The 57,671-nt window shown below is 37.1% G+C and carries 48 protein-coding genes, 1 tRNA gene and 1 pseudogene (1 of these 50 running past the window's edge); 17 read left to right on the plus strand and 33 right to left on the minus strand.

The annotated features are described in order from the left end of the window. Positions 1-389: 389 nt before the first annotated feature. The 7 genes and pseudogenes from B3I52_RS06210 to B3I52_RS15915 all read left to right on the plus strand — a co-directional run bounded on the left by B3I52_RS06210 (position 390) and on the right by B3I52_RS15915 (position 8,390). A complete protein-coding gene (locus B3I52_RS06210; protein ID WP_293299587.1) occupies positions 390-1,694 on the plus strand; it encodes an aspartate aminotransferase family protein in 1,305 nt (434 codons plus the stop codon). 12 nt (positions 1,695-1,706) lie between these two features. After that, a complete protein-coding gene (locus B3I52_RS06215; protein ID WP_293299589.1) occupies positions 1,707-4,526 on the plus strand; it encodes an FAD-binding and (Fe-S)-binding domain-containing protein in 2,820 nt (939 codons plus the stop codon). Positions 4,527-4,541: 15 nt separating this feature from the next. Beyond that, a complete protein-coding gene (locus B3I52_RS06220; RefSeq protein WP_293299591.1) occupies positions 4,542-5,396 on the plus strand; it encodes a fumarylacetoacetate hydrolase family protein in 855 nt (284 codons plus the stop codon). A gap of 9 nt (positions 5,397-5,405) precedes the next feature. Next, complete coding sequence (locus B3I52_RS06225; protein WP_293299593.1) at positions 5,406-5,852, plus strand: RidA family protein; 447 nt, start codon at positions 5,406-5,408, stop codon at positions 5,850-5,852. Positions 5,853-5,886: 34 nt separating this feature from the next. Continuing rightward, positions 5,887-7,887 (plus strand): T9SS type A sorting domain-containing protein, encoded by a 2,001-nt coding sequence (locus B3I52_RS06230; RefSeq protein WP_293299595.1) that lies wholly within the window; start codon positions 5,887-5,889, stop codon positions 7,885-7,887. A gap of 191 nt (positions 7,888-8,078) precedes the next feature. Further along, a pseudogene (locus B3I52_RS15910) lies at positions 8,079-8,189 on the plus strand (transposase); the annotation flags it as partial. Between the two features lie 84 nt (positions 8,190-8,273). Further along, complete coding sequence (locus tag B3I52_RS15915) at positions 8,274-8,390, plus strand: hypothetical protein (protein ID WP_366941077.1); 117 nt, start codon at positions 8,274-8,276, stop codon at positions 8,388-8,390. 142 nt (positions 8,391-8,532) lie between these two features. Here B3I52_RS15915 and B3I52_RS06235 read toward each other — a convergent pair whose 3' ends face one another. From B3I52_RS06235 to B3I52_RS06300, 14 genes are all read right to left on the minus strand, one after another. Beyond that, entirely contained in the window at positions 8,533-9,423 is an 891-nt protein-coding gene (locus tag B3I52_RS06235) for a 3-hydroxyacyl-CoA dehydrogenase family protein (RefSeq protein WP_293299597.1), read from the minus strand. 39 nt (positions 9,424-9,462) lie between these two features. Further along, positions 9,463-11,154: a hypothetical protein gene (locus tag B3I52_RS06240; RefSeq protein ID WP_293299599.1), complete on the minus strand. Its 1,692-nt coding sequence runs from the start codon at positions 11,152-11,154 to the stop codon at positions 9,463-9,465. A 70-nt stretch (positions 11,155-11,224) separates the two neighbouring features. Continuing rightward, positions 11,225-12,988 carry a hypothetical protein gene (locus B3I52_RS06245; RefSeq protein WP_293299601.1) on the minus strand — a complete coding sequence of 588 codons (1,764 nt, stop codon included), beginning with the start codon at positions 12,986-12,988 and terminating at the stop codon, positions 11,225-11,227. Positions 12,989-12,995: 7 nt separating this feature from the next. After that, a complete protein-coding gene (locus tag B3I52_RS06250; protein WP_293299603.1) occupies positions 12,996-14,702 on the minus strand; it encodes a hypothetical protein in 1,707 nt (568 codons plus the stop codon). Positions 14,703-14,712: 10 nt separating this feature from the next. After that, the gene (locus B3I52_RS06255; RefSeq protein ID WP_293299604.1) at positions 14,713-15,666 is read right to left on the minus strand and encodes a DUF5017 domain-containing protein; all 954 of its coding nucleotides are present in this window, start codon (positions 15,664-15,666) and stop codon (positions 14,713-14,715) included. 19 nt (positions 15,667-15,685) lie between these two features. Next, positions 15,686-17,347 (minus strand): RagB/SusD family nutrient uptake outer membrane protein, encoded by a 1,662-nt coding sequence (locus B3I52_RS06260; RefSeq protein WP_293299606.1) that lies wholly within the window; start codon positions 17,345-17,347, stop codon positions 15,686-15,688. Between the two features lie 25 nt (positions 17,348-17,372). Further along, complete coding sequence (locus tag B3I52_RS06265; protein ID WP_293299608.1) at positions 17,373-20,516, minus strand: SusC/RagA family TonB-linked outer membrane protein; 3,144 nt, start codon at positions 20,514-20,516, stop codon at positions 17,373-17,375. A gap of 197 nt (positions 20,517-20,713) precedes the next feature. Next, on the minus strand, positions 20,714-21,745 hold the full coding sequence (locus tag B3I52_RS06270; protein WP_293299609.1) for a hypothetical protein: 1,032 nt from the start codon (positions 21,743-21,745) through the stop codon (positions 20,714-20,716). A 16-nt stretch (positions 21,746-21,761) separates the two neighbouring features. Continuing rightward, entirely contained in the window at positions 21,762-22,586 is an 825-nt protein-coding gene (locus B3I52_RS06275) for an SMP-30/gluconolactonase/LRE family protein (RefSeq protein WP_293299610.1), read from the minus strand. Continuing rightward, on the minus strand, positions 22,586-24,037 hold the full coding sequence (locus tag B3I52_RS06280; RefSeq protein WP_293299612.1) for a M81 family metallopeptidase: 1,452 nt from the start codon (positions 24,035-24,037) through the stop codon (positions 22,586-22,588). Before B3I52_RS06280 ends, B3I52_RS06275 begins: the two co-directional genes overlap by 1 nt. 3 nt (positions 24,038-24,040) lie before the next feature. Beyond that, positions 24,041-24,424 carry a RidA family protein gene (locus tag B3I52_RS06285; protein ID WP_293299613.1) on the minus strand — a complete coding sequence of 128 codons (384 nt, stop codon included), beginning with the start codon at positions 24,422-24,424 and terminating at the stop codon, positions 24,041-24,043. A gap of 11 nt (positions 24,425-24,435) precedes the next feature. After that, on the minus strand, positions 24,436-25,530 hold the full coding sequence (locus tag B3I52_RS06290; protein ID WP_293299615.1) for a pyridoxal-phosphate dependent enzyme: 1,095 nt from the start codon (positions 25,528-25,530) through the stop codon (positions 24,436-24,438). Between the two features lie 3 nt (positions 25,531-25,533). After that, complete coding sequence (locus tag B3I52_RS06295) at positions 25,534-26,352, minus strand: SDR family NAD(P)-dependent oxidoreductase (protein ID WP_293299616.1); 819 nt, start codon at positions 26,350-26,352, stop codon at positions 25,534-25,536. Further along, on the minus strand, positions 26,352-27,269 hold the full coding sequence (locus tag B3I52_RS06300) for a succinylglutamate desuccinylase/aspartoacylase family protein (RefSeq protein ID WP_293299618.1): 918 nt from the start codon (positions 27,267-27,269) through the stop codon (positions 26,352-26,354). The genes B3I52_RS06295 and B3I52_RS06300 overlap by 1 nt, the downstream gene beginning before the upstream one ends. Positions 27,270-27,384: 115 nt before the next feature. Between B3I52_RS06300 and B3I52_RS06305 the strand changes: the two genes are divergently transcribed. Both B3I52_RS06305 and B3I52_RS06310 read left to right on the plus strand, forming a co-directional pair. Next, a complete protein-coding gene (locus tag B3I52_RS06305; RefSeq protein ID WP_293299620.1) occupies positions 27,385-28,431 on the plus strand; it encodes a DUF4432 family protein in 1,047 nt (348 codons plus the stop codon). Positions 28,432-28,452: 21 nt separating this feature from the next. After that, on the plus strand, positions 28,453-29,184 hold the full coding sequence (locus B3I52_RS06310) for a FadR/GntR family transcriptional regulator (protein WP_293299622.1): 732 nt from the start codon (positions 28,453-28,455) through the stop codon (positions 29,182-29,184). Between the two features lie 72 nt (positions 29,185-29,256). Here the strand turns inward: B3I52_RS06310 and B3I52_RS06315 are convergent, their stop codons facing one another. From B3I52_RS06315 to B3I52_RS06335, 5 genes are all read right to left on the minus strand, one after another. Further along, positions 29,257-29,595 (minus strand): hypothetical protein, encoded by a 339-nt coding sequence (locus tag B3I52_RS06315; protein WP_293299624.1) that lies wholly within the window; start codon positions 29,593-29,595, stop codon positions 29,257-29,259. Between the two features lie 40 nt (positions 29,596-29,635). Then, the gene (locus B3I52_RS06320) at positions 29,636-30,877 is read right to left on the minus strand and encodes an MFS transporter (protein WP_293299626.1); all 1,242 of its coding nucleotides are present in this window, start codon (positions 30,875-30,877) and stop codon (positions 29,636-29,638) included. Between the two features lies 1 nt (position 30,878). Next, a complete protein-coding gene (locus B3I52_RS06325; RefSeq protein ID WP_293299628.1) occupies positions 30,879-31,754 on the minus strand; it encodes a dihydrodipicolinate synthase family protein in 876 nt (291 codons plus the stop codon). 19 nt (positions 31,755-31,773) lie between these two features. Next, complete coding sequence (locus tag B3I52_RS06330) at positions 31,774-33,450, minus strand: sialidase family protein (RefSeq protein ID WP_293299630.1); 1,677 nt, start codon at positions 33,448-33,450, stop codon at positions 31,774-31,776. Between the two features lie 598 nt (positions 33,451-34,048). Next, a tRNA-Leu gene (locus B3I52_RS06335) sits at positions 34,049-34,132 on the minus strand. Between the two features lie 264 nt (positions 34,133-34,396). Here B3I52_RS06335 and B3I52_RS06340 point away from each other — a divergent pair. Continuing rightward, the gene (locus tag B3I52_RS06340; RefSeq protein ID WP_293299631.1) at positions 34,397-34,741 is read left to right on the plus strand and encodes a DUF6266 family protein; all 345 of its coding nucleotides are present in this window, start codon (positions 34,397-34,399) and stop codon (positions 34,739-34,741) included. 349 nt (positions 34,742-35,090) lie between these two features. On the opposite strand, the gene B3I52_RS06345 is transcribed toward B3I52_RS06340, so the two are convergent. The 3 genes from B3I52_RS06345 to B3I52_RS06355 form a co-directional block, all read right to left on the minus strand. Continuing rightward, on the minus strand, positions 35,091-35,852 hold the full coding sequence (locus B3I52_RS06345; protein ID WP_293299632.1) for an MBL fold metallo-hydrolase: 762 nt from the start codon (positions 35,850-35,852) through the stop codon (positions 35,091-35,093). 88 nt (positions 35,853-35,940) lie between these two features. After that, entirely contained in the window at positions 35,941-36,591 is a 651-nt protein-coding gene (locus B3I52_RS06350; RefSeq protein WP_293299633.1) for a LolA family protein, read from the minus strand. Positions 36,592-36,609: 18 nt separating this feature from the next. Then, the gene (locus tag B3I52_RS06355) at positions 36,610-39,201 is read right to left on the minus strand and encodes an FtsK/SpoIIIE family DNA translocase (protein WP_293299634.1); all 2,592 of its coding nucleotides are present in this window, start codon (positions 39,199-39,201) and stop codon (positions 36,610-36,612) included. Positions 39,202-39,625: 424 nt separating this feature from the next. Here B3I52_RS06355 and B3I52_RS06360 point away from each other — a divergent pair, with 424 nt between their 5' ends. Further along, complete coding sequence (locus B3I52_RS06360; RefSeq protein WP_293299635.1) at positions 39,626-40,282, plus strand: ankyrin repeat domain-containing protein; 657 nt, start codon at positions 39,626-39,628, stop codon at positions 40,280-40,282. Positions 40,283-40,362: 80 nt separating this feature from the next. Here the strand turns inward: B3I52_RS06360 and B3I52_RS06365 are convergent, their stop codons facing one another. Then, positions 40,363-40,581, minus strand: coding sequence for a PspC domain-containing protein (locus B3I52_RS06365; protein ID WP_293299636.1), 219 nt, complete (start codon positions 40,579-40,581; stop codon positions 40,363-40,365). Between the two features lie 364 nt (positions 40,582-40,945). Here B3I52_RS06365 and B3I52_RS06370 point away from each other — a divergent pair, with 364 nt between their 5' ends. After that, entirely contained in the window at positions 40,946-41,491 is a 546-nt protein-coding gene (locus B3I52_RS06370; protein WP_293299638.1) for a transposase, read from the plus strand. 202 nt (positions 41,492-41,693) lie between these two features. Here the strand turns inward: B3I52_RS06370 and B3I52_RS06375 are convergent, their stop codons facing one another. From B3I52_RS06375 to pyrF, 3 genes are all read right to left on the minus strand, one after another. Continuing rightward, the gene (locus tag B3I52_RS06375) at positions 41,694-42,974 is read right to left on the minus strand and encodes a DUF2851 family protein (protein WP_293299640.1); all 1,281 of its coding nucleotides are present in this window, start codon (positions 42,972-42,974) and stop codon (positions 41,694-41,696) included. Positions 42,975-43,055: 81 nt separating this feature from the next. After that, positions 43,056-43,952, minus strand: coding sequence for a DMT family transporter (locus B3I52_RS06380; RefSeq protein ID WP_293299641.1), 897 nt, complete (start codon positions 43,950-43,952; stop codon positions 43,056-43,058). Further along, a complete protein-coding gene (gene pyrF / locus B3I52_RS06385; RefSeq protein WP_293299643.1) occupies positions 43,949-44,779 on the minus strand; it encodes an orotidine-5'-phosphate decarboxylase in 831 nt (276 codons plus the stop codon). Before pyrF ends, B3I52_RS06380 begins: the two co-directional genes overlap by 4 nt. 325 nt (positions 44,780-45,104) lie before the next feature. Here pyrF and rho point away from each other — a divergent pair, with 325 nt between their 5' ends. Further along, a complete protein-coding gene (rho, locus tag B3I52_RS06390) occupies positions 45,105-46,808 on the plus strand; it encodes a transcription termination factor Rho (RefSeq protein WP_293299645.1) in 1,704 nt (567 codons plus the stop codon). Positions 46,809-46,895: 87 nt separating this feature from the next. Beyond that, positions 46,896-47,567, plus strand: a complete 672-nt coding sequence (gene pssA, locus B3I52_RS06395) for a CDP-diacylglycerol--serine O-phosphatidyltransferase (RefSeq protein ID WP_293299646.1) — start codon at positions 46,896-46,898, stop codon at positions 47,565-47,567. Between the two features lie 59 nt (positions 47,568-47,626). On the opposite strand, the gene B3I52_RS06400 is transcribed toward pssA, so the two are convergent. Further along, positions 47,627-48,004 (minus strand): Hpt domain-containing protein, encoded by a 378-nt coding sequence (locus tag B3I52_RS06400; RefSeq protein ID WP_293299648.1) that lies wholly within the window; start codon positions 48,002-48,004, stop codon positions 47,627-47,629. Positions 48,005-48,016: 12 nt separating this feature from the next. After that, on the minus strand, positions 48,017-48,508 hold the full coding sequence (gene folK / locus B3I52_RS06405; RefSeq protein ID WP_293299650.1) for a 2-amino-4-hydroxy-6-hydroxymethyldihydropteridine diphosphokinase: 492 nt from the start codon (positions 48,506-48,508) through the stop codon (positions 48,017-48,019). Between the two features lie 109 nt (positions 48,509-48,617). On the opposite strand from folK, the gene sppA reads away from it, so the two are divergent. The 3 genes from sppA (at position 48,618) to B3I52_RS06420 (ending at position 52,733) form a co-directional block, all read left to right on the plus strand. Continuing rightward, on the plus strand, positions 48,618-50,384 hold the full coding sequence (gene sppA, locus B3I52_RS06410; protein ID WP_293299651.1) for a signal peptide peptidase SppA: 1,767 nt from the start codon (positions 48,618-48,620) through the stop codon (positions 50,382-50,384). A gap of 117 nt (positions 50,385-50,501) precedes the next feature. Next, entirely contained in the window at positions 50,502-52,175 is a 1,674-nt protein-coding gene (locus B3I52_RS06415) for a DNA polymerase/3'-5' exonuclease PolX (RefSeq protein WP_293299652.1), read from the plus strand. A gap of 60 nt (positions 52,176-52,235) precedes the next feature. Further along, complete coding sequence (locus B3I52_RS06420) at positions 52,236-52,733, plus strand: SixA phosphatase family protein (protein WP_293299654.1); 498 nt, start codon at positions 52,236-52,238, stop codon at positions 52,731-52,733. 85 nt (positions 52,734-52,818) lie between these two features. Here the strand turns inward: B3I52_RS06420 and B3I52_RS06425 are convergent, their stop codons facing one another. From B3I52_RS06425 to tig, 5 genes are all read right to left on the minus strand, one after another. Next, on the minus strand, positions 52,819-53,691 hold the full coding sequence (locus B3I52_RS06425; RefSeq protein WP_293299655.1) for an AMP nucleosidase: 873 nt from the start codon (positions 53,689-53,691) through the stop codon (positions 52,819-52,821). 148 nt (positions 53,692-53,839) lie between these two features. Continuing rightward, positions 53,840-55,078 (minus strand): ATP-dependent Clp protease ATP-binding subunit ClpX, encoded by a 1,239-nt coding sequence (clpX, locus tag B3I52_RS06430; RefSeq protein WP_293299657.1) that lies wholly within the window; start codon positions 55,076-55,078, stop codon positions 53,840-53,842. A gap of 72 nt (positions 55,079-55,150) precedes the next feature. After that, positions 55,151-55,837, minus strand: a complete 687-nt coding sequence (gene clpP, locus B3I52_RS06435; protein WP_293299659.1) for an ATP-dependent Clp endopeptidase proteolytic subunit ClpP — start codon at positions 55,835-55,837, stop codon at positions 55,151-55,153. Between the two features lie 176 nt (positions 55,838-56,013). Further along, positions 56,014-56,385, minus strand: coding sequence for a four helix bundle protein (locus tag B3I52_RS06440; protein WP_293299661.1), 372 nt, complete (start codon positions 56,383-56,385; stop codon positions 56,014-56,016). A 63-nt stretch (positions 56,386-56,448) separates the two neighbouring features. Continuing rightward, a protein-coding gene (gene tig, locus B3I52_RS06445; RefSeq protein WP_293299663.1) for a trigger factor crosses the window boundary here: on the minus strand, positions 56,449-57,671 show its 3' portion. The gene runs 124 nt beyond the window's last position; the window shows 1,223 of its 1,347 coding nt (coding positions 125-1,347); its start codon lies beyond the right edge, outside the window; it ends in the stop codon at positions 56,449-56,451.

The raw sequence follows: 57,671 nt of genomic DNA on the forward strand, positions 1-57,671 counted from the left end.
TAACCTTTAACTAGATAATAAAAACACAATTCCTACCTAAAGTTCCCTCATTATTGGAACTAGTTGATACACATATCAGCGAATTTGAAAAATTGGTTGAGAAGGCCTTGAGGTCGAAAGAGACTTTCAAGCAATGGAAAGTCTCCAAGAAAAAGTTAGCAGAATTCCTAAAAATGGAATTAAAGTTAGATGATATAAATTGCAATTCCAATTGTGCAAGTTTTTCCTAGGATATAAAAATAAAATAAATTCTATTTGATATATGTATTACATATTTATATATTTGTGTATTGAGATTGTATTTTAAACATTTGATCAAGTTTTTAATATAATAGTATTCAATAGCCAAATATTTACTAAAAAATAAGTCATTTATACTTATATATAAAATGAAAACTACCAGTTATAAAAAATCTGCAGAACTTTTAGATAGAGCTAAGAAAGTATTGGCCAGTGGCGTGTCTTCTGAATTTAGGAAGTACAATCATCCACATGCTATATTTTATACACATGGTAAAGGAAGCCGTATCTACGATGTAGATGGAAACGAATATTTAGATTTTACGTTAAGCCAAGGGCCGTTAATTGTTGGTCATTCGCATCCACATGTGCTAAAATCTGTCAATGAATATTCGGAACAAGGGCAAATATTCGCAGGTCAGCATATTCGTGAGATTGAGCTTGCAGAAAAACTGAATAAACTTATCCCTTCTGCAGAGTTAATGCGCTTCTGCTTAGATGGCTCTGAAGCTGTACATACCGCTTTTCGCGTAGCTAGAGCAAAAACAGGTAAGCAAAAATTTCTTCGTTTCGAAGGTCACTATCATGGTTGGTTAGATAATGTATGTTGGGGTAATTCGGCACCATCGGTAGAGGCATTGGGTAGTAGAGAAAATCCAGAGGTATTTGCGTGGTCACAAGGTTTGTCTTCGCAATCAAAAGATGATAGCATAGTGCTACCATGGAACGATTTGGAACTAGTAAAGTTAACACTCGAGAAACGTCATGAAGAAATAGCAGCCATTATTACAGAGCCTGTGATGTGTAACAGCGGTTGTATTCCTCCTAAAGAAGGCTTCTTGCAAGGATTAAGAGATTTATGTAATCAATATGGGATTGCTTTAATATTTGATGAAGTGATTACTGGGTTTAGACTGTCGTTAGGAGGTGCACAAAAGTACTTTGGCATTACGCCAGACATGTCAATTTTTGCCAAAGCAATGGGTAGTGGTTATCCAATTAGTGCTATTGTAGGTAAAAGAGAGTGGATGAGTTTAATAGAAGAAGCTAAAGTTATCCATGCAGGAACAATGAATTCTTGTAATCCAACGGTAGCTGCTTCTTTGGCTACTATCGAAGTGCTAGAGCAAGAGCAACCTTATGAACGAATGTTTAGGTTGGGTAAAAAACTGATGGAAGGATTAAGATTATCAGCTAAAGAAGCTGGTCATGATGTATTGATACAGGGAATGGGACCTATGTTTAATATCAGTTTCACTACACAAGAAAGCATTAATGATTTTAGAGAAACCTTCAATGTAGACAAAGCTAAGCTTAACCAATTTATAGCGGCCATGCACAATAAAAAAGTTAGGGTTATTGGCAGGGGACTTTGGTATATCAGCGCAGTGCATACCGATGAAGACATTGAACATGCTATTGAAAAAGCAAAAGAAGTTTTTAACGAGATGTAATACATAGGATGTATGGAAATAGGAGTTCTGCTTCGGAGTATATTGCCGCCAGAAAGGATTAAAACGCGGTTGATTGATGTGGTTGCTTATGCTTCAGATGCAGGATTTTACTATTTAAGGCCTAAAGCAGTAGTGCAGCCTATAGGAGAAGACGAGGTAATTGCATTATTCCATTTCTCATCTCAACATAAAATACCACTTACTTTCCGTACTGGTGGTACAAGTCTTTCAGGGCAGGCCATTACAGATGGTATTCTGGTAGATTTAAGTCAGTATTGGAGCGGTGTAAGTGTAGAGGATACTGGTTGTTTAGTTAGGGTGCAGCCGGGAATTACAGGTAAAATGGTAAATGCCCGGCTTAAAAACCATCAACGGAAAATAGGTCCAGATCCGTCTAGTATTGATGCCGCTATGATGGGAGGCATTTTGTCGAATAATTCTAGCGGTATGTGTTGTGGAGTGCGATATAATTCCTATCATACAACCAAGCATATTAGGTTTATATTGCCTAACGGACAGGTTTTTTCTTCCGAAAATAAAGAAGATTACGAAAGGTTTGAAAAAGACTGTGCTTCGCTTTTTATTACAATACAAAATTTAAGACTACAAGTGCTTTCGAATAAAGTACTTCAAGATAAAATCAGGAAAAAATACCTCTCAAAAAATACAGTAGGTTATTCGCTTAATGCGTTGTTAGATTACGAGCATCCGCTAGATATTATGGAGCATTTGCTCGTTGGGGCTGAGGGAACTTTAGGCTTTATTGCAGAGGCTGTGATGGAAACAGTTTATGATTATCCACTTAAATCGACAGCATTTTTGTTTTTTAAAGATATCTATGCTGCTTGCAGTGTAATTCCTTTACTTAAGGAAACCGGAGCCGAAGCTGTAGAGTTGATGGATAGAGCCTCACTAAAATCTATCGAAGATTTAAAAGGTGCGCCAGCAATCTTAAAATTATTACCTGATGGTGCAGCTGCATTGCTGATAGAATATCAAGCCGCAAATCAAACTGAATTATTGGAGAAAACAGCATTGTTCGAAAGAGAATCGGATAGTTTTTCTTTGCTAGAGAAAGCGAGATTTACAACCGATCCCAATGAACAGTCACTTTACTGGAAATTACGAAAAGGGATGTTCCCAGCGGTAGGTGCAGTTAGAAAAAGCGGTACCACAGTAATTTTAGAAGATGTTGCATTTCCGGTAGAAAGACTAGGGGATGCAATATTAGATATACAGCAGCTATTCAAAAAACATCATTACGATAACGGAATAATTTTTGGTCATGCTAAAGACGGGAATATCCACTTTGTGGTAACACAATCTTTTGCAGAAGATAAAGAGGTAAAACGTTACGATGCTTTCATAGATGATTTGGTAGCATTAGTAGTACAAAAATATGATGGCACTCTAAAAGCCGAACACGGTACGGGACGTAATATGGCTCCTTTTGTGGAGACAGAATGGGGAGAGGAAGCATATCAAATAATGAAAGCGTTGAAAAATGCGATAGATCCCGAAAATTTGCTGAACCCTGGAGTCATTATCAATGCTCAAAAAAATGCTCATTTGCAGCATTTAAAAGCTTTGCCTACAGTAGAGGAAGAAGTAGATAAATGTATAGAGTGTGGTTACTGTGAACATAAATGCCCTAGTAGAAATCTTACATTAACCCCGCGTCGACGTATTGTGGTAAGGAGAGAGTTAGCTGCGCTAGAAATTGCAGGTAAATATAAAGAGCATCGAGAGCTCGTTAATCAGTTTCAGTACGATGGTCTAGCAACATGTGCCGTTGATGGTCTATGCGCATCGGCATGTCCTGTAGATATTAATACTGGCGATTTGGTAAAGCGTTTGAGAAGGGAAAGTCATTCGACTTTGGCTAATAAAATTGCTTTAACTGTTGCAAAGAACTTTAAAGTTACTACTGCAATGGCATCTTTCATGCTTCATTCTGGTCATCAAGTGAATAAGGTTTTGGGCAAAAATACTATGCACAAAGTAACCTATGGGATAAAAAAGATAATACCTGCATTTCCATTGTGGAGTAATCAGCTTATTCCTTCAAAAAGTATTGGGGCAACTAATTTCACCAAAATAAATGGACTAAAAACCGTAGTTTATTTTCCAACATGTATTTCTAGAATGATGGGAGGTGCAGTTACGGGAAAAGATACTTACCATACTTTTTTAAGTGTTGCACAAAAAGCGAATATTAATGTGCTTCTCCCAAAATTAACATCTTCATTGTGTTGTGGTCAAGCATTTTCATCTAAAGGCTATACCGAAGCTTATCGTTTTACGGTAAACAAGGCTATTAACCAGTTATGGGAAACCAGTTTGCAAGGAAAACTAATTATAATATTAGACGTAAGTTCTTGTACACATACTTTGCAGGGATGTAGAGCTGCACTTTCAGAAGATAATAAAAGCAAATTTGATCAGCTTTCGATAATAGATACGATTGATTTTGTTGCAGATTACGTTATTCCGCAAACGCAAGTAAATCATCGAAAATCGAAAATCGTTTTACATCCCGTATGCTCACTGCAAAAAATGGGATTACAGGAGAAATTTTTAATGGTGGCAAGGCATTTTGCACATGAAGTAACGGTTCCATTAAGTGCTGGGTGTTGTGGAATGGCTGGCGACAGAGGTTTTCATTATCCCGAGTTAATACAATCGGCTGCTAGTGCCGAAGCAAGAGAGGTTAGTAGTTGTGAGTATGATGGCTATTATTCGTCTGCAAAAACTTGTGAAATGAGTATGTCCGAAGCCGTTAAAAAGAATTATGAATCGGTACTGCATTTGGCCGATCAATGTATAGTATAAAAACAAAATTAAAATATGAAACTATTCAGATTTGGGAACATTGGAAGCGAAAAGCCAGGCGTTTTAATAGAGGATAAACATTTAGATGTTTCATCATTAATAACAGATTATAATGAGGACTTTTTTGAAACGGGAGGATTGGATTTACTTCAAAAGCAAATAGAGAAGCATGAGAGTAGTTTGCCAATTGTGGATATAGCTACCGTACGTTTGGCTGAGGTGGTTAAAAGGCCATCAAAACTGATTTGTATTGGTCTTAATTATAGAGATCATGCCATTGAAACAAATGCACCAATTCCTGCAGAGCCGATAGTTTTCTTTAAAGCAACTACAGCTATATGTGGGCCTAATGACGATTTAATTATTCCTAAAAATAGCGAAAAAACAGATTGGGAAGTAGAATTAGCAGTTGTGGTGGGTAAAAAAGCTAGTTACGTAAGTGAAGAAGAGGCGATGGATTATGTAGCAGGTTATGTATTGCACAACGATTACAGTGAACGTGCTTTTCAGCTAGAGCGTGGTGGGCAATGGGTAAAGGGTAAGAGTTGTGATACGTTCGCCCCCTTAGGACCGTATTTGGTAACCAAAGATGAAATAGCAGATGTACATAACTTAAAGCTTTGGCTAAAAGTAAATGGCACTCAAATGCAAGAAAGTACTACAGCGCAATTGATTTTTAATGTGCCCCACTTAATACATTATCTAAGTCAGTTTATGACACTGTTACCAGGAGATATTATCTCTACAGGAACTCCTCATGGTGTTGGCTTAGGTTTTAAACCGCCAATTTACCTGAAGGCGGGCGATGTGGTAGAGTTAGGTATCGATGGATTGGGAGCATCTAAACAACATGTAAAAGCATTTCAATAACAAGAAGCAATGGAAATAACAGCCAACGATAAGTATGCAAGTTTAGCTAAATCATTGGGTTCGCTAACCAACGAGTCCAATGAGAAACCTATTTTGAAATATGGTAATTTTTTGCATTTACAAGGTAAAAGCAAGTACGATGGAAAAATAGGTGAAGACCTAAGTGTAAAATTTGGAAAAGCAGCAGCTAGGGAAATTGCCATGGATTTTATAACTACCATACAGAAAGAGTTTGGAAGTATGGATAAAATAAAGAGGGTGATTGGGATAAATGGAAAAATAAATTGTTCGACTGACTTTAAACAGCACTCATATATTATTAATGGTTGCAGCGAGCTGTTAAATCATATTTGGAGTACCCAGAATAATAGTTTGATTGCTAGTGCAATTACTACTGATATATGGGGCGAAACCACCTCTCTTGAAATTGAGGCTCTATTTGAACTTAACAATTAACCTAAATAACTATCAACCAATAAACTTAAACATTATGAAAAAAGGCTTTACTACATTATTAATGTTGCTAATAGCTACTATGAGTAGCTATGCGGCCACTTATTATTCTACAGGTAATGTAGATCCACGAACGCTTACTAATTGGAAAACTAATACTGATGGCAGTGGATTATCACCTGCAAATTTTGCAGTAGACGGAGATATTTTTATTGTTCAAGCGGTTCATGAAATGGTCTTCCCCGCTAGTGGGGCAGTATGGGATATAACAGGCAATGGTGCAACCCTTAGAATTCTAGGTAAATTAACAGCAGGAAGAATAACCACCGTTGCTAATTTCGAAGTGGCAAATGGCGGATATTATGTGCAGAATTATGGTGCGGCAGGAGGAGTAATGCCTGGAACTGTTAGTAGAACTATCGGTGAAACCAGTACTGTAGAGATTATAAATTATGATACAAGTCAAAGGCTTCCTAATTTAATATGGGGTAAATTGATTATTAGTTTTAATGCTGGCGCAAATTGGACACTTACGAATACAACTAGTTTTGAAACTAAAGGTGACCTAATTATTAGAAGGACGGGAAACAGCAATGTTAGATACTTGTTATTAACTTCAGGGTCAATAGATGCAGTGGTAGGAGGAAATTTAATCATAGAAAACGGAATTTTTGCTCTTTCTGGTAGCACGTCCGCTTCTAATGATTTATGTAGGTTAACTGTAAAAGGAGATTTGATAGTCGATTACCAAAGTTTAACAAATACTGCTGTATCAACTATGGTGGTAACGTATTCAAATGCCAATAATGCGATTTTCTCCTTAATTGTAGAAGGAAATACGGAAATTAGAAATGGGAATTTTGAACCATCTAGAGTAAATACAAATAACAGTTCTAACATAAATATGGATTTTTATGGAAACTTTAATGTATCTACAAATGGAAATGTCACTTTAAGTAAAGCTACAAGTGGTACTATTAAAGCTATTTCTATGATTGTTGGTGGGAACTTTGAAGTAAACGGTACTTTTACCGGAACAGCTGGAGCATCTTGGACTGATGCTCAAGGTGGTGCAACTGTATACTTTAAAGGCGGTGCCGCTAACAGTAGTTTTAAAATGCCAGCAGGACAAGGCGCTACCAATATTGCCTACGTGATAGGCGAAAACAAAACATTAACGCTACAAAGTGATATCGTTACAGATAAATTTTTGGCGGTTGCAGGTGCCTTAGTAGAAGGAGGTTATACCGTTACTGGAACTAAGCATGTTTTGGTTAGCCCAACCGTTAATTTTAATGGCGGTATCGCTGAAATTACTAAATCGGTAATCACCTTACCAACTGGAGAAACAGTAACTAGTTTAAGTTTGGTTCCTGGTATGGAGGTAACTTCATCGAAAAATTATCTAGCACCCAATACCGTTATTACACAAATTATAGATCCAACTACCATTACCATATCAAGAGCAGCTATCGGCACTTATTCAGATGTGTTACCTTTAACGTTGGTAGATTTTAACGCAGTTAGAGAGGCAAACGGAATAAGATTGCATTGGAGAACAGCACAAGAAATTAATGTGAAACAAATAGAAATAGAAAGAAGTGTAGACGGTATTAGTTTTATTAAAATAGGGAGCTTGGCAGCAAATAATAACGCAGGGGAACATCTTTATACCTATTTGGATAGAAACGCCTCAACTTCGTTGTATAACTACTATCGATTAAAGACAATAGATTACGATGGTTCTGTTGATTATAGTAAGGAATTGGTAGCTGCTCCTTTGTCAATAGTTATGTCCGAAATTCACTTGTATCCTAATCCTGTTAATAGCTATGTAGAAGTTAATTTCCCTTTGGAAACCGGCAAAGGATATGTAAAGGTATTAGCTGTTGATGGCAGAATCATGAAACAAGAAACCGTATCAAAAACTCAGAAAAGCCTACGTTTGGATCTATCTTCACTCGCAAAAAGTTTGTATATTTTAGTTTATGAAGACGGAAACGGAAAGCGTTACACTAGTAGATTTGTTAAAAATTAGCTTTATTTTCTATAATAACCTGAGAATCGATTGTTATTCTCAGGTTACTATGTCCAAGAAGTAGAAAAAGGTTACCTAAAGCCTTATTTCCCAGGTGCCCCAAGCTATAGTCGCTTTGTACAGCTCAAGCCAAGGATACTGAGCTATCTTATACTTTACCTCTTAACCTTTGTCGTTTAGGCAAATCTTGTGGGATATACTTTGAAGATTCTACCATATTGATCGTATGCAACAACCGAAGAATACACAGCCATAAGGTCTTTAAAAAGCAAGCTGTTAGATGCAAAAACTCAACAAAATGATTTACAGTGGATTACGGGGATAACAAATAACATGAAGAACAAATTGATGAAAATGGAGCACAAGCTATTGCTTAAAAAAGAGGAATAATCGAATCTGAAAATGATATTCTAAAAACAGTGTGTGATATTGAACATTCTAGGCACAGAAGTTCGATCAATGCTTTAGTTAATTTATACACAGGATTTTGTAGCTACTCCTGATTAGATAAAAAACCAACCATTTTCTCAAAATAAGACCCAAAACTCATATTAATATTAGTTTGTTTCAACAAGGCTATCAACTTTTACCCAACACCTGCTCCTACCCAACAAAAAAGAATCGTATTTATACCTAATGGGAATTTTAACTATTTTTTACTTCCGAAACCAATTTCAACAATCTTCGTTGCTTTAAGATTTCTTCACTTTTCACATCACTTCTATAACTAAAAAAACCATCTCTAGTTTTAGCACCAAGTTTATTTTGCTTTACTTTTTCTACAATAACCTCTGGAACAGTTGTAGTATTATCCAAAACAGGTAACAAGTTACTTAATACTTTATCCCAAATATCAAGACCTCCGTAATCCATAATTTCAAAAGGCCCATTTAATGCCCAACGTAAACCTATACTCTCTTTTACAACAGTATCAATGCTAGAAGCATCTGCAATTCCTTCTTTTAATAAATAACAAGCTTCACGCAGTAATGCCGCCTGAAGCCTATTTGCGATAAAGCCTCTTATATCTTTATTAAGTACAACCAGAATTTTTCCGCAATAGCTCAAAAAACTTTTCACTATTTCTAGCACACCTTCTTCAGTACTATCCTGTTTTACAATTTCTACGAGTGGAATTAAATCGGCAGGGTTAAAAAAGTGGACTATCAGCATCCTGTTTTCAAAAGGTTGACCTTTTGACAAAGTCAGCAACGGGTAAGTTGAAGTATTTGAGCATATAATTGCATCGCTTTTTAAATAGGGGGCTATCTTTTGATAGAGTTCTTTTTTGATATCTAGGTTCTCAGGAGCAGATTCTATTATAAAATCACTTTTTGACACCGCTTCCTCTAAATTGGTTGTAAAAGTCAATCTCGACTGGTTAATGATTTCATTCTTTGCAAATATTATAGCCTCTTCAAATGGGTCATATAATATTGTAAAAATTCCTTTTTCAGAGAAAAAAGAAGCGATAGAACGCCCCATTTTTCCAGCACCTAATATGGTAATTATGCTTTTATCTGTGAGTTGAACCATAATTAAGAATATGACGAGAAAATTCTTTTAAAAATATCTTTACTTTAAACCGATGTTTTGATTAAGCGTAGGAGCCTTAATCCCACGCATAATTTGTGAAATCTCATTATACGCTGAATAGGCTATCTCTATATCAGTAACTAAAGCTCCATTAACTTCTACTTCTACTTTATTATTTCCTTGAAATACATGTTTCAGATTATCAATGGTGTAAATTAACGACCTATCTGCCATATCTGCCTGTAGCTTTTTACCTGCCGCTAAATGATCTTTTTCTCCTTTTAATACAAGAGCATTTCCGTTTAGCACTACTTTGATATTATTTACATTACCACTATATTTTTTTACGCCTAATCTTAGCACACAAGTTTTTCCTGAAAATACTTTAGATTGTATATTTTCACCAACAAGCAACTTAAATTCGCCCTTACCATTTACTTGTTTAGGCAATTGTTTAACATAAGCATAAGAAGGCTCTTTATCGTCGTTATAATATGTTTTAGTAATTGCGTAAACTTTATCATTATCATTTGGTGTATTGGCACCAAATGCAGCAACCATTTCATACATGTATGAAGCTTGCGGGTAATTATAATAATTGAAAAGATAAAAACCATCGGCTCCCATCCAACGGTAATTATCTGCCGCTCCCAATGCCTCGGCCAAAGTTACATCCCTGCCAATGGCATTTTCCATTCCCAAATCATCGGCAGATGGATTTAGAGGAACCCTCCAACTTGTTCTAGGGTACATGGATGGATACATCTTTACACCATACTTGTTTGCTTTTTTTGTCATTGCTTCAATAGGCATATCATGCGGAAGGGTCATTAATTGTGATGGTGAAATTAAATCTACCAAGCCTTCTTTCATCCAGGTGTCCACATCCAGTCCGGCCCATTTGCACGATTCTTCTGATGGGGGTATACGCACAAATAAATACATTGGCCTACCCTGTTCTTTAGCCAATTGATTAAGTCTTTGTCTTACTTTACGTACTAGCTCAGTCATTAATGGAGCTCCAACATCGGCTTTGCCTTTCGGAAAGAAAATTTGAGTTCTGTTAAAGTCTAATTCAAATCCATCTATAATGTTTTTATTTCTTTCCAACACTTCTATAAATACATCGTATCTGAAATCCCGTACTTTTTTATGGGTATAATCGAACAGATTACCATAGTTTTTGCTGAAAACCACCGGACTATCTTTAATGATTAAATCGGTATTGTTAAGCCAAAACTGACCTGTAAGCGGATAATTGTACGGATCTACCATAAAATGGCTATCGTTCATCCTCAAGCTTGGCAAGTATAACATGCCATTCTTTTTTGCTTGTGTTCCGGCAATATTAACGGCATCAAGTCCTGCTGCTATACAAGCTTTTGCACTTTCTATACGATATTTCCAAATCGGATTTTCATCTTCGTATTTGGTTTTACGCCACCCAACGGTGCTCGATACTTTGGTTGGGTAATACAACACATCGCTACCTGCACCAATGCAAAACACATAGGTATTTACGCCTAAACGGGCATGACCATCTACATTGGCCCTTAACATTTTTTCTGCAGCAATGGGGTCTGGTGTTACAAAAGCATGGTCGCCATCTTCATTTAGCACCACACCAAATGATACATTCTGCTTTACCTGAACTTTCTTAGTTACTTGTTGTTGTGCATAACTTAACCCCGTTAACAATAAACATAACAAGGTCGTATATAATTTCTTCATTTCTTAAAGCGTATTTTTTAAGTATTGTGTATTTTTATTTAGTCTTCCAACATCAATCTTTTTAGACTTTTTAAGGCTCTTCCTCTATCTCCTTAGGCTTTGGCGTTGGTTTGCTACTGGTATCCCACTTAATTAACGGTGCAGGTGTACCAGTGATAGGTTGATTAAGTTTGGTATCGGCCACACCTCTTACCATATAACTTAAATTGGTCATGTACCCGTACGCAATTTCCAAATCAGTAAGAGTAGCATTTTCTGCAATTATCTCTACTTTGTTATTGCCTAGTTTTATCAATGTTGGTTCATCTATTTTATAAATGATAGTTTTTTGTGAGCCATCGGCAACTTGAGCAATCCGTGGACTTATTGCATGGTCTTCGATATGAAGTACTTGTAAAGGTTTACCATTTAACAATAATTTCGGTGCATCTGCAAAATTTCTCACGCCTAAACGTAGTAGGCACCTAGTAAGAGGGTAAGGCGATGAAGTCGGCAGCTCTCCTATATAAATACTCAACGAGGCATTGGCCGATTGCATTTTAAGAGGCAACTGTTTAGTATACGAATAAGAAGGTTGCAAATTATCGTTGTATGCAGTTTTTGTAACAGTAAAAACTCTATCTACAGGGCTTATGCCCTTACTATTAATTTCGGCTGCTAAGCGATATAAGTCTTGCGGAAAATCACCTATACTGTAATTGAAAAGATAAAGGCCGTCAGCCCCCATTTGACGATAGTTTACCGCAGCTGTTAACATTTCTTCTAATGTAGCTGTTTGAGAGCCTATCCTCAAATTTAGGCCTAAAGTTGGTAGCGATGGCTTTAACGGAACTCTAAAATTTGATTTAGGCATTAAGGTTGGATATACTTTCACTTTGTATTGGTGCGCCTTAGCGATAAGGTTTTGAATAGGCATATCTTGTGCTAAAGTCATCAACTGCGATGGAGAAACCATATTTACCAAGCCTTGTTTCATCCAGGTTTCTATATCTAAACCAGTTTGCTTACATGCCTCTTCTGATGAAGGTATACGCACGAACAAATACATAGGTTTGCCCTGTAGCTTCGCATTAATATCTAATTTTTCCCGTATCTTTTTTATCATTTCCGTAATTAAAGATGCTTGGGTTTTTCCCTCTGGAAACAGTGTTTGTACACGGTTAAAATCAAGTTCAAAACCATCTATGTTGCCTTTATTGCGATCTATGACTTCAAAAATGACTTGCAACCTGTGATTTCTTACTGTCTCGTGAGTATAATCGAGTAAATTGGCATATTCTTTTTTAAAAGCGTTTGGGGCACTTTTAATAGTCAAGTTTGAATTATCTAACCAAAATTTACTGGTATAAGCCGAATTTTGAGGATCGGTTGTAAAGCGGCTATCATTCATTGTTAAACTAGGAATAAACAACATATTGTTTTTTTTTGCTTGTAAACCCGCAATTTTTACAGCATCCATCCCTGTAGCAATACATGCTCTTGCATTTTCAACTCTTGTTTTTAAAAGTTTATTTTGCTGCTCTTCCTTAGTTACTCGCCACCCTACGGTACTAGCTATTTTTGTGGGATAATACAGTACATCGCTACTAACACCTACACTATAAACCAATGTTTTTACTTCCAAACTGTGTATATAATCTACCGTTTTTTTAAGCAATTTTTCGGCCTCTGCCGGATTGGCACTTGCAAAAGATAAATCACCATTATGGTTAAACACTAGGCCAAAAGGTTCATCTGGTTTTACTACTACTGGTTTTATTAATTTTTGTTGTGCATAGCCTCCGTTTACCATAAAAAAGCAAATGGTAAAGACTAAATATAATGATCTTAGCATGGTAAAATTAATTGATATCATCTACTTCGTTAATTACTGGCATTACAAAAGCCTCATTTAATTTTGGCATGGGTAATCCTGCTAATCTATAATTAAGATTATTCAAATAGCTGTAACCTATTTCCAAATCGGTTATGGTTGCATTTTGTACCGTTATCTCTATCTTATTATTTCCTAATTTTAAAACAGTTGGATCATTAATTTTATAAACTACAGATTTGTGAGCAGCATCGGCGAGAAACCTTTTACCTTTGGCTGCTTTTAAATGGTCTTCGGTAATAAAGTGAGTTAATTCTTTTCCATTTAAGGTTAGTTTTGGCACTGCACCATCAGCTAAATCTCTAATTCCTAAACGCAACAAACATTTCGTTAACGGAAACGATGATTGGCTGGGAATTTCACCTACATATAAATTAAAGGCAGAAACCGCCGCTTTCGTTTTATAAGGCAACTGTTTTACGTAAGCATAAGAAGGTTCTAAATGATCGTTATAATAGGTTTTTGTAATAGAAAACACTTTATCCAATCCGTCTAAATCTCTATTAGTAACTGCTGCAACAAAAGGATGCATTTCCTTTCTGAAATGGTTATAAAGATAAATTCCATGTGCCCCCATTTGAAAATAATTTGATACTGCTCCTACTGCTTCTTCTGTTGTGCCACTGCGGGCTATTGGCCTGTTTATCCCCAATGTTGGTGCAGAAGGAATAAAAGCGGCTCTTACATTAGCACGTGCATATACTGAGGGATATACCTTTACGTTATAGCGGTTTGCTTTGGCTATCATATTTTCAATGGGCATATCCTGCGCCAAAGTCATTAATTGCGCTGGCGATAACATGTCCACCAAACCTTGTTTCATCCAGGTATCTATATCCAATCCGTAAACTTTGCACGATTCTTCAGCAGGTGGTATTCTGGCAAAAAGGTACATTGGCCTGCCCTGTTCTTTTGCCACCAGATTTAATTTTTCGCGTACTTTTTTAACCAAATCAGTAATTAAATGTGCTCTTTCTTCTCCTTTTCCTTCGGGGAAGAATACTTGTACCCGGTTAAAATCGAGTTCAAAACCATCTATGTATTGTTTGTTGCGGTCTATTACCTCGAAAATAACATCTAACCTGTATTTTCGTACCTTTTCGTGGGTATAATCTAACAGGTTGCCATACATCTGTTTATTGAAAGGCCAAGGCCCATTCTTGATAATTAAATCGGGATTTTTGAGCCTAAACTCTCCGGTAAGTGGATAGTTTTCGGGGTCACGCATATAATGACTATCGTTCATCCTTAAACTTGGAATAAACAACATACCCTGATGGGTTTTGGCTTGACTAGCTGCAACGTTAATAGCATCTACCCCGGCGGCAATGCAAACTCTTGCTTTTTCGTTTCTAACTCTCCAAAACTCGTTTTCATCGTATTTTGTAGTACGCCATCCAACAGTGCTACCTACTTTTGTAGGATAGTTTAACACATCGCTGCCCGAAGCTACGCTATATGTTAAGGTTTTAATGCCCAAAGAGTGTATCAAATCTATATTTGCCCTGATGAGATTGGTGGTTTCCACAGGATCGTTACTGGTAAAGGAAATATCACCATCTAGGTTTAGGATTACCCCAAAATCTTTTTCCTGCCTTTGAGCGGTTTGGGCATGGGTGGCCAATTGTCCCAAAACAATTCCTGCAATAAGCAATGGTTTAAGTAGTGGTTTCATTAATCATATTTTATGGTTCAACAGTAATTTCTAGTTCTCTTACTACTTTTTTGCTATCGTAGATATTGGTATTGGCGGCAACAAAAGTGGCTTTGTAAACGCCGGGTTTGGTGTAAACATGTTTGTAATTGCTCATGCTCGATGTTTGGTAGTTTTTAATGGAAAGCCCATAATCTACCCCCATGTTTACGGTTGGCGCAAAGGCTTTGCTTACTGCCCATAACTGCATGGCTTGCTTATAGCCTTCATCGGCCGCGGTGGCCGGTGGAATAAACTGAACAATAGTACCTATGGCACTAATATGTTTAAAATTGGGCTCCCGGCGGGCAAATTTCCATCCGGCGGGTATTACGGTTGTATAGGCCAAACGTTCGTAAAACCCAAAGTTGGTAATGGCTTCTAGCTTAAAATTGCGGAAACGCCATCTTCTGCTTGGAACAGTACCCGTAGCCGGTAATGCAGGTGTATCATATTTGAAAGCGATATAAAAATTCTTACCGGGCTCTACCAAATCGGCTATGTTTACAGTTCCTGAAGAATCGAATATGGGATAAGTAGTTGTAGCCATGTGAAACCTGTTGGTAATGTCTGTCCACGTTGCGGCTGCCACACTCTCGTAAGTATATTCTCCATTATCAGTATAGGCTTCTTGATAATCGGTAGAAAACATTACCTTTAAAGGCGTATTGGTTACCACTTGAATAGACGACTCGAAAGTAACGTTTAGTTGTTGCAGCGAGGCAATACGGTCTAAATCTTTGTAGCTGTAAGCATTTTTAGGCTCGCCAGAGTAAAAGGTAATTAACCCTGGATTTCCTTCAAAAGAAAAGCGTGCTTCTTCATTTACTTTTATGGTTGATTTATCGGCAGTTACCTGAAAATTTACCTCTTCTACCTTAGTTTCCTTTTTACAGGCTGCCAATACGAAAAGCAGTATTGCAAATAAATAATAGTTAGGTTTCATCTGATTATTTTTTATTGTTTTACCATCCAAAATTTTGTACCATGCCACGCCCCAACCCTATCTCGTAAGACGGAATAGGGAACAAAACATCTCTTGGGCGCACATTGGTAAAATATCTTACCAAATCTTCGGTATAAGCGGGGGCTTCTGTTAATAATACTGCGCCAGTTTCGTGCATGGTATCTACATAAATTCCCCAGCGCAACAAATCGTTTTTACGCAAACACTCGTAGTTTAGTTCTCGCGAACGTTCGTCACGAATATATTCTCGCATAGTTAATTGGCTGTGCCCCGCTTCATCAACAGAATTACCTTGGTCGTCAACTCTTCCCGCTTCTAAGGGACCAAAACCATAACCTCTTCGTTTTACCTGATTAATGGCACTATAGACGCTCATACCATTATGTACTCCGTTAGGCCCTTGCACTTCGTTTAACGCTTCGGCAAACATCAACAGTACATCCGAATACCTTAAAATTGGAAAATTTTGCCCGGTGGCATCACTAGACCTTTGATTTGCTGGTTCGTGTTCTCTACGCCATTTTCCAGGAAAACGTCTATGAGACAAGACGTTCTCTATAGGCAGAGGATATTTTTTTGCCCAATAGGTTTTGGTATTGCTACTAGTTGGATTGTATGAATATGGTGCTATTGCCCAGTCTCTCCTCAAATCGGGCGAATATTCGGTATCTACTGTACCTATTAGTTTATGATAGCTTTTGTATTTTCTAAAAGCTGGTGCTGTTGCATATACCAATCCTTGCCCATAACCTGCTTCCACATTATTTGATCGAATTGTTAATCCTATCCCTACACGGCCAACTTTTCTGGACGGGTCTGTAGCTGAGGGATTATAAAATTCTACTTCCCAGATACTTTCCTTCAAATCATAAATATCTTTGGCATAGTTAATAAACACCTGCTCGTAAGATGTATTTAAGCTATGTATCCCCGAAGCAATTACCTTATTGCTCCAAAACAAGACATCATTCCATTTTGTGGCATCGTTAATAGGATTGCCAGTCATGTATAAACATACTCTGGCCAATATACCCTGAACTGCAGATTTGCTTATTTTACCACCATTACCAATAGCTGTAATAGCAGGCACTAAGTCTTCAGCCTCGGTCATGTCGGCAATAATTTGCTCATAAACTTGTTTTGCTGGCGTGCGGGTATAGTAAATATCCTCTGGCGAAGTGCTTTCGGTTAGTTTAAGTGGTACATCGCCAAAATTGCTTACCAACAAAAAATGAAAATATGCTCTTAAAAACAGTGCTTCACCTTTAATTACTTTACGTTTACTTTCATCCATAGTAGGTTTGTTGATATTGGCCAATAACGCATTTGCCTTATTGATACCTTCGTATAAAGTTCTCCAAAAAGCGCTAATTACCATATCTGTGGGCCATATATCATTAATAGTTACCCCTACGGTTGTTACGTTAACATTATAGTACGCTTCGTCAGCATCAAGCCCCATACGAGCAATCATTGCACTGCCGTACAAATCATACGAATTAAGTGTGTTGTAAATCCCAGCCATAGACATATTCAACTGAGCTTCGGTATTATAGTAGTTCTCAGGAACTATTGTAGCTTTTGGACTAGTATCTAGAAATTTGCTACACGAACTTAGTGCAAATACTAAAAATGTTATTACGATAAATTTCATTTTCATATCTTTTTTCTTTTATAATCGTATTTTACAACGTTGTTCTAAGTCCAAATACAAAGGTTTTTGAACGTGGATAGGCCGACCAATCCAAGCCTGGCGTTAATACAGAGTTGCGCACAGAAACCTCGGGATCCATACCAGGATATTTAGTCCAAGTGTAGAGATTTTGCGCCGATGTCGATATGGCCAAAGTTTTCAGTTTCATTTTGTTCACCAATTTTTGAGGCAGGTTATAGCTCAATGAAATTGTTTTTAAGCGTAAGAAAGAACCATCTTCTATCAACCACGAAGAATATACCCCATTAGGACCTCCGCCTCTTGTTCTAAAAATGTTCGAATTTGGATTTTCAGGTGTCCACCTATTGGCATAAACAGCATATTGGCTAAGGTTATATCTTGTATGTTGGTTTCCTACGAAATATGATTTATTAGCATTTAATATATCGTTACCATAGCTCCATTGGAAAAACACATTTAAACTAAACCCCTTGTAGTTAAAGTTATTAGAAAAACCTCCTGTATGTATAGGAATTGTTCGCCCAATAACGGTTGCATCTTTACTGTTTACTGTACCATCGCCATTAATATCGCGGTATTTGATATCACCTGGTCTTATATCTGCTCTTATATCACCATTGTCGGCAACATGACTTTTTAATCTGTAGTTGCCGTTTTGTAAAACATCAAAATCTTCGTATTGATAAACTCCATCCCAAATTACACCAAAAAAGGCTGATGACGGGCCGCCTACAGTGGCAATATATGGATAAGAAGAATTGAATGCACTTTGCCAACTTACGCTCGACAATAAAAATTCTTCATTATTGGCCAGACCCAAAACTTTATTATTATTAAAGCTGATATTGAAATTGCTTTCCCATTTGAATGACCTTGAGGAAATGTTTACCGTATTCAAAGATACTTCCAATCCTCGGTTTCTTAATTTACCGATGTTTTTATAGGCAGTAGCATACCCCGTTATCCAAGGTATATTCGCTCTTAACAACAAATCACTAACTGTTTTTTGATATACATCTATAGTTAAATCAACTCGTTTTTTAAACATGGTTAAATCGTAGCCCAAATCTAACTGTGCTGTAGTTTCCCATTTCAGATTTTCGTTGCCAATATTTATAGGTTTTGTGCCTACAGAAGTTTCGTTATTGTTGTAGGAGTAACCATCATTAATGGCTATATCTAGCTGTGGATAGTAATCATATGCCCCCACCCGGTTATTTCCTGTTACACCATAGCTTACCCGTAGTTTGGCTTCATCTATAAACTTTATGTTTTTCATGAAAGGTTCATTATTCATTCGCCAGGCAAATGCACCTGATGGGAAATACCCCCAACGGTTCTGTTTGGCAAACTTAGATGAACCATCTGCCCTGAAGGTTGCGGTAAACAAGTACCTAGACTTGTAATTGTACATTATTCTACCAAAAAAAGAAGCCAATGTAACATCAAAAGCTCCCGAACTTACCGAACTAGGCTTACCCTGCTTTAAACCCGCCAGCCCTAAATCTTCATTTGGGAGATTTTGAACATCGAAACTATTCGATGAGTTTTTGATAATTTGCGAACCCATGCCCAACACGGCATTTAGTACATGGTTTTTATTGAATGTTTCTTTATAATTTAAGGTATTCTCATTAGAAAAAGTATTATTTTTAATAAGTCCGGTACCACCTTGCACACCTTTTACATTAGTTGCCCTGGGCGCACCTTGCGATGTTTTGGAACTATAAAAATATTCGTTCTCTATCATAGCACTGTTCATACTTCCCTGAACCTTTAAAAATATCTTTTTGCTAAAATCGTATTTAGCATAGGCTGTACTTAAAACACCTGTATTTTTTCTTTGCCTTAATGTATTTTGGGCATTAACAAAGGGGTTAACACGCGAATCTGCACTTCCTCTACCCGATATAATCTCTGGATCTAGCAGTTGGTCTTCTATATCATAAAGCTCTTCGGTTAAACTTCCTATAATGGGTCTATAACCCCATGCAGCAAATAACAGACTCGCTGTAGCTTCACCCTCCGATGCAATTACTCCATAAGAATCTACCTTGCTGTAATTGAGGTTTACGCCTACAGCTAATTTTTTGCTAACGTTTTGATCTAATGTAATACGTCCTTGGTAGCGCGTTAAACCAGTATTTACGATAGTACCCAGTTGGTCGAAAAACGAACCAGACACCATGTATTTGGTTTGCGCCGTACCTCCTCTTAACGATAGGCTGTGTATATTGGTTATACCTGTGCGGAACACCCTATTTTGCCAATCAATTCCTTTTACATTTCTATACCGTTCTAAATCTTGAGCGGTAGGCAATTCTGAACCCGGCTTAGTGAGATCTTGCAAATCGGGGAAATAAAGAGGACCATTTGGCACAGGATCGTGTTCTATTTGATATTTTACAAAATCATAAACACCCATCATCTCCATTCGATTGGTTATTTTGTAGTTACCATAATCGCCACTATATGATATAACAGGCAAACCTTCTTTTCCTTTTTTGGTTTCTACTACTACCACCCCGTTGGCTCCCCTTGCTCCATATATAGCAGTAGCCGAGGCATCCTTTAATATATTGATACTTTCAATATCATTCATATTCAAGTTCGAGGCATCAAAATCTTCGATTGGAAAACCGTCTATCACATACAAAGGAGCCGTACTTTGCGAAAGGGAGCCCGCACCCCTTATCACAATATTCATTCCCGAACCCGGTTGGTCATCGTTAGAAGTTACTTGTACACCTGCAATACGTCCAGCCAAGGCCTGTTCAAAACTGGCCACCGGCGCCCTGGTTAAGTCTGTTAGGTTTACCTGCCCTACCGAACCGGTCAAATCTTGCTTGGCTACTTCGCCATATCCAATTACAACAACTTGTTTTAATACCGATACATCTGGTTTTAACTTAACATCTATTACTAAGTCTTTACCAACTTGCAACTGTGTTGTTTCATACCCTAAGAATGTAAAGATTAAAATCTCCCCAGTTTTTGCCTTGATAGTATATTTACCATTAACATTAGCTATTGCTGTAAGATTTGTGGTTTTATTTTTAACACTTACTCCTGTTAATGTTTCATTGGTTTCGGCATCTATAATTACACCACTAATATTACGAACAGTTTGCGAAAAAGCATTGATTTGCAGCAAGACAGTAAGAAATAGAAAGAGGCAGCAAGGCACGACGAGACATCGCCTCCTATCTAAATAGGTTCTTTTCATCATTAGATTAGGTTTTATTTGGTTTTTATGAGATTTAAAAATACCTCAAAGGTTTTGTATTAAAAATAAATATGTAATACTTATTTCAAAAATAAAAATATTTTTGATTAAAACAACAAGATAAATTAATTTTCTATGCTTATTACCGCATTATCTCGTATGCCAGGTTTTATTTCGCCGCTAACGTACACCCATTGATTGTTCCAATATACCACGGGCAACGTAACTTTAGCCGATATATCCTTTATTTCGCCTACAAATTCCCATTTATCCTGATTGGGGTAATAGTTAAATATTTCTTTAGAGATACCCGGGTGCGTTGCAGGTACTTTATGCAGACCGGCAACGGCATCTACACCGCCCCAAAAAAACATCGTTTCATTATTTAACACCGGAACGGGCGTAGCCCCCGCCGACATTCCTTTGGGCATTTTAGCTAAGGCTTCCCATTCAAATGAAAAACCTTTCTCTTTTTCAGTGATATTAAGTTTGTAGGCATCTTGCAATATATCCCTATAAATTTCCCCGTACAGGTTTTTGGTTTTAGTTTCGCCACTAAACAGGTAAAACTTGTTACCAAATGCGCCACATATTGCAAGCATTCTTTCCCTGCCGGGCAAATCGGGCAGTGCGAGCCACCCATTTTTGGGGTTTAAAAGATTTAAGGCATAACATTTTTTCGATAGGTTTCCTGCTAAATCCATTCCTCCTGCCACAATTAACAAATTGCCCACTACCGTACCACTTGCATAGGCTATTGGCACAGGAAAATCGGGATAATGTTGTTTGTTCAGCTTTTCGCCATCCCATTCTAACACAATTATCTGTGCAGACATCCCGTTTTCGGTAGTACCACCAACCAAAATTATTTGGTTGCCATACGTGGCAGATACCCCATAAGCCATTGGTTGAGGCAATTCCTCGTTTAGTTTAATCCAGTTGGAGTAATTGTTGCTCAGCATGTAAATTTCTTTGGAAACATTGCGTTTACCACCCTCCCAAGGCTTTTTATCGGGAAAATTAGTGCCGCCCATGCAAAACAAAACGCCTTTGCTTGTTCCTGCATACATACCCGCCCAACCTATGGACGGCAGCGAGGGCAAAGCCGATAATTCGGGTTTAAGCTGTGCAAACAATTCGGTGCTTACTATACTCATAATGATGATTAATTTGTTAATAGGTTTCATAAAGCTTGATTTCTTTGATAGCACCAGGGCCGGGCTCACCATAACCTCCGGTTACTAATAAAGTGTTTTGATTGGTAAAAGCTAAATTACTCGTCAACGGAATTTGCGTTTCAACCGTTGCCAACAATTTTCCGTTGGGGCTTAGCACTTGAACAGCTCCCATGCCATAATGGGCTACCCAAATATTTCCGTCTGTGTCTAAAGCCAATCCGTCTGGCAAATTATCTTCTTTTTTACCCGATGTATGATTGGGCAGTTCGCAAAATACCTTTACCTGTGCAGGCTTATTTAAGTGTATGGCCAAAATTCGATTGGTATAGCTTTCTGCTACGTAAAGCGTGTTTTTTTCTTCTACCAACACCAATCCGTTAGGGTAATCCAATTGGTCGGCTATAATTTTATGCTCCCCGTTAATGCCTACAAAACATACCTTGCCTTTATGCCTTACCGAATCGGTAAAGTAGATATTGCCCTGCACATCGGTTATTACATCATTAGGACAATAAATTTCTGTTCCATTGATAAATCCCTGAATTTCATCTCTGATAAACTCGCCCTGCTGGTTGTAACATTTTATGGCCGCACTTTTAACATCGCATATTAAATGGTTGCCGTTGGGCGTAATGGTTTGTCCATTGGGACATGGTGCCGATGCCCATTCGGTAACGGTGTTATCGGCATTTATTTTAAGGATAGCTCCTCCGGCAAGATTGGTTACAAACCTATTTCCGTTCTTATCTATTACTGGCCCCTCGGTATAAAAGGGCACATTGGCAATATCCTTTATTTCAAATGTTAAGTTTTGTACCATTATGCGATATTTTCAAAGGGGAACAATGGTTTTCTTCTGTACTTGTGCTCAAAAAGTGTCATATCGGCTTGGGTGTAACCGGGCGTGTTTACCTGCACTATGCTACCGCACACAGGGCCATAGGCGGCAATTGGCGCATTAACGCCTTTGGCCACAATTACATCTTGCATTAGCGGCTCTACCCCTGCCGATAGCAACTGCTGAAGACTGAATGGCGGTATGCGCAAAGAGGTTAGCATAATGGTACTTTTATTTTTTGTTTTTACTACGGCGGTTTTCCCCATATCGTAATTTACCTGTCCGCCATGTCGGGGCGTACTTTCTGTAAACTTGCCCGATACGATATTTACAAGCGTAACCTCGGTTTCGTAAGTATCCCCATCGCCATTTATAGTCAATTGAAAGGTGCTACCGAGTGAGTTTGCGGCACAAATTTTAACGGCTTCGGGGTCGTATATAGCTACAAAAGACCGAGTGTTTCCAAGTTCTTCAAGTCCTTTCAACAAAACTAAACTGTTGCCGGGCGAGCCTCCGCCAATATTATCGCCCATATCGAGCATTAGGATAGGTTTTTCATGCTGTGGTATTTCGGCCAACACCTCTTCTACCGATTTTTTATCGCCTACAAAATCGTGTTTTCTGTTTAAAACATATTCCTCTACGTTTAGCGCAATGCGATTTGCTTTTTCTTCACTATCGGCCACTATAATAACTGCGCTTCCCATTTCTGCTACATCTGCATAAGGAAAACCGAGTATAACGCTCACCGATATTACACCATCTTCCTTTAGGAAATTGTGTACATATTGGTATAAGCTTATACATGGTTCGGCAGAGGTATATTGCTGTTCTATGCTGATAGCCAAAGGAAATTGCCTAATTACCTGCTTAGGGATTATCCGTTTTGCCAATGTATCTACCATAATTTTGGCGGCTTCTTTACCGACAGCTCTTTGGTCTACATGCGGATTTGTTTTGTATGCCACCAATGCGTTGGTAGCATTTACCATTAACTTGCTAACATTGGCATGAGGGTCTAAGGTTCCAATAATTGGAATATCGTTGCCTACCAATTTTCTTAATTCAGACAACCAATGTCCATCCATGTCACGATATTTCTGGCTAACTCCAGCTCCATGAGGTACTACCATTATCCCATCTACTGGCAATACATTTTGTACACTACTAATTACTTCATTCAATAAATAATCATAAGTATCGGCAGTAATGACTCCTCCTGGCGTAGCTTCAGCATAAATCAATGGAATTATCTCTATATCATTTATTTTTAAAACCTCGATAATACCTCCTAATTCGTGATGAGCTTTCTCATATTCTTCTATAATAGAATCACCCTTTAGTAAATGACCATTTTTAAAGTCATCTAAAGCAGTTGGCTTAGGTAAAAAAGTATTCGATTCGTGATAAATCCCAACGATAGCTACTTTCATCTGTTATTTTTTAATGTAAGCTGTAACATCAACTTCAAATTTCAGCAAATCTCCTAAACACTCAATAATAGTAGTTCGTGCAGGGTAAGGTGCTGTAAAATAATCTTTATATATCTGATTAAATTCTGCTAGGTACTCTTGCTTGCCTACATAGTTGCGCACTTGCACCACATCATCGAAAGTTAAGCCGGCCGCTGTTAATATTGTACGCACGTTTTCAAATGATCTTCTACATTCTTCTTCGAAAGTTCCGTTAACGATATTACCTTCTCCATCTACAGATGCTTGTCCTGATACAAAAACATAATCTCCCGCCTGTACTGCTGGCGAGAATGGTAAAAAACTCTTTGGCACATTTGGCCCTGTTATGGCTTTCTTACTACTCATTATTATTAATTTTAATTTTTATCTAATGCAATTATTCTTTCTTCCAACAAACTCCCATCTATTTTTTCAATATCAGGTAACCCGAAGTTTCTTTCTACCGAATGCATATCTTTAAACCCACTTCCAGTTACTAAACATACTACTGTGTCGGTATTTTTAATTTCCTTTTTGCGAACAGCACTAGCTAAACCGGCCAATGCTACAGCTCCAGCTGGCTCGCAAAAAACCCCTTCCTTTTGCGCCAAAAGTTGATGAAAAGCAAAAATATCTGTATCGGAAACCACATAACCATTTCCACCTAACTGCGTACAAACTTCTATTACTTCATTACCATCTAATATACTTGGAACTTGCAAACCGCTTACATTTGTAGTAGCATAGGGAATTGCTACCGCATTAATTCCATTTCTTAAAGAACTAGCAATGGTATCATTCCCTTCAGGTTGCACACAATGAACTTTTGGTTTTTTGGTATTGGGTTGATTATTTTCTGTATATGCAACAACCCCTTTTGCAACAGCCAAGGTTAATCCTCCTCCGCCAGATGGTGAAAATATGTGATTTACAGCGAAGTTTGTTTGTTCTATAATTTCATACGATATCGTTTGTACACCAATCATTCCTTCTGGACAATAGCAGTAGGCGCTAATAGGTAGTGGCACCTGTATTTTAGCCGCATGTTCAGAAAGCATTTTAAATACATCTCCAGTTACTTGAGGGTCTTTACCAAAACCATTTATCATGTATGTATGCGCACCATATAACTGCATTTGTTTAATCTTGCCTTCGGGTGCACCATCAACAATTGCCAATACACAATTTATACCCGCCGCTGCTGAATATGCAGATAATGCAGCACCTGTATTGCCACTTGATGTGGCAATACAAATATCTTTTCCTTTACTTTTTAACGCAGTAATAAAAGCTGAAGCAAACCTATCTTTATATGAACCAGAAGGATTTAAATTTTCTAACTTAAAGTATAAATTTGGTACTCCCAACTCTTTGCCGATATACCTCGACTTTATTAAAGGCGTATTTCCCTCCCCAAGACTAACAATATCTTGTTTGTTATAGTTAGGCAACAATTTACTATATTTCCACATAGGCTAAAACTGATTTGGGAATTGTAATTTCTTAATTGAATAATCATTTAAGTTGGGAGAAAAACCTCCATCCACTACTAAACTGGTTCCAGTAACAAAAGCCGATTCGGCCGAACTTAACCAATAAACCACCGAAGCTATTTCGGCAGAAGTACCTGCTCTAGATAAGGGCGTGGCTCCAACAATATAATCTGACATTTTATTACTTAAATTATCACCTTCATCATTTACATAATCTGCGCTCATATCTGTATTGATATTACCTGGCTTTACGCTTAAGAACCTTATTCCACTGCGGCCATAAGTAATTGCTAATTCTCTAGTTAGGCTATCCATTGCACCTTTTGCAGCAATATATGCTGGACTATTGCCTGCTGGCCTATCGGCCATAATACTTGATATGTTAACAACTACACCTTGAATATTTAGTTGTTCCATAGTATCGGCTACCATTTTCGATAAAAATGCTGGAGCGGTAAGGCAAATCATCAATGTTTTATTCCAAGTCTCCATGCTCATGGTACGCATCGTTTCTATAGTGCGCCAAGCAGCATTATTAACCAAAACATCTATCCTACCCCATTTTTTCAAGGTTTCATCTACAATATTTTTGGCAAAGCCACTGTCTGAAAGATCGCCAATACAAGCAATAAAATCTCTATTATATTTTTCTTGAATTAACTTACCTATATCACCAATATCTTTGGCATTTCTTAGTATCAATGCCACATTAAATCCCTCTTTTGCATATTTAAGAGCTATTTCTCTGCCTATTCCCCTCGATGCTCCTGTTACTATTACTACTTTTGTTATCTTATCCATTAGTTATTTTTTAAGGGAAGTATTCCTCCCAAAGAATCTCCTTTTTTTACGAAAGCTGTATTTCTAATAAACAATACTATACCATCATCATCAGCACAAGAGTTTACAGAAAACCCTGTTTCCAAGTTTTTCACCACTCCCCATATATCGCCTTTAGATATTTTATTTCCGTTGCTTACACAGGGAATAAACAAACCGCTTTCTGGAGATGGTTGTTTCACTTGCAAATGACCGCCGTTAGGGGTATAATCTTCTACATGAAACTTTGGAGATATTATTTCACTACCATTATTAATAATACCTAAACTGGTTGCCACATTTAAACACCCCTTTACATAAGCTACAATTACCTCTTTACGGATAGAGTTACCTCCACCGTACTCTAGATAAATAGCGGGGATATTTGCGTCTCTTGCAACAGATAAGGTTCTGCCGTTAGGTGTTGGATCTGTACCCCAAATTACCGGAAATCCAAAAGCTTTAGCCATAGCCCTTTGTTTCATCAACACATTTTCATCAGCGTGCAGCATGTAGCCAGCTAAAGGATAAATATCTAATTGTTTACCACCTGTATGCATATCTACCAAGTAATCCGCATCTTTAATAAGCTCGGTAATTCGGTATCCTACACGTTCTGTTATACTACCTTTTTCATCTCCAGGGCAAACTCTAGCCAAATCTAAACCGTCACTTCCTACCCTACTATCCAAATCAAAAGCCGACTGATTGGCAATTGGAACTATAACTACCTTTCCTTTCAAAATTCCCTTCCTAAAAACATCTATCAACTCATTTGCAGCTAATATTGGTTCGTATTCATCGCCGTGAACACCTGCCAGTATTAACAGCGTATTTCCTTTAGCTTCCCCTTCAAAAGAATGAACAGAGAACAAACTCTCATCAACAATACTATCCATTATAAAATAAATATGTAATACATATATCAAATATATAAACCAAATATGAATTTGCAAATAAAATTTAAAAAGTAATACATATTTATTTTATATTATATTTGAAAAATTTTATAAAGTGCTTAATCATCCTAATGCTCAAATACTAAACAAAGTTGGTAACCACCATCAAATTGGAGGGATCGAAACCTCTATTATTGACAGTGGCAAAGCCAAGGGAGTAAGAATTGCTTGGGTTAATACTGGTGCAGGCCTTAGGTATAAAGTGGTACTAGATAGGGCAATGGATATTGCTGATGCGCATTTTAACCAACATAATCTTTCTTGGATAAGTCATGTAGGAATAGCTTCATCGGCTAAAACTGGTATCTGCAAAGATAATTGGCTAGAAAAATTTGGAGGGGGGTTGTTAACTACATGTGGGCTTAGCCATGTGGGGGCTAGTGAAGAAGACGAATACGGACAAAGAGGGCTACACGGAGACATAGGATATGAACCTGCTGAAATTATCACAATTAAACAGCCAAACTTGCTTGAAGAAAAACCTATTATGAGTATTACGGGTATCACAAAAGAAACTTCTTCTTTTGGCAAGCATTTAGAACTTAGAAGAACTATTTACTCAATTTTAGGAGAAGCCGCTATATATATTGAGGATGAAGTAACCAATGTATCTTATAGCAAAATTCCTCACATGTTTATGTATCACTGCAATTTTGGCTGGCCGTTAATAGATGAAGGCACGCTTATTGACTGGGAAGGAAATTGGGAACCACGTGGTACTAGCTCAGATAGTTACATATTTAATAACAATAATAATTTTAAGAATTGCCTGCCTCCTGTAGAAGAAAGTAATGAGTTTAATGGAGAGGCTTGCGTTTTTGTTGATATTAAACCTAACGAAAAAGGTATTTGCAAAACATCTATCATTAACCATAAATTAAACCTGATGGTAGAAATTTCATTTAACAAAAAAGAGCTACCGTGGTTTACTAATTGGTTACATTTCAAAAAAGGAGAATATGTAGTAGGATTAGAACCAGGAACAAACCCTCCAATAGGGCAGGCAAAAGCAAGAAAAGATAACTCATTAATTTTTCTTAAGCCACATGAAACCAGGAAATACAACATTAAAATAACTGTTAAAAATAGTGATAAAATATAAAAATCATATAACTAGATTAAGATGATGAAAAAAACAAATCTAACTAAAATAAAACCACTCGATAACTTAACTCAAGTTGATAAAATAGAACTTAACCTACAAGAATATTTTAGAAGTGAAAATTTCTTACCAGGAGATTCTATTCCTAAAGAAACGGAGCTTGCTGAAGCCATGGGTGTTAGTCGTACTGCTATTAGAGAGGCCATTTCTAGATTCAGAACTTTAGGCATCATCGAATCGAGAAAGAATAGAGGAATGATTATTACGCGTCCTGATATTTTGAATAATATGCAGAAAGTACTTACTCCACAGCTGCTTGACGGAGATACGATGAAAGAGATATTTGAAATGAGACTTGTTTTGGAAATGGGAATAGCGGATTTACTTTTCTTAAGGAAAAACAATGAAAATTTAGGCGAACTAGAAAGCATCGTAGAACAAGAAGAAAAAACTACCAACAAAGTAGAAAAGCTAAAATACGACGTTGAATTTCACTCTATGCTTTACAAGATATCTGGAAATGATACAATCCGTAGATTCCAGAAGTTGCTTTCTCCAATTTTTGATTACGTTGATAACGGCCTATATGTTACCAAAAAAGAAGAAGCTAGCAATGCAGTAACCCACAGAAAGCTACTAGAAACACTTAAAAATAATACTCCTGAACAATTTAGATTAGAAATGAAACAACATCTAAAAAATTATTTCGATAAAATATCTCAAGATGCTGAATTGGCTAATTCTAACCAATAATAGAAGCGTGTTAATAAAGCAAAAAGCCAATTTCAACTTCATGAAATAGGCTTTTTGCTAAAAGACAAACTACTAATTCTGAGCCTTCCTCTGCTCTGCAATCATTTGCCTTAATTGCTTGGCCTGCTCTGGTGTTAGTATTTCGTTGTAAAAACGTCTAGATCTTTCTCTATTTACTTTTTGATGCTCCGCTACTTTCTCTTCATCACTTAATGCTGTATTTTTTTTAATAGCGGCAATTTTTGCTTTAACATCTTTCGTTTGCTCTTCTACTTGCTTTTTCTGTTCGTCTGTTGCTTTTAAAACGTCTAAAGTTTCTACAGAAAAGGGATTTATTTTTTTGGCAACCTGCGCATTAACCGCTACCGACATCCCTAAAACTAAAGCAAGGCTTAAAAAAAGTTTTCTCATTGTTTGTTCTCCTTTGTTTTATTAGGTTAATAATTATACTTTATGTTAATTTAATTTTTCTTTTTATAAGAAATAACATGAATACGCAAACTAACATCGTTATTGATGCTGTCCTATAAATGATATCCAAAGGTATGTTATGATCTCTCATTGCCCCAGCAGCATAAATACCCAAACCACCTACCATGGTAGCAAACATATTTAATATCCCATAAGCCGTTGCTCTAAACCGATTATCTACAATTTGGCATATTATTGGCATTAAATTGGTATCAGTGAACATTCTTGTAAACCCATACACCATAAAAAATACTATTGCTAAATACAACACAGAGGAATAGCTAGCCATAAATACACAGGGAGCAGCTATAACAAGACCAATAATTGGCAATAATATTCTTGCTTTACTATTTTTCAAGCTCCATCTATCGGTCCAAAATCCACCTAACAACAGTCCTAAAATCGAGGCAGGATATAGATAAGCTGTAGCGTATAAACCAGCCTTGGTTTGCGACAGCTCAAATCGCTCTTGATAATAGGTAGGCAACCAAGCAACTATCATCCAGCTTACAACCCCCATCAGTCCCCAAAAAACAAGTATATAGTTAAAGCTAGATTTACTGAACAGGTACTTAAATGTATCTACTACACTTAAACTGTTTTGTTCTTTATTTTCCTCCAATTGATCAGTATTTTGATCGCCTCTATCTTTCAACAACAAGATTAGTATCAATCCGTAGGCAATACCAATTATTCCAAAAATTTTAAACGCGAAATGCCAGCTATGTTCATCGGAAATCCAGCCACCAAGAAAGCCTAAAGTTTGCCCCAACATTACACCTGCCAAGTTAATACCTGTAGCTAGAGAGCGTGTTTCTCCTTTATGATAATCTACAATTAAAGCTAAAGCCGCCGGCATATAAAATGCCTCACTAACTCCTAACAACGCCCTAACTACTATTAACTCATTAAAAGTTGTTACATATCCTGTTAGTAAAGTAATTAAAGACCAAGCAATTAAACTTCCAATAATAACTTTAGTACGCTTTACTCTATCGGCAACATAACCTGCAACGGGGCTCAACAAACCATAGATCCACAAAAAAACGGATGTTAATAATCCAAATTGCGCATCTGTCATCGGGATAGAACCAACAATAGAGGTACGCATTGTAGTTAACATGGTTCTGTCTATATAGTTTAATACTCCTACTATAAAAAGCAGGAAAACTATCATCCAAGCGCCTTTTGGCAGTATGTATTTTGTTGTTGCGCTAGTCATGTTAGCCTTTTATTTCGCCAATGGCAATCATACACTCTTTGATTTCCTTTTTAAGACCATCCGATATTAACACTGCATAATCAGGATGATAATTACCAGGACAGCTGATTAATTCCATTGCATACGAATAGGCCGCAAGCACATTTTCTTTTATAAACAAATTGCGAAGCTTTAAAATATTAGTAAGGCTCTGTGTATAGGCAAAAATTCCAGCTTCTTGTTTGTACATTTCTTTGGAGTTTACCGGTGTACATGTATACATGCCATCTAGATTTTTTTTAATATCTACTGCACGGGCATTATCAAATAAATCTAAATTGCTAAAATAATAAGAAAAATCATTATCAAATAACTTATTTCGCTGAAGCTCGGAAATAAGCACCATATTAGCCGTTTTAATGCCTTTAATTCCTTTTACTTTACTAAGTTCAACCATCATATCGAAAGTTATAGGAGTTTGTGTAACCGAAGGTAAATCATAAACATAAACAGGAAACTTCGAACGCTCTGCCAATTGCTTAAAGAAATTTACCCCGTCGGCTGGTCTTATTTTATAATAAAATGGAAGCGTAGCCACAATACCCTGTATATCTAGTTTATTTAACAAATCTACCCTATCTAATACTCTTGCTAAGCTGCAATCCATTACACCTACCATTACAGGTAGTCTGCCAGCTGTTACTTCTACACATTTAGTTGCAACTCTTAAGTATTCAGAATTCTTTATACTTTCCATTTGTCCCATCGAACCCATACACAAAAGACCGCTTGCTCCCGCACCAATCATTAATTCTATTTGCTTTGCGTAACTAGCTTCCAACAATACCCCATTATTATCAACTGGTGTACCTAATGCTGGATAAAATCCATTTTCCATTGTCTAATATATTATTTGTTTATTTTTCTGATTTTACTACTGCCGATTTAACTAAAAAACCAAGCAGTTCTTTTTTATTGGCATTATGCACTCCCAGCCTTAAATAGTTAATACCAAAAGCTGATTTTTTATTGATTTTAAGGTTATACTTTTCTTTATTAGCAATGTAAACTTTAGCTACACCAAGTTTCAAATCCCATTTTATGGTTACGGGAATTATGGCTCCATTCTTGTTTTGTTTTCCAAGATCAAAACTAAACATGGCCTGTTTGTATGCTGCAGTATCTGACGAAATTGAGAAATGATCTGTTAATGCCATTCTAAACTCATTACCCTTATTTAAGGATTGTATTTGCATGGAAAGCTCTCCTTTTGTTGTTGCTGCGAAATTCCATACAGCTTCAAACGCCAAACCAGCTGTATCAGCCTTAAATTCTACACCATTAGGCTTTAAGTTCTTTTTTACCGTTCCTTCATAACCGAATAAAGTCCAGTTTTCGGAAGTTTTAGCATCGATTTTACTATCGTAACTTGTTAGCCAATTAGGATCGAAAACTACTACAGCTCCATCTTCTCCCTGTCCGCTCACCATTACAATTTTACCATCCTTATTTTCTATAGCAGACGGATATGCTGAGCCTGAATCTCCTCTAACTCCTTTTTTTCTTGTAGAATGTGTCCTTAAAACTTCTCTAAAACCTTTCCAGGTTTTACCGTCATCTGAGCTAATTGCTGCATGTAAAACTTCCCTACCACCAAATGCATAGCTATTAGGGATATCCCATCTTTGGCTCATATTAAATATCACAACCAATCTTCCATCTCTTAATTTTAAAAAATGAGCAGGCGAATCTGAGGAAATGAACGACGAAGGTGATGGATTACTCCAAGTAGTTCCATTATCAGCAGAAAAGGAATCATACAGCATACCATTATTAGTTCTAATGAGCATCCACAACTTTCCATTGTTTAGCTGTATTGCTGTAGGTTCTATAGCTCCGTAACGAGTTGCCTTATTGGGATCTATCTGTATTTTAATACCATTAGATTCTTTCCAGCTTTCCCCATTATCATCTGAATATAATGATACAGTTTCGTGAAAACCAAAATCCACTTCTTTTGTATCTTTTGGTTTAAAATCTTTACCTGGAATGGCCTTAGCAAAACTCATTACCAAGCGTCCAGATTTTAGTTGCATAAAATTACGATGAGAGCCTACGTAGCCTACGAAAATCATCCGGCTCTTCTCCCACTCGGCATCTCCTTTTTTCTTACGAGTGTACCATAAATCTAGCTGACGACCTCGATAGCCCTTATCTCCTTTACTCCAAAGATGATATACACAATGAATAGTACCTTTTTCGTCAACCAATACTTGATTAGCATAATATGATGTACCTGGCAATTTAAATTCTACTTTTGGCGCTTCCCAACTTAGACCATCTACAGATGTTTCAGACATCATTTGGTCTGCTGGCCCTGGACGATTGATAAAAAATATCTTATGCTTACCATCAATTGTGATAATAGATGCTTCGTTAGTTGGAGCTTTCTTTACGATTACTGGAGCAAATACTTGCGCTGTGTCAGTAGCTGATTTAATTTTAGTTTTAGCGTTGGCGGAAAAACTTGGAGATTTTCCTAAACACAAAAATGCCAGCAACAATAATGGCACAACGCTCTTAAAGGTATTCATAACAAGTGGTTTGGTTAGGTTAATAAAAATAATCAATATCACATAAGTACAAATGTAGTACATATTTAATTAAAAAAAAATATTTATTCATCATCATTTTTTAATCTAAACTTTCGTTTAAGAATATCCATCAGAATCAACTACTATAGTTTATAAAGAATAGTGAATGTAGATATAAAAGAAAATTATAGATACTTCGGACTATTAACAAGAAAACTCTTAATTGGAAAAAATGGTAAATGGTGAAATTGAAAACTCTACTTACCAAACGTGGTTCAAGAAACTCCAACATGAAAAGCGTTTAATCGAAGCTGTGCCAAACAGCGATGACAGACCAGAAATAAAATCTAACAAAACTATCGTAGAACGGTTTTTGCCAAGTCTCGAAAATATTTTCGCCTTATTATGATAAGGGAAACGTTATACAAAAGCACACTTTAGCCAGAGCTTTGTTCAAAGATAATCTGATATGGGGTCAGGGTCTATTTAAAACAAAATTCCTTGATAGAACCTTTCATGATAACCTACTGAAAATCAATAAAAAAGGATTGCTTATTAATGAAAAATCCTTTAAAAAATTAACCATGAATCTGGTTAGTACCCGGAAGCAGATTCGAACTGCCACGCCGTTGCCAGCGCCACCCCCTCAAGATGGTGCGTCTACCAATTTCGCCACCCGGGTATCTGCTGCAAATATATAAATTAACCCTAGAGCTAATAAAAAATTCAAAAGAAAAAATAAGAATTAATGGCTCCGTCAATTGCCCCTATTTTATTAGAATGAGTTATTTAGATAATTGTTTTTAACGGGCTTTTAATGGAGTTAAGTCGGGCTTTGGTCGGACTTATGACAATTATATCCGAATAAAACGCATCTAACTTACGACCTAATTAAAGCGTATTTATTTCTTAATCAATAACTTATTATATTGTATTATATTTAAAAATGGCCATAATTGAAAATGGAATAAACGGAGGATTAACTGGAACAGTGGGTACCGTGACAGGTTATTACTTACATGGAAAATATGCAATAAGGAGCAAACGCAAAACCTCTAAGAAAAACAAAATAGGAAGTGCTACGCAAAAGGCAGCGAGGTCGAGATTCACTATTATGCAGCAGTTTCTCAAACCAATTGTTGGTTTTGTGAGGATAGGTTTCAATATGAAATCAAAAAAACGAATGATGACCGCCAATAATGTAGCAAAATCTTACAACATGCTAAACTCGCAAAATGCAAACGGAGCAATAGATTATGCTAAAGTATGTTTAACTTATGGCAATATATGAGGCGCATTAGACATTAACTTTGAATTAGATGATATTGGCGTACATTTTAGCTGGGCAAACCGTACAATAGACGGAAAGGTTAGAGCGCAACATCAGGTAATGCTGATGGTATATGACGTGGAGAACGCAAATGCTTATTACGAAATCAGTGGAAACAAATGGAAACTGTAACTCTTTCTAAATTTGATAAGGGAAAAACCTTTCATACTTGGGTTTCCTTTATTTTAGAAGACAGACAGGATATCTCGATGAATATGTACGCTGGGAGTTTTGTTTTCTAACTTTAAAGTAATTAAACTTCTTTATTGCTGAAATTTACATGATTTTTAGTGTTTGCAATTAAGCAAACTTAGCAATCAAAAGAAAGTCCGTCATAGGCCAATTTAATATTTGCTGGCAATTCTTTACTCACCTCTTCATGCAGGCCTAAATTATGGCTAATGTGGGTAAAATAAGTCATTTCTGCCCCTATCTTCTCTGCCATCGCTATGGCTTCATTAAACGTAAAGTGAGAAATATGGCTTTCTTTTTGCAAGGCGTTTAATACCAATACCTTTGTGCCCTTAATTTTTTCTAATGATTCTTCGCTGATGGTCTTGGCATCGGTAATGTAGGTAAAGTTTCCAATTCTATAGCCTAAAATTGGTAGTCTGTAATGCATTACTTCAACAGGAACAATTGCTACATTGCCTATTTTAAAAGATTGTTGGGCAATGGTATGCATCTTTATTTGAGGTAAGCCGTGATATTTCACATCAGAAAAGATATAATGAAATTCTCTTTTTAATGCAGCTTGCACCCTTTCGTCTGCATAAATGTCTATTCGTTTTTTGAGAATGTAATTATAAGGCCTAATATCATCTAAACCAGCTATATGATCTTTATGCTCGTGAGTGTACAGAATGGCATCTAAATCATTTACACCGGCTCTTAACATCTGATAACGGAAGTCGGGCCCGCTATCAATAACGATACTCTGTCCATCGGTTTCTATCCAAACAGAAACCCTTAGGCGTTTGTCTTTTTTATTGCTAGATCTACATACTGCACAATTACAAGCAATTACTGGAATGCCCTGCGATGTACCCGTACCTAAAAAAGTGATCTTCAAAATGATTATTTTAACGTGATTTCCAAAGCTAATAAAAAAGGGTTTAAGCTAATAGCCCAAACCCTTTTTAGATGTATAATTAATTGAATTATCTTAAATCTACCACTTCTACACCTGGATATTTCTTTGCATCAAAAGCAAAAGTTGCTTCTGGTACTTTTACGTTAGGCGAAAATGTTTTTACATTGTAGGTATAGGTATTTCCATTTTTCTCGAATACTACAATGTTCACAATCTGTTTTGCGGCTTTATCAATACTTAAGCGTACTTTAAACACATTCTTTTTAATGTCTGTGGGCGATAAATCAATCATTTGGTAGGTTTTAGCCCCTACCTTTTGCTCGCCAGTATAAATGTATTTAAAACCCTTTTCGTAAATGGTAAATATTTTTGCCGGGTTTAATGCTTCGCCATTCGGATCTACGTTATTCACCTGTACTTCTTTATCATTTTTCAGGTATGTCCATTGTACTTTACCGTCGCTAATTAACTCTTGGTTAGTCATGGCTACCTTGTACTTGTTTGCGTTAGCTTTTACATACAGGGTTCCTTGTTGCGTTTCTTTAACTTTTGCTTGTTTGTTATCTAAGGTAAAAGTGAAATCTGTTTTCACTACATCGTACGAACGATATTTTTTACTTACTTCTGCTAAAATTGCTTTTGCCTTTGGGTCTGTTTGTGCAAAGGCTACCGCACTAAAAACACCTACTGCTAAAAACGCCAATATTACTCTCTTCATGTTATCTAATCTTAAATTCTATTTATTGTTAAGGTTACTCAAGAACTGTTCCAAAGCATATTCGTCTGGAATTAAAACCTCACGAGCCTTACTGCCTTCAAACGGGCCAACAATGCCTGCGCCTTCCAATTGGTCGATAATTCTGCCTGCCCTGTTATAACCTAATTTCATTTTACGCTGGATTAATGAGGTAGAACCTTGCTGGTGCATTACAATCAGCCTTGCTGCATCCTCAAATAAAGGGTCTTTATCGTCTGGGTCGAAATCTTTTGTACTTCCCTCTCCATTTTCATCGATATACTCTGGCAATAAATACGCATCTGGATAGCCACGCTGGTTACCAATAAAGTCAGAGATCCGATCTACCTCGGGCGTATCTACAAAAGCGCACTGTAGCCTAATTAAGTCACTACCTGTGGCTAAAAGCATATCTCCCCTACCAATTAACTGATCGGCGCCACCGCTATCTAAAATGGTACGGGAGTCTATTTTTGACAGCACCCTAAACGCCAATCTGGCAGGAAAGTTAGCTTTAATTGTACCTGTAATTACGTTTACCGACGGACGTTGCGTTGCCAACACCAAATGAATACCAATGGCACGGGCTAATTGTGCTAAACGGGCAATTGGGGTTTCTACCTCCTTACCTGCGGTCATAATTAAATCGGCAAACTCATCTACCACTAAAACAATATAGGGCAAGAAACGGTGCCCGTTATTTGGGTTAAGCTTACGCTTGATGAATTTTTCGTTATACTCCTTCAAGTTCCTCACCATGGCATCTTTCAACAAATCGTAACGTTGATCCATTTCAATACAAAGTGAATTTAAGGTATGTACTACCTTTTTCGTGTCGGTAATGATGGCATCTTCGCCGCCCGGCAATTTGGCCAAGAAATGACGCTCAATTTTATTGAATAGGGTTAACTCTACTTTTTTAGGGTCAACCAAAACAAACTTTAATTGCGAAGGATGTTTTTTATAGAGCAAAGAAACCAAAATAGAGTTAATACCAACCGATTTACCTTGTCCTGTAGCACCCGCTACCAATAAGTGAGGCATTTTAGCCAAATCGGCAATATATACCTCGTTACTAATGGTTTTACCTAGGGCAATGGGCAAATCCATGGTATTTTGCGCCCATTTATCGGTATTTAAAATGCTACGCATTGATACCATTTCTGGATGCGAGTTTGGCACTTCGATACCAATGGTTCCTTTACCCGGCATTGGCGCAATAATACGGATACCTAAAGCAGCTAAGCTTAATGCAATATCGTCTTCTAAATTTTTAATTTTAGAAATACGAACCCCCGGTGCTGGAATAATTTCGTACAGCGTTACGGTTGGGCCAATGGTTGCTTTAATTTTATCAATTTCAATATTGTAGTGATTTAATGTTTCTACAATTTTGTTCTTATTGGCTTCTAGTTCATCAGAATTTACAGAAATTTTGTTTGTCCCATAATTTTCCATCAAATCTAGGTGAGGATATTTATAGCCTGATAAATCTAGCGTTGGGTCATAATTACCAAACTGTTCTACCAATTCATCAGATTTTACTTCTTCTTCGGTTTTTTCGATGGTAAATGTTGGTTCTTCTACCTTTGGTGCAGGTGTAATTTCCATTGCTGGTGTTGCAGCTGCTACTACAGGTGCTGCCGCTACGGGCGCCGCTGGGCTTAACAACACATTTGTTCCCAAAGGAATGGCTGATTTTTCTTGCTCTTCTTCTAATTCGGGCTTTTCAAACCTACTGGGTGTTAAAACAATATTTTGTTCTTGCTTTTGCTGGTTTCTATATTTATCGTTTAAGCTAAATTCTACAGGTTGGGCTATATTTTCTGCCTCTAGCGCTGTATTTTCAGGCACTTCAGGTACTATAATTCGCCTAGGATTTGGCTCTGGTTGTTTCTCGGGGAACTTAAAATCTATATTATAAGCAATAATGAGCACCGATAAGCCTAAGAAAATTAACAGGCCCCCAACGCCAGTTCTACCTATTTGTATCTCTAACAATTTATTGCTCCAATAACCAAATTCGCCTTCTAAAAAGTGTGGCGTTTTAGCAAAAAACGAATGCCCAAATCCGAAAGCTAACGAAATAAACAACAGAAAAAAGAAACTGTAAGCCAGCACCTTCTCTACTGCAAAAATCTTTACTTTAAAAAGCATTCTGTAGCCAATAACGAAAAACACAAAAACGAATAGGAAAGAAGCTACCCCAAACCATTCGTATATAAACTGATGTGACAAAAGCGCACCGATTTTACCCAGCCAGTTTTGCACCACAGGGTCTTCTACGCCACTTTGTTTCAGCTCTTCAATGCTTTTAAATAAATTACTCCACCCTCCGTTGGCATCAATTACATAGCTCTGGTCTTCTTCCCAAGTAAGCAAATAAGAGGTAAAGGCCACTAAAAAATAGATCGAAAGAATGATAAAAAAAAGGCCAATAATTTTCACAAACCGCCCATCTTGAAGATTAAAAGCAGGAAGGTACTCGGGCTTTATTCGGGGTTCCCTTGCACTTGGTTTTTGTCCACTTTTGCTTGCTTCAGCATTTTGTTTAAAAGAATTGGATTTGAATGAATTTCCCCTTACCGACATCGTAATCGTTTAATATTTTAATGAACAAATATAAGAAACTGTTTATATTCTTTTAACCTGTGCAACATTTAGCTGTTACTATTTCATTTAACCTATAATTAGTTTAAACCTTTTGCCTGAATTATAGTCTGTAACTCAGAAAGCAATTAATTTATTGCCTAGGTTTTTTATTTTAGTTTTATCCTGCCCAGCAGCAACTGAGCAGGATTTTTTTTTGTTTTTATTAGCCAGGGCACTTGTCCCAATTACGAGATGCACAGATTTTTGCTTTAATCGTTGCCATTAAATTGCGGTAGCAAATAGTTAATTAAAAGCTATTTTAAAAGACAGCTGTGCATCGGTGGCAAAATACAACTAAGTGCGCTTTCTAAATGTTAATTTAATTTCGTTAATTTAACCTATTAGCGAAACCTAAATAAAAAAAATGGATATCACGCAGCTAGAAACTCTTATAGAAAACAGCCAATTAGATGAAATAGTGGCTTTATTATCGCAAAAACCACAATTGGCAACACAAATCACTTCTCATCAAATTTCGCCAATGTTGCTAGCCTGCTATTATAAAAAAATGGAAATTGCTAATGCCATTGCCGAGTTTATGCCCGAGCTGAGCATTTTTGACGCCTGCGCTATTGGAAAATTTGAGGAGGTTACCCTATTGATCTTTAAAGACCCTCGCTCTATAAACGAATATTCGGCAGATGGCTTTACGCCACTTGGTCTGGCTTGTTATTTTAACCACGAAGAAATTGCCCGTTTTTTAGTATTAAAAGATGCTGAAGTTAACTTGCCAAGTAAAAATGGCTTTAACGTGTTTCCTATACATTCGGCAGTAGCCAACAACAATTTTAATATTACCAAAATTCTTTTAGATGCGGGCGCATATCCTAATGTTTGCCAAAAATCTGGTGTAGCACCTTTACATAGCGCCGCACAACTAGGTAACATAGAAATGATTATCCTTTTATTAGAACACGGCGCAGAAGTTACTTTGCGAATGGAGGGCGGAAAACTACCGGCAGACTTAGCGGCAGAAAAAGGCTTTATTGAAATTGCCGATATTTTAAGGGATGACGATTAACCGGGGTAAGAAAAGTCCAATGTCCGAAATTAAGAGTGACGGGACAAATCGTAAATTTAAATCGTAATTCGTAAATTAGGCTACTCCCAAATTCGCAATCTAATGCGCTTCATATAGTTTCTAATATCGAGCACTATGGCAGCCAGTATATAGAAAAGTATAGGAAAACCTACTGCTAAAAACGATGAATAGATGAAAAACAACCTCACTTTGTTGGTGCTCATATCTAGTTTATTGGCCAAATATTCTGAAACCCCAAAGCTTCTCTTTTCGAAAAAAGTAACTATACGTTGAAACATCTTTTAGTTGATTTTAAATCTAATTTACAAAAATAATAGACAAGGAATAAATATTCAAAGTTTAATTTTCATAAAAATTTAAGCGTCCTGCACAATTTTCTCTAAAGTTGGGTGTCCGATAGGTTGGAAACTTTACAGAGAAAACAGCACAACGATATTCATTTTCTTAAAATTTGGGTGTCCCCGCCCAACTTCATATAGGTACACGAGTAATTATATCCTTTTTTCGGCAGGTGCAGGCACCCACCGATAGATTGGAAACTTTACAGAGAAAACAGCACAACGATATTCATTTTCTTTAAAGTTGGGTGTCCCCACCCACCTTATGTAAAAGATACCTAACTTTAATTCAAAGAAAAACAAAATGAGTTTATTTCATAAACGACAAGGACAAATGGATAATCATGAGATATATTTCTACACGGTTACTATTAATAACTTCCATCATTTGTTAAAATCAGCTGAGGTAAAAACAATCGTAATTGAATCGCTCCGCTATCTTTATATAAACAAATTAGCTATTATATATGGTTATGTAATTATGCCAAATCATATCCACTTAATTTGGAAAACTATCAATGATGATAGAGATGAATCGGTAGTAGGAAGTTTTACCAAATATACGGCGCACCAATTCCAAAAATATTTAAAGTCTAACCATCCCCATCAACTCGAAACCTATAAAGTTGCTCTTAGTGATAGAAATTATCAGTTTTGGAAACGTGATGCTTTAGCTATCCCACTAAGCAGCTTACCAATATTAGAACAGAAATTAGATTATATTCATGCAAATCCGATACAAGAGAAATGGAAATTGGCAAAATTCCCTGAAGATTATAGATGGAGCAGTGCAAGTTTTTATCAAAACGGAATTGATGAGTTTGGCATATTAACCCATTATAGAGATTAGTTCGGTGGGTGGGGACACCCCGCCGATAGATAATATAAGTTAACTCCCTAAAGTTGGCTGTCCCCACCCAACTTCTCTTTTTCTGTAGGTGAAGACACCTACCGATAGGTTGAATATTCAAAGTTTAATTTACATAAACCCGTCATTATCCTTCACAATTTCCCCCTAAAGATTAGGCTGCCATCCTCCTTATGTTAACTCATTACCTCTTCAAAATCTTTAGGCCAATACCGCAATTTAAACACTTTTTAGCATTGCAATAGTCTTTTCGCAACTGCAATAAGGCTTGTGTTTGGTAGGCATTATCTGCAACAACGCCCGCTTCTAAATATGATGTAACAATTGCATTTTTCTCGGCAGTAATACTCTCTAACAAATAAAAAGCACGGGTTTGAAAGTTAGCTTGGCCTGTGTATTTGCCATAAGCAAACAAAAACAAGCTTACCGTATTGATCAAAATATTATCTATGGATGATTTTCCTAGTTGCAGGTAAACTTTTTCTGCTTCTTTGTTAAAATGATAGTGTTTTTGCCAAAATGGGTTTACTGGTAGTTCTTCAAAAAGCAAATGCAATTCTTTTACATTTTTTACTTCCAATACTTTAGAAAACAAATGGCTCGATTTTACAATTAGTGCGGCAAATTGTGCTAACCTTAATGTTGGAAAATTTTGCGGACGCATTCTTAAAAACTTCCAAAGTGAAATATCAATAGGTGTTAAGCCATATTTCTTTTTCAAAAAAGCATACTCGTTTTTTAATTGCTTAGGATAGTTATCTTCAAAACTTTGATTTAAAAACCCCGCCTGACCAAAAATTAACGCTTCTATTTGCAAAGGTTGATCTTTATACTTGGCAAATAAGTTTTGTGATAAACTTTGGGCAAGTACCTGCATGGGCAAGGCATTAACTTTAAAACCGAAACTTTTGGCCATAAAATGATAAAAGGTTTCGTCCCAGTTACCGTTTAATTGTGCTAAACACGCAAAAACTTCTTCAGATTTCTGTGCTAGCCTTTCTACCAACACCCTAGCTAAAAATCCATTAACCACAAAGCTATCTACCTTTCCTATTTGCTGCTCGCAAGGAAAAATATTTGTTGAAGCTATTAAACGCTCATAATTTTCGAACAGGTGTTGGGGAATTTTATCTTTAAGACTTAAAGTAGGCAATAACGTGCCATCGGCTCTTGTAATAGCAATATCGTGTTCCCAAACTACATGCAACACTACATTTTCATAGGCGCTATCGTTTTGGTGCCTGTGCACATTCCAGTCTGATGATTTTAAGTGCACTTCTACTTGTCCTACCCAAGTGGTACCGTCAATACTAATTTTGGCATTAGTAAAATCTGGGCCTGCGTTTTTATTAGGAAAGCCACAGTTCAATATTTTTAATGGTTCTCCATCAACAGTTTCAAGCTGCAATGTATGATACAACCTAAACTGCCAAACAAAATGTAGAAATTCTTCGGGAAAGCGCATATTTGAAGTTACGAATATTTAACTTGAAATATACATACCGCTATATATTTTCGTTGTTAAACACGAACAACTAAAACCTGTTTAAGTAGTAGGTTTCTTATAATTCGTAATAAAAACGCCTAAAATAATCAGTACAGTAGCAATCAGTAAATCGTAGGTAACGGTTTCGTTTAATACCAACCAACCTAAAAATATGGCTATAATGGTATTAAAATAAGAAAGAATAGAAACTTCTGTAGCGGTTACTTTTTTAAGCGCATAATTATAACAGAAGAAACCAACCACCGATCCAAATACGCCTAAATAAACAATAGCAGCCATACTTTCCAAGCTCCATTTATTAAAGTCTGTAGCAGGAGAAACCAACGAAGCTATAACTAACTGTGCAATGGCCGCATAGGCAAACTGGTAAAATAAGTCGAGAAAAATATTATTGCTCTTTTGTGTGTATTTCTTAATATAAATAGTACCCGCTGCCCATCCAGAAATGGCTATTGCCAAGTAAGCGATACCTGTTTTATAATTGGGATCTAACAAATCGCCCAAGCCATCTCTAAAAATAAAAGCCACCCCACTAAAACCAATAATTACACCTATAAAACCTTTTAAACTGGGTTTTTGCAAGCCAAAAACTAAACTACCTAAAAATACGATAATGGGCGATAGCGCAGTAAGCAAAGAGGCCAAACCACTAGGAATACTCTCCTCGGCTACGGTAGTCATTCCGTTGGCAATAATAATCATTAAACTAGCCAAGAAAATTTGGCGACCAAGGCTCTTCCACCCTATCCATTTAAACTCATTTTTGTATAGTAAAATAACTAACAATATTAAGGAAGCAACCACTTGGCGTAAACCCGCCACAAACCAGGCCGGAATAGTTTGTACCGCTATGCGAATGCCCAAATATGTAGTGCCCCAAACAATAGCAATGGTAAACAGTGCTACAATTAATTTAACGTCTTTTTGTGTACTCATATTAAATTAGCGGCCACAAGGATCTGCTCCATTTCTTGTTGTAAAGCCAATGCTTCTGCTCTTGCTTTTTCGGCAAAATCTTCGCCATTGCTTGCATAGATAATGCTACGAGCGGCATTAACCAATAAACCACACTGTTTGTTTAAACCGTGTTCGCAAACCGCACTTAAACTGCCGCCCTGTGCACCAACACCTGGCACTAATAAGAAATTATCTGGCGCCAACCTACGGATATTTTTAAACTCCTCGGCTTGGGTAGCACCAACTACGTACATCATTTGGTGGCTATCTGCCCATTGTTGCGAAGTGGTAATTACTTGCTCATAAAGCTTGTGATGATCGCTCTGCTTTACTTGAAAATCTTGGCTACCCTGATTAGAGGTTAATGCCAGCAGAATTACCCACTTATCTTGGTAAGCTAAAAATGGTGAAACCGAATCTTTGCCCATATAAGGCGCAACGGTAATCGAATCAAAGCTCATTCCCGAACTTTCTTCCTTAAAAAATGCTTCTGCATACATGGCCGAAGTATTGCCAATATCGCCGCGTTTGGCATCGGCAATGGTAAACACCTCTTTCGGAAAATGTTTCCAAGTTTTCACCAAAGTATCCCAACCTTGCACCCCACGGGTTTCGTAAAAAGCAGTATTGGGCTTGTATGCCACGCACAAATCATGGGTAGCGTCAATTAGCTGCTTGTTAAATTCAAGTATTGGGTTGTCATATTTTAAAAGATGTTTAGGCAACTTATCCAATACTGGATCTAGGCCTATGCATAAAAATGATTTCTTACGTTGAATTTGTTCGAAAAGCTGCTGTTTGTTCATGTTGCAAAGATGAAGAAATTTACGGTTTTAGATTTACGATTTAGGATTTTTTTTACCGCATTGTTACATTAAGCCTATGGGAAGGCAACTTACACAGGCTTCATTAGCTATGAATTTGAACGATTAATAAGGCAACATGTATTTTTTTTAAAAAATATCTTGCAGATTAAAATCCATTTTCATACAATTGTGGCATAATTCCCAGAAAGTTTATCTGAATACCTCCCGAAAATCCTTAGCTAGAAAAATTTCTTAAATCTTTTAAGCCCATTTTTGGTTGTATTATTTGGTTAAACCCAAAAATAAAATTCTCGACAAAATATAAATGTTTAGTAAAACAGAACTAACTGAAAAGCTTACCGCCGAATTACGTGAGTTAGCTAAAACAAGTGGCGTTGACAATGCGGGCGATTTACGCAAAAACGACTTGATTGAAGAAATTCTAAAAAAACAAGCAGCTACTAGCGAAGTAAGCGTTACGCCAACACCTCATGCAGTAGAAGCCTCATCTGAAAAACCTGCTAGAAAAAGAACGCGTATCCCAAAAGATACAGCCCCTGTAGTAGAGGAGAAAAAAGAAGACAAAGCTCCAGAGCCTACTCTTTTTGATAAGGCTGAAGAAATAGAAATTCCTTCACCAGATTTTGAAGCTATTGCTTTGGTAACAGGCCAAGAACTTTCGAAACAAGAAAGCATTGCCGATAAGTTAAAAAACCAAAAATCGAAAAGAGAGCGAACCTCTAAAGACGAAAAAGGCGAACAAAACAATAACGAGATCATTGTTATCGATGAAAAGCCTGCTAGAGAAGAAAAACCTCAGCGAGACGAAAACCGTCAGCAAAAACCCCAAAACAATACCAACAACGGAGGTGGCCACCACAAACAAAACGAAACCAGCTATTCTAACTTAGATTTCGACAACACCATTACTAATGAGGGTGTGCTAGAAATTATGCCAGATGGCTACGGTTTCTTACGTTCGGCAGATTATAATTATTTATCTTCTCCAGATGATATTTATGTATCGCAATCGCAAATTAAATTGTTTGGTTTAAAAACTGGCGATACGGTGAACGGAAGTATCCGCCCACCAAAAGAAGGCGAAAAATATTTCCCATTGGTAAAGGTAATTAGCATTAATGGGCGTGTACCTGCTGATGTTAGGGATAGGGTTCCTTTTGATTACCTTACCCCACTTTTCCCTACAGAAAAATTAAACCTGTTTACCGATAGCAGCAATTATTCTACCCGTATTATGGACTTGTTTACCCCAATTGGTAAAGGCCAGCGTGGTTTAATTGTGGCGCAACCAAAAACGGGTAAAACTAATTTGTTAAAAGAAGTGGCCAACGCCATTGCTAAAAATCACCCAGAAGTTTATTTAATTATCTTATTAATAGACGAGCGTCCGGAAGAGGTAACCGATATGGCCCGCAGCGTAAGGGCCGAAGTAGTTTCTTCTACTTTTGACGAGCCTGCTGAAAGACACGTAAAAATTGCCAATATTGTATTAGAAAAATCTAAGCGTTTGGTAGAATGCGGTCATGATGTAGTGATCTTGCTAGATTCTATTACCCGTTTGGCAAGAGCTTATAATACCACTGCACCTGCTTCTGGCAAAATTCTTTCGGGCGGTGTTGATGCCAATGCACTGCATAAACCTAAACGTTTTTTTGGTGCGGCCCGTAATATAGAAAAAGGCGGATCGTTAACTATTTTAGCTACAGCTTTAACCGAAACTGGCTCTAAAATGGACGAGGTAATTTTCGAAGAATTTAAAGGTACAGGTAACATGGAGCTACAATTAGACCGTAAATTGGCCAACAAGCGTATCTTCCCTGCAATTGACATTACCGCATCAAGTACGCGTAGAGATGATTTATTGTTAGATAGAGAAAACCTACAACGCATTTGGGTACTGCGCAACCACTTGGCCGACATGAATAGCCAAGAGGCAATGGAATTGGTACAAGCCCAAATTAAAGGCACCAAGAGTAACGAGGAGTTTTTAATGGGAATGAACGGCTAGTAAAAATTTTACGTTATACGTTATAAAATTGTAAGTTTGGCTTTGCAATAAAAACGTATAACGTAATACCTATAACGTAACACTCAAATGCTGAACCTACCTAATGCTTTAACCTGTGCCAATCTACTTTCTGGCTGTATTGGTATTGTGTTTTGTTTTAATGGCGATTTAAAATCTGCCGCCTATTTTGTAATTCTATCAGGAATATTCGACTTTTTTGATGGAATGGCAGCTAGGGCGCTAAACATAAAAAACAGCATTGGTAAAGACCTTGATTCATTAGCTGATGTAGTTAGTTTCGGATTTTTACCCGGAGCAATTATGTATCACCTCTTTAAGGCCAGCGATGCCCCACATCAATACCTATCCTATTTTGGTTTCATCATTACTTTATTCTCGGCTTTAAGGTTGGCCAAGTTCAATACCGATACTCGCCAAACAGTAGATTTTATTGGCTTAAATACACCTATGAACACCCTGTTCATTGTATCGTTACCTTACGTGGCCGATTATCATCCGCAAATAATTGGCAATTGGCTAGTTTTAGCTGCTATTTCTGTAGTAAGCAGTTATTTATTGGTAAGCGAAATCAAGATTTTCTCTCTAAAATTTAACAATTTGAAATGGGGCGAAAACAAAATTAAATTTATATTTATGATTTTATCGCTCGCATTATTTGTTTGGCAACAGTTTGTAGCGCTGCCAATTATCCTATTGCTTTACATAGGATTGTCTTTTGTTTATTTCAAGAATAAATAACGTAAATTTTAAGGTGTCAATTCATACATAGCATACCCTGAAATTAAATTCAGAGCCTGCTACAACTGCGCTTCTAATGCTGCTTTAGACTTGGCTACTTGCGTTAAAATCATGTTCAGTTCTTGCTTAATTTCTGCCAATGCGCCCGGAATAGCTGCTACATTTAGTTCTTCTTTGGCATTATGCTCAATTACTTGTACATAATCTCTAATATCCGCTCTACCTACATAATAAAAAGTAGGCTTTACTTTATGGGCAAACTCAGACGCTGCCTTCCAATCTTTGGCATCAACGGCTCGCTGCAAATCTTCCAAATAAACAGGAATTTGTTCAACCAAAGTATCTAGCATCTCAATCATAAATTCTGCACTATCGCCAGACATTTCTTTCAAATAAGACAGATCTAAGTCTACTGTACTTTTTGCCGGGTTAATCATAGGAATATTTGGTTATATTTTATGAACAGTTAATTTGTCGCTCAAGTTAAATAAAATGCTTGAAATTTTTTGCTTAAAAACTGGATGAATAAAATTTCCTGCAATTTCGTTCAAAGGCACTAGCACAAATCTACGTTTATGCATTTCTGGGTGGGGTAAAATTAAGCTTGGATCTTGCATAATTTCATTACCATAGAAAATAATATCGATATCTATTAAACGTTCTCCCCATCTTTCTAACCTCACCCTTCCCATTTTCTGTTCAATAGCCAACAATAATTTTAACATATGCAAAGGCTCCAGTTCGCTGTTTACAGCAATGGCCTGATTTAAAAAACCAGGCTGATCTGTTTTGCCCCAGGCCGCAGTTTCATACACGCTAGATTTTGCAAAAACCTCTCCAATTTCACGTTCTATGTACGCTATTGCCGTAGCTAAATTTTGCGCTCTATTGCCAAGGTTAGTACCAAGTAACAAATAAGCGGTGTTACTATCTAATTTCATATTGTATTTAGAGTTTATAGCGATAGCATTTTATGCGTTGCCCTAACACTTATTTTCGATATATCTCAATGCATTCTTTATATTTACAAATTAAACGTTATTACAACTTATGAAAGAATTTTTCAAGTATGTTTTTGCTACAATAGTGGGCATAGTGCTTTCTACAATTATCATAGGCATTCTAGGCCTTATTGTACTCGTGGGTATGATCTCGTCGTTAGATAGCGATACCAAAACTACTGTAAAGGAAAACTCGGTATTATACCTCAACCTAGATCAAACTATTATTGAAAGAACACCCGAAGATTCGTTCGGAAAGTTTTTTGGCGGCGCTAATGATAAAAGTATAGGTTTTAACGATGTAATAAAAGCGCTAAAAAAAGCGCAATCAGACGAAAATATAAAAGCTGTTTATATTAATGTAAGTGCTCCTAATGCAGGGATGGCTACCATGTTGGAAGTTAGAAATGCTATTATAGATTTCAAAAAAAGTAAAAAACCTATAATTGCCTACAGCGAGGTTTACACTCAAGGCGCATACTATTTAGCCTCTGCAGCTAACAAGGTTTATTTAAACCCCGAGGGCGATTTAGAATTTAAAGGATTTAGTTCTGAACTGATCTTCTTTAAAGGTGCCTTAGAAAAACTGGGCATTGAGGCCCAAGTTATTCGTGTTGGAAATTACAAAAGTGCAGTAGAGCCTTTTATAAACACCAAAATGAGCGATTATAATCGTCAACAAGTTACTGCTTATGTAAATAGTCTGTACCAAACCTTCTTAAATGGCATTGCCGAAACCCGTAAAATAGAAAAAGACAGTTTATATCAAATTGCCAACCAATATAAAATACAATTCCCTAAAGATGCCTTGGCCTACAAAATGGTTGATGGATTAAAATATAAAGATGAAGTATTAGATGAGCTGAGAAACATTACAGGCAAAGGCAAAAAAGACGACATCAATAGTATAAGCATTAACGATTATATTAAGAACCTGCCTACACAAGGCAATGTGGCTTCAAAAAACAAAGTGGCTGTTATTTATGCCAATGGCGATATTGTTGGCGGCGAAGGCTCTGATGAGCAAATTGGCTCTGAACGTATCTCTAGAGCTATTAGAAAGGCTCGTTTAGACGAGAATGTAAAAGCCATTGTTTTACGCGTAAACTCTGGTGGCGGTAGTGCATTAGCTTCTGATGTAATTTGGAGAGAAATGGTATTAAGCAAAAAGGTAAAACCTGTAATGGCTTCTTTCGGTGATGTGGCCGCATCTGGCGGATATTATATCGCCGCTGGTGCCGATAGTATTTTTGTACAACCTAATACCATTACTGGTTCTATCGGCGTATTTGGCATTATTCCAAACTTCCAAAACTTACTTAACAACAAGTTAGGCTTAACTTTCGATGGTGTTAAAACAGGGCAATATGCCGATATTATGAGCACCAATAGACCTTTAACTCCTGGTGAGCGGGCTATTATCCAAAAAAGTGTAAACAAAATCTACGATACTTTTATTAGCAAAGTAGCCGACGGGAGAAAGAAAACCAAAACACAGGTTGATAGTTTAGGAGGCGGCCGTGTTTGGATAGGCACCGAAGCTGTTAAAAATGGTTTAGCAGATAGATTGGGAAGCTTTAGCGACGCCGTTAAATCTGCGGCTACCAAAGCTAAATTAAAGGATTATAGAGTGGTAGAATATCCAGAAAAAATTGATCCATTAAAAGAGCTATTAAGCTCTGCAAAAGATAAAGTAAGTGCTTATTACGCTAAAAAAGAATTTGGCGAAAATTACCTGTACTACAAACAAATGCAAAAAACCTTAACCAATAGTGGCATTCAGACTAGAATGGATTACGAGATTAGAATTAAGTAACACCCTAGCCCCCAGAAGGGGAACTTTAAACCTTACAATTAAAAGCTGCTTGGTATTCTTTTGTGTATTTTGTGGTAAAAAATCGTAAATCGTAATTCTAAAATCGTAAATCTCCTCATGGAAAACAAACCCATAGCTCGTACGCTCAGATTATTATCCCAATTAATGGAACTTCACAACGAAAATCCGTTTAAGATAAAATCTGTAGCCAATGCAGCCTTTAAAATAGATAAATTACCTTTTGCCATTGCTAGCAAGCCCATTAGCGAAATTGACAAAATAGATGGCGTAGGCAAAAGTATTGCGGCAAAAATTGTAGAATTGCTAGAAACAGGAACTATTGGCGAACTAGAAAGTTTATTGGACCAAACTCCTCCTGGAGTTGTAGAAATGTTGGGCATTAAAGGCATTGGTCCTAAAAAAATTGCTACCATCTGGCACGATTTACACATCGAAAATATTGGCGAGCTATACTATGCCTGCAACGAAAACCGACTAATTGAAGCCAAAGGTTTTGGACTAAAAACTCAAGAAGAAATTAAGAAGGTTATTGAGTTTAAAATGGCCGCTAATGGTAAGTTTTTGTATGCCCAAGCAGAACCTGTGGTTAACAACGTGCATGAAAAACTATCAGTTTGGCTTAATGAGGTAGAGCACGATGCCTTATTGGGAATTGCAGGCGAATACAGAAGATTATGCGAAATTATTGAGGAGGCGGTGTTTGTGCTTGGCACAGCAAATCAAGCATTGCTCATTACACAGTTAAGCAGTTTTGAACTTAATTTTACTGAAACAGCCCCCAATATCTTCACGGCACAAACAGAGAGCAACTTAACTATTAAACTGTTTATTGTCCCGAAGGCTAATTTTTACCTGGATTATTTTAAGCTAACCGGAAATGAAACGCACGTAAACCAAGTATTGGCGATAGCTGGAAATCAGGTTTTCAAGACCGAAGAAGATATTTACGAAAAAGCTGGTATAGCTTTCATTGTGCCCGAGTTACGCGAAGGTTTAAATGAAGTTGAACTGGCTAAAAAACATCAGTTACCAACGCTTATTACCAACCAAGATTTAAAAGGAAGTTTACACAACCACTCCGATTGGAGCGATGGCGTACACACCCTAGAAGAAATGGCCTTATTTTGTAAAGACATCCTTAAATTGGAATATCTTGGCATTTGCGACCACTCTAAATCTGCTTTTTATGCCAACGGGCTAAATGAACAACGGGTGTATGCCCAACACCAACAAATTAACGAGCTGAACCAAAAACTAGCTCCTTTTAAAATTTTTAAAGGCATAGAAAGTGATATTTTGTATGATGGCTCTTTAGATTACAGCGATGATATTTTAAAAACTTTCGATTTTGTGGTAGCTTCTGTTCACAGTCAGTTAAAAATGACGGAAGAAAAAGCTACAGAACGTTTACTTAAGGCTATAGAAAACCCTTATACTACCATTTTGGGGCATCCAACCGGCAGGTTGTTATTAAGTAGAAAAGGTTACGATATCGATTATAAAAAAATAATAGATGCTTGTGCAGCCAATGGTGTAGTGATAGAGATTAATGCCAATCCGCTACGTTTAGATTTAGATTGGCGTTGGCATCGCTATGCGTTAGAAAAAGGCGTGTTACTTGCTATAAACCCCGATGCACACCGCAAAGAAGGCTTTTTAGACATGCGTTATGGGGTAATGGTTGCCCGCAAAGGCGGATTAACTGCTGAAAAATGTTTAAACGCATTTTCTTTATCTGAAATCTCTAACTTTTTTGCTAGCAAACAATAAAGGGCAAAATTCGTTATCTATGGGTCATCTACTGTTGTTATTTGCATAAAATTGCCAGAAATGAAACAACTTATTATGGTTAGGCATGCCAAATCTGATTGGGGAGATTTTAACCTCAAGGATTTCGACAGGCCGCTAAATGCCCGAGGGCATAAAAATGCACCAGAAATGGCACAACGATTAGTCGAAAAAAAATTAGCTCCTCATTTAATAGTTAGCAGCCCAGCTTTACGAGCCATAACTACCGCAAAATACTTTGCTGCAGCTTGGCAAATTAGCCCCGAGTTAATAAAAACAGAACTGTCTATTTACGAAGCGCCCATAAGAAATCTATTAAAAGTAATTAATGATTTAGATAACCAATACGATAAGGTTGCCCTATTTGGCCATAACCCTGGCTTAACAGATTTATTAAACTACCTAACAGACGAATATATTGGCAATATGCCCACTTGTAGTGTGGTTGTTATCGAATTTCCTTTTGATGATTGGAAAATGATTAGCGGTAGCACCGGAAATTTAGTATTATTCGATTACCCAAAAAGCGGGCTGGATTGACAGGGTTGCCATGCTGAACACCGTGAAGAATCTAACAGACGCCCCGACAGGCTCAGTATGACAGGCTAGTCAAAATTTTGGGTGATTAAAACTTAAGGTGCTTAACCGTTAAACCTCCGTTAATTAATTGTTTCAACGAGTCTATACCTATTTTAAGATGCGTTTCTACATAATTAGCAGTAACAGAGCTATCGCTTTCTGAGGTTTTTACACCTTCTGGTATCATGGGCTGGTCTGACACTAACAATAAAGCGCCGGTAGGAATTTTATTGGCAAAGCCAGTAGTAAACACTGTTGCAGTTTCCATATCTACGGCCATAGCACGCAAGCTTTTCAAATACTTTTTAAAATTTTTATCGTGCTCCCAAACCCTGCGGTTGGTAGTGTAACAAGTTCCTGTCCAGTAATCTCTAGAATGGTCTCTAATGGTAGTAGAAATAGCTTTTTGCAATGCAAAAGCAGGTAAAGCTGGCACTTCTGCTGGCAAATAATCGTTAGAAGTCCCCTCGCCTCTAATTGCCGCAATTGGAAGGATAAGGTCGCCAATTTGGTTTTTCTTCTTTAAACCGCCGCATTTACCTAAAAACAACACCGCTTTAGGTTGTATTGCCGTAAGTAAATCCATCATGGTTGCCGCCAGCGGGCTACCCATACCAAAATTGATGATGGTGATGCCGTTAGCTGTTACACTTTGCATGGGCTTATCTAAACCATAAATAGGCGCATTGTCGTTCCATTCAGAAAACAGGGATACATACTTGCTAAAATTGGTAAGTAAAATGTACTGACCGAATTCTTCTAAAGGCCTGCCAGTATAACGAGGCAGCCAATTTTTCACAATATCCTCTTTGCTTTTTAAGCCTTCTCTAATTGGTGTTTCCACCTCTTTGGCTTTCTTTGCTTTTTTTACAACTTTTACTACTTCTTCATCTTTTTTTACGTCTTTTTCTTCATTCATATTTTTTCTCCTTTCTTTAAATTTATACTTTTTTGTTGACAATTGGTAAATAGTTGATGGTTGATAGCTCATAGACTATTTATCATCGGCCATAAACCATAAACCAAAAGGTTAAAAAAAATCCCGAACAAGTCGGGATTTTATAGTTTTAAGCTGCCTTAAGTTTTTTGAAATCAGATTTCTCAAATTTCTCCTTGGCATACGCTAGTGTAATCTCTAACTCTTTTACATCCGTTTCAGACGGTGTGTCGTACATCGCGTCTAACATGATAGATTCGCAGATTGATCTTAATCCCCTTGCCCCTAATTTGTATTCCATGGCTTTATCTACAATAAACTCTAGCACCTCATCATCAAACTTCAATGCTACATTTTCATAATTGAAAAGCTTCACATATTGCTTGGTTAGTGAATTTTTAGGTTCTGTTAAGATATTGCGCAATGCTGCTTTATCTAAAGGTTCTAAGTGCGTTAAAACCGGCACACGTCCAATTAGCTCTGGAATTAAGCCAAACGACTTTAAATCTTGAGGAGTGATGTACTTGTATAGGTTTTTAAAATCTAAATCCACTTCGTCTTTCTTCACCTTATAGCCCACTGCCTGCGTACGTAAACGATTGGCAATTTTTCTTTCGATACCATCAAAAGCACCACCGCAGATAAATAAAATATTATTGGTGTTTACGGCAATCATTTTTTGGTCTGGATGCTTTCTACCTCCTTGTGGTGGTACATTCACAATAGTTCCTTCTAAAATTTTCAACAATGCCTGTTGTACGCCCTCGCCACTTACATCTCTCGTTATCGATGGGTTATCGCTTTTACGGGCTACCTTATCTACCTCGTCAATGTAAACAATACCACGCTCTGCCGAAGCGACATCGTAATCTGCTGCTTGCAATAAACGGGTTAAAATACTTTCTACGTCTTCGCCAACATACCCTGCCTCAGTTAATACAGTTGCATCTACAATACAAAACGGCACGTGTAAGATCTTCGCAATGGTTTTGGCCAAAAGGGTTTTTCCTGTCCCTGTTTCGCCAACTAACATGATGTTCGATTTTTCGATCTCTACTTCATCTTTATCAATCTTTTGGCTTAATCTCTTGTAGTGATTATAAACCGCTACAGAAAGCACTTTTTTTGCATCGTACTGACCAATTACATATTGATCTAAGTGCGCTTTAATCTCCGCAGGTTTTAAGAGTTTAAAACTCTCGTCAAACGCCTTGCCTTTTTTATTTCCTAGCTCTTGTGCCAGCAAAACATTGGCCTGATTTACACATTTATCGCATATATATGCATCCAAGCCCTCAATTAACATTAAGGTTTCGTCTTTAGGAGTGCCGCAAAACGAACAATGTGAAACTTTTCCTTGTCTAGCCATTTTTTTTGTTTTCAGTTTTCAATTTGTAGTTTGCAGTTGGTTGCCTATTGCGCACTGCAAACTGCAACTGAATTATTTTGTTCCGCCTAATACCTCATCAATCATACCAAAGTCTTTAGCTTCGGTAGAAGTCATCCAATAATCACGATCGGATGCTTTTTCTACCCACTCGTAAGATTGTCCTGAATGTGATGAAATGATGTCATATAATTCTTTTTTCAATTTAAGCATTTCTCTCAAATTGATCTCCATATCTGATGCCACACCTTGTGCACCGCCCGAAGGTTGGTGAATCATTACCCTAGAATGCTTTAACGCTGCACGTTTGCCTTTAGCGCCCGCTACCAATAAAACAGCACCCATTGATGCGGCCATACCAGTACAAATTGTTGCCACATCTGGTGTGATGTACTGCATGGTATCGTAAATACCTAAACCTGCATATACAGAACCGCCCGGAGAGTTAATGTAAATTTGGATATCCCTGTCTGCATCTACCGATTGCAAAAACAATAACTGCGCCTGAATGATATTTGCATTTTGATCATAAACAGCATCACCTAAAAAAATGATACGATCCATCATCAAACGAGAGAACACGTCCATTTGTGCAACGTTTAACTGGCGCTCCTCAATGATGTAAGGCGTCATCCCTTTTGGCGAATTGTTGGTAGCGCCAATAAATCTATCTACGTTTAATCCGTTAATACGATGATGTTTAACGGCATATTTTCTAAATTCGTCTTTGTCTATTTTCATGATTCGTTTTAGCTAAGAGCATGGAGCTTTGAGCAACAATGCTTTTTAAAAATTTTCTGTAAGTTATGATGTCAAACACTAAACTAAAAATTTAAGTTACATTTTTAGAATGGATACCCTCTAATATTTAACTTTTAGATATTGACAAACCCTATACCATTTAAAAATATATGACATTATTGCATGCTAGGCCTTATTAGACTTTTTGAAAAGCTTGTAATCATTTTAGCTAGCATTTCTAGTTCTTCCAAAATCACTGCCAGTTCTTGGTCAGAAACTAACTGCCGTTTATGAAGAACTAAAACAATATTTGCATTTTCAAAAACAGAACGATGAGCAAAATTCAAAAACCTCCTGAAATCTAAAGAAGAACTTGATCCCGAACCTTCTGCAATATTATTAGATACGCTAAGAGCAGCTCCTCGAAGCTGCTCTGCAAATCTATATTTCTTTATTTCCTCTAACTTTTCGGAAATATCAATCAACTTATCACCTGTTGCGATAGCCTTCTGCCATATTATCAGGTCTTGAAATCTGAATTTTGCCATTCAGCAAAATACAATTTTAGTTAGACATTATGAAGCTTTTGGCTCCATGCCCTTTGCCCAATATTACTTCAACTCCGTAAACTTGTTGTAAGCAATTTCCTTTTCGTTTAAGGTAGCTACGGATTTAATGTAATCGAAAACTTTTAATGCTTTAACCTCTTCGAAAACACGGTTAGCATTTTCTTTTTCTTGCAAGAAGTTAGCGGCATATTGCGCCAATTGGTCTTCTGGAAGTGGCGTTGGGCTATACATTCTAAATTGTGCATCTAAACGTTGCTTTGCTGCTTCGAAAACGTCTTTATAATCAATTTTAATGTCGTTGTCTTTAATGATTTTATTCTCGATCAAAGTCCATTTCAGGTTTTTAGCAAAATCATCGTAACCTTGTGCCAACTCTTCGTCGGTTAATTTTTCGTTGGTAGCTTTTAACCATTTACGCAAAAACTCATCTGGCAATTGCATTTTAGTTTGCTCGGTAAATTGAGTGTAAATGTCGTTTTGCAATTTACGATCTGCATCTTGCTTAAACATGCCTTCAATTTCTTCTGTAATTTTAGCAGTGAAACCAGCTTCGTCTTTTACCGTATCAGCACCGAAAATTTTATCGAAAAATTCTTGGTTTAAATCTGCTTCTTCTAAACGGTTTACGTTTTTAACTGATACCGAGAATTTAGATTTCAATTCAGCGGCATCTTCTTCGCTGATGTTTAATAATTTTGCAATTGTAGCGGCATCGCCACCAAAAGCTTTATTCACATCAAGCTCTAAAGTATCATCTTTTTTAACACCAACTAGGGTTTTCAAGATTTTCTTGTCAGTTACTAAATCTAAACGGATAGAACCAGTAGCTACAATACCGCCTTCAAATTCAGTACCATCGTTAGCTAATTGTTTCAATTCGGCATAAAGCACATCACCTTCGGCAGAAACTTCAGGATTTGTCATTTTACCATAGCTCTTACGGATATTAGCAATACGCTCACTTAAAGTTTCTTCGTCGGCTTTAACGTTGTAGTGCGTAAATTTATCTTTAGAAGAAACCTCTATATCAACTGCTGGTGCCAAACCTAGCTCATAGGCGAAGTTAAAAGTATCGTTATAGTCCCAATTGTATTGAGAATCGTCTTCTTGAACAGGAAGCGGTTGACCTAAAATCTCAACGTTATTATCAGTAAGGTAATTTGTGATTTTATCGTTCAACATATTGTTGATTTCTTCTACCAAGATGCTTTTGCCATACATTCTTTTAATGTGTGCAGCTGGCACCATTCCTTTACGGAAACCTG

The organism is Pedobacter sp. UBA4863, from assembly GCF_002399615.1.
Taxonomy (GTDB): domain Bacteria; phylum Bacteroidota; class Bacteroidia; order Sphingobacteriales; family Sphingobacteriaceae; genus Pedobacter.

Excerpts from the sequence above, each read along its gene's own strand:
- B3I52_RS06210 (WP_293299587.1), top strand. The coding sequence starts at position 390 with ATGAAAACTACCAGTTATAAAAAATCTGCAGAACTTTTAGATAGAGCT.
- B3I52_RS06215 (WP_293299589.1), top strand. The coding sequence starts at position 1,707 with ATGGAAATAGGAGTTCTGCTTCGGAGTATATTGCCGCCAGAAAGGATT.
- B3I52_RS06220 (WP_293299591.1), top strand. The coding sequence starts at position 4,542 with ATGAAACTATTCAGATTTGGGAACATTGGAAGCGAAAAGCCAGGCGTT.
- B3I52_RS06225 (WP_293299593.1), top strand. The coding sequence starts at position 5,406 with ATGGAAATAACAGCCAACGATAAGTATGCAAGTTTAGCTAAATCATTG.
- B3I52_RS06230 (WP_293299595.1), top strand. The coding sequence starts at position 5,887 with ATGAAAAAAGGCTTTACTACATTATTAATGTTGCTAATAGCTACTATG.
- B3I52_RS06235 (WP_293299597.1), bottom strand. The coding sequence starts at position 9,423 with ATGGTTCAACTCACAGATAAAAGCATAATTACCATATTAGGTGCTGGA.
- B3I52_RS06240 (WP_293299599.1), bottom strand. The coding sequence starts at position 11,154 with ATGAAGAAATTATATACGACCTTGTTATGTTTATTGTTAACGGGGTTA.
- B3I52_RS06245 (WP_293299601.1), bottom strand. The coding sequence starts at position 12,988 with ATGCTAAGATCATTATATTTAGTCTTTACCATTTGCTTTTTTATGGTA.
- B3I52_RS06250 (WP_293299603.1), bottom strand. The coding sequence starts at position 14,702 with ATGAAACCACTACTTAAACCATTGCTTATTGCAGGAATTGTTTTGGGA.
- B3I52_RS06255 (WP_293299604.1), bottom strand. The coding sequence starts at position 15,666 with ATGAAACCTAACTATTATTTATTTGCAATACTGCTTTTCGTATTGGCA.
- B3I52_RS06260 (WP_293299606.1), bottom strand. The coding sequence starts at position 17,347 with ATGAAAATGAAATTTATCGTAATAACATTTTTAGTATTTGCACTAAGT.
- B3I52_RS06270 (WP_293299609.1), bottom strand. The coding sequence starts at position 21,745 with ATGAGTATAGTAAGCACCGAATTGTTTGCACAGCTTAAACCCGAATTA.
- B3I52_RS06275 (WP_293299610.1), bottom strand. The coding sequence starts at position 22,586 with ATGGTACAAAACTTAACATTTGAAATAAAGGATATTGCCAATGTGCCC.
- B3I52_RS06280 (WP_293299612.1), bottom strand. The coding sequence starts at position 24,037 with ATGAAAGTAGCTATCGTTGGGATTTATCACGAATCGAATACTTTTTTA.
- B3I52_RS06285 (WP_293299613.1), bottom strand. The coding sequence starts at position 24,424 with ATGAGTAGTAAGAAAGCCATAACAGGGCCAAATGTGCCAAAGAGTTTT.
- B3I52_RS06290 (WP_293299615.1), bottom strand. The coding sequence starts at position 25,530 with ATGTGGAAATATAGTAAATTGTTGCCTAACTATAACAAACAAGATATT.
- B3I52_RS06295 (WP_293299616.1), bottom strand. The coding sequence starts at position 26,352 with ATGGATAAGATAACAAAAGTAGTAATAGTAACAGGAGCATCGAGGGGA.
- B3I52_RS06300 (WP_293299618.1), bottom strand. The coding sequence starts at position 27,269 with ATGGATAGTATTGTTGATGAGAGTTTGTTCTCTGTTCATTCTTTTGAA.
- B3I52_RS06310 (WP_293299622.1), top strand. The coding sequence starts at position 28,453 with ATGATGAAAAAAACAAATCTAACTAAAATAAAACCACTCGATAACTTA.
- B3I52_RS06315 (WP_293299624.1), bottom strand. The coding sequence starts at position 29,595 with ATGAGAAAACTTTTTTTAAGCCTTGCTTTAGTTTTAGGGATGTCGGTA.
- B3I52_RS06320 (WP_293299626.1), bottom strand. The coding sequence starts at position 30,877 with ATGACTAGCGCAACAACAAAATACATACTGCCAAAAGGCGCTTGGATG.
- B3I52_RS06325 (WP_293299628.1), bottom strand. The coding sequence starts at position 31,754 with ATGGAAAATGGATTTTATCCAGCATTAGGTACACCAGTTGATAATAAT.
- B3I52_RS06330 (WP_293299630.1), bottom strand. The coding sequence starts at position 33,450 with ATGAATACCTTTAAGAGCGTTGTGCCATTATTGTTGCTGGCATTTTTG.
- B3I52_RS06340 (WP_293299631.1), top strand. The coding sequence starts at position 34,397 with ATGGCCATAATTGAAAATGGAATAAACGGAGGATTAACTGGAACAGTG.
- B3I52_RS06350 (WP_293299633.1), bottom strand. The coding sequence starts at position 36,591 with ATGAAGAGAGTAATATTGGCGTTTTTAGCAGTAGGTGTTTTTAGTGCG.
- B3I52_RS06355 (WP_293299634.1), bottom strand. The coding sequence starts at position 39,201 with ATGTCGGTAAGGGGAAATTCATTCAAATCCAATTCTTTTAAACAAAAT.
- B3I52_RS06360 (WP_293299635.1), top strand. The coding sequence starts at position 39,626 with ATGGATATCACGCAGCTAGAAACTCTTATAGAAAACAGCCAATTAGAT.
- B3I52_RS06365 (WP_293299636.1), bottom strand. The coding sequence starts at position 40,581 with ATGTTTCAACGTATAGTTACTTTTTTCGAAAAGAGAAGCTTTGGGGTT.
- B3I52_RS06370 (WP_293299638.1), top strand. The coding sequence starts at position 40,946 with ATGAGTTTATTTCATAAACGACAAGGACAAATGGATAATCATGAGATA.
- B3I52_RS06375 (WP_293299640.1), bottom strand. The coding sequence starts at position 42,974 with ATGCGCTTTCCCGAAGAATTTCTACATTTTGTTTGGCAGTTTAGGTTG.
- B3I52_RS06380 (WP_293299641.1), bottom strand. The coding sequence starts at position 43,952 with ATGAGTACACAAAAAGACGTTAAATTAATTGTAGCACTGTTTACCATT.
- pyrF (WP_293299643.1), bottom strand. The coding sequence starts at position 44,779 with ATGAACAAACAGCAGCTTTTCGAACAAATTCAACGTAAGAAATCATTT.
- rho (WP_293299645.1), top strand. The coding sequence starts at position 45,105 with ATGTTTAGTAAAACAGAACTAACTGAAAAGCTTACCGCCGAATTACGT.
- pssA (WP_293299646.1), top strand. The coding sequence starts at position 46,896 with ATGCTGAACCTACCTAATGCTTTAACCTGTGCCAATCTACTTTCTGGC.
- B3I52_RS06400 (WP_293299648.1), bottom strand. The coding sequence starts at position 48,004 with ATGATTAACCCGGCAAAAAGTACAGTAGACTTAGATCTGTCTTATTTG.
- folK (WP_293299650.1), bottom strand. The coding sequence starts at position 48,508 with ATGAAATTAGATAGTAACACCGCTTATTTGTTACTTGGTACTAACCTT.
- sppA (WP_293299651.1), top strand. The coding sequence starts at position 48,618 with ATGAAAGAATTTTTCAAGTATGTTTTTGCTACAATAGTGGGCATAGTG.
- B3I52_RS06415 (WP_293299652.1), top strand. The coding sequence starts at position 50,502 with ATGGAAAACAAACCCATAGCTCGTACGCTCAGATTATTATCCCAATTA.
- B3I52_RS06420 (WP_293299654.1), top strand. The coding sequence starts at position 52,236 with ATGAAACAACTTATTATGGTTAGGCATGCCAAATCTGATTGGGGAGAT.
- B3I52_RS06425 (WP_293299655.1), bottom strand. The coding sequence starts at position 53,691 with ATGAATGAAGAAAAAGACGTAAAAAAAGATGAAGAAGTAGTAAAAGTT.
- clpX (WP_293299657.1), bottom strand. The coding sequence starts at position 55,078 with ATGGCTAGACAAGGAAAAGTTTCACATTGTTCGTTTTGCGGCACTCCT.
- clpP (WP_293299659.1), bottom strand. The coding sequence starts at position 55,837 with ATGAAAATAGACAAAGACGAATTTAGAAAATATGCCGTTAAACATCAT.
- B3I52_RS06440 (WP_293299661.1), bottom strand. The coding sequence starts at position 56,385 with ATGGCAAAATTCAGATTTCAAGACCTGATAATATGGCAGAAGGCTATC.